The organism is Rhizobium sp. CRRU65 (genome assembly GCF_048551595.1).
GTDB classification, from domain to species: domain Bacteria; phylum Pseudomonadota; class Alphaproteobacteria; order Rhizobiales; family Rhizobiaceae; genus Rhizobium; species Rhizobium leguminosarum_J.
The window spans coordinates 1-57,671 of the sequence record NZ_JBLYZH010000027.1; the positions used below are offsets into that span (position 1 = coordinate 1).

General features: G+C 61.1%; 48 protein-coding genes. 26 read left to right on the forward strand and 22 right to left on the reverse strand.

Annotation, left to right across the window (positions count from 1 at the left end):
• On the forward strand, positions 1-1,090 hold a 1,090-nt coding region (locus tag ACM5SV_RS34545), incomplete at its 5' end, for an efflux RND transporter periplasmic adaptor subunit (RefSeq protein WP_419425493.1).
• Positions 1,087-4,275 (forward strand): efflux RND transporter permease subunit, encoded by a 3,189-nt coding sequence (locus tag ACM5SV_RS34550; protein ID WP_222015840.1) that lies wholly within the window; start codon positions 1,087-1,089, stop codon positions 4,273-4,275. The genes ACM5SV_RS34545 and ACM5SV_RS34550, both read left to right, overlap by 4 nt.
• A gap of 29 nt (positions 4,276-4,304) precedes the next feature.
• Here the strand turns inward: ACM5SV_RS34550 and ACM5SV_RS34555 are convergent, their stop codons facing one another.
• Positions 4,305-5,081, reverse strand: coding sequence for a metallophosphoesterase family protein (locus ACM5SV_RS34555; RefSeq protein ID WP_222015839.1), 777 nt, complete (start codon positions 5,079-5,081; stop codon positions 4,305-4,307).
• A 164-nt stretch (positions 5,082-5,245) separates the two neighbouring features.
• Here ACM5SV_RS34555 and ACM5SV_RS34560 point away from each other — a divergent pair, with 164 nt between their 5' ends.
• On the forward strand, positions 5,246-6,373 hold the full coding sequence (locus ACM5SV_RS34560; protein ID WP_222015838.1) for a monooxygenase: 1,128 nt from the start codon (positions 5,246-5,248) through the stop codon (positions 6,371-6,373).
• Here the strand turns inward: ACM5SV_RS34560 and ACM5SV_RS34565 are convergent, their stop codons facing one another.
• Together ACM5SV_RS34565 and ACM5SV_RS34570 are read right to left on the reverse strand one after the other, a co-directional pair.
• Entirely contained in the window at positions 6,374-6,838 is a 465-nt protein-coding gene (locus tag ACM5SV_RS34565; RefSeq protein ID WP_012758732.1) for an RrF2 family transcriptional regulator, read from the reverse strand.
• Between the two features lie 175 nt (positions 6,839-7,013).
• Complete coding sequence (locus ACM5SV_RS34570) at positions 7,014-7,802, reverse strand: SDR family NAD(P)-dependent oxidoreductase (protein ID WP_017995001.1); 789 nt, start codon at positions 7,800-7,802, stop codon at positions 7,014-7,016.
• A 142-nt stretch (positions 7,803-7,944) separates the two neighbouring features.
• Here ACM5SV_RS34570 and ACM5SV_RS34575 point away from each other — a divergent pair, with 142 nt between their 5' ends.
• Complete coding sequence (locus ACM5SV_RS34575) at positions 7,945-8,715, forward strand: TIM barrel protein (protein WP_221973054.1); 771 nt, start codon at positions 7,945-7,947, stop codon at positions 8,713-8,715.
• Here the strand turns inward: ACM5SV_RS34575 and ACM5SV_RS34580 are convergent.
• A complete protein-coding gene (locus tag ACM5SV_RS34580) occupies positions 8,712-9,731 on the reverse strand; it encodes a LacI family DNA-binding transcriptional regulator (RefSeq protein ID WP_222015837.1) in 1,020 nt (339 codons plus the stop codon). The genes ACM5SV_RS34575 and ACM5SV_RS34580 overlap by 4 nt on opposite strands.
• A gap of 180 nt (positions 9,732-9,911) precedes the next feature.
• Between ACM5SV_RS34580 and ACM5SV_RS34585 the strand changes: the two genes are divergently transcribed.
• The 8 genes from ACM5SV_RS34585 to ACM5SV_RS34620 all read left to right on the forward strand — a co-directional run bounded on the left by ACM5SV_RS34585 (position 9,912) and on the right by ACM5SV_RS34620 (position 21,947).
• Positions 9,912-11,837: an ABC transporter substrate-binding protein gene (locus tag ACM5SV_RS34585; protein ID WP_222015836.1), complete on the forward strand. Its 1,926-nt coding sequence runs from the start codon at positions 9,912-9,914 to the stop codon at positions 11,835-11,837.
• 86 nt (positions 11,838-11,923) lie between these two features.
• Positions 11,924-14,032, forward strand: coding sequence for a family 10 glycosylhydrolase (locus ACM5SV_RS34590; RefSeq protein WP_222015835.1), 2,109 nt, complete (start codon positions 11,924-11,926; stop codon positions 14,030-14,032).
• A 104-nt stretch (positions 14,033-14,136) separates the two neighbouring features.
• On the forward strand, positions 14,137-15,123 hold the full coding sequence (locus ACM5SV_RS34595) for an ABC transporter permease (protein WP_011653237.1): 987 nt from the start codon (positions 14,137-14,139) through the stop codon (positions 15,121-15,123).
• A 10-nt stretch (positions 15,124-15,133) separates the two neighbouring features.
• Positions 15,134-16,324 carry an ABC transporter permease gene (locus tag ACM5SV_RS34600; protein ID WP_012758738.1) on the forward strand — a complete coding sequence of 397 codons (1,191 nt, stop codon included), beginning with the start codon at positions 15,134-15,136 and terminating at the stop codon, positions 16,322-16,324.
• 10 nt (positions 16,325-16,334) lie between these two features.
• Positions 16,335-18,062, forward strand: coding sequence for an ABC transporter ATP-binding protein (locus ACM5SV_RS34605; RefSeq protein WP_222015834.1), 1,728 nt, complete (start codon positions 16,335-16,337; stop codon positions 18,060-18,062).
• A 10-nt stretch (positions 18,063-18,072) separates the two neighbouring features.
• Positions 18,073-18,867, forward strand: coding sequence for a 2-oxo-tetronate isomerase (gene otnI, locus ACM5SV_RS34610; RefSeq protein ID WP_222015832.1), 795 nt, complete (start codon positions 18,073-18,075; stop codon positions 18,865-18,867).
• Entirely contained in the window at positions 18,864-19,739 is an 876-nt protein-coding gene (locus ACM5SV_RS34615; protein ID WP_222015831.1) for a 2-hydroxy-3-oxopropionate reductase, read from the forward strand. Before otnI ends, ACM5SV_RS34615 begins: the two co-directional genes overlap by 4 nt.
• A gap of 108 nt (positions 19,740-19,847) precedes the next feature.
• Positions 19,848-21,947, forward strand: a complete 2,100-nt coding sequence (locus tag ACM5SV_RS34620) for a beta-galactosidase (protein ID WP_222015830.1) — start codon at positions 19,848-19,850, stop codon at positions 21,945-21,947.
• Positions 21,948-21,950: 3 nt separating this feature from the next.
• Here ACM5SV_RS34620 and ACM5SV_RS34625 read toward each other — a convergent pair whose 3' ends face one another.
• Genes ACM5SV_RS34625 through ACM5SV_RS34650 form a run of 6 tightly spaced genes read right to left on the reverse strand, consistent with a single transcriptional unit; the run spans position 21,951 to position 27,588 of the window.
• Positions 21,951-22,679, reverse strand: a complete 729-nt coding sequence (locus tag ACM5SV_RS34625; protein WP_222015829.1) for an ABC transporter ATP-binding protein — start codon at positions 22,677-22,679, stop codon at positions 21,951-21,953.
• Positions 22,676-23,500 (reverse strand): ATP-binding cassette domain-containing protein, encoded by an 825-nt coding sequence (locus tag ACM5SV_RS34630; protein WP_222015828.1) that lies wholly within the window; start codon positions 23,498-23,500, stop codon positions 22,676-22,678. The genes ACM5SV_RS34625 and ACM5SV_RS34630 overlap by 4 nt, the downstream gene beginning before the upstream one ends.
• On the reverse strand, positions 23,493-24,350 hold the full coding sequence (locus tag ACM5SV_RS34635) for an ABC transporter permease (RefSeq protein ID WP_222015827.1): 858 nt from the start codon (positions 24,348-24,350) through the stop codon (positions 23,493-23,495). Before ACM5SV_RS34635 ends, ACM5SV_RS34630 begins: the two co-directional genes overlap by 8 nt.
• Positions 24,347-25,429 carry an ABC transporter permease gene (locus ACM5SV_RS34640; protein ID WP_419425494.1) on the reverse strand — a complete coding sequence of 361 codons (1,083 nt, stop codon included), beginning with the start codon at positions 25,427-25,429 and terminating at the stop codon, positions 24,347-24,349. The genes ACM5SV_RS34635 and ACM5SV_RS34640 overlap by 4 nt, the downstream gene beginning before the upstream one ends.
• Positions 25,430-27,016: an ABC transporter substrate-binding protein gene (locus ACM5SV_RS34645; protein ID WP_222015825.1), complete on the reverse strand. Its 1,587-nt coding sequence runs from the start codon at positions 27,014-27,016 to the stop codon at positions 25,430-25,432.
• A 29-nt stretch (positions 27,017-27,045) separates the two neighbouring features.
• Positions 27,046-27,588, reverse strand: a complete 543-nt coding sequence (locus ACM5SV_RS34650) for a hypothetical protein (protein WP_003562034.1) — start codon at positions 27,586-27,588, stop codon at positions 27,046-27,048.
• A 266-nt stretch (positions 27,589-27,854) separates the two neighbouring features.
• Here ACM5SV_RS34650 and ACM5SV_RS34655 point away from each other — a divergent pair, with 266 nt between their 5' ends.
• Positions 27,855-28,328: a cupin domain-containing protein gene (locus ACM5SV_RS34655; RefSeq protein WP_003542461.1), complete on the forward strand. Its 474-nt coding sequence runs from the start codon at positions 27,855-27,857 to the stop codon at positions 28,326-28,328.
• Between the two features lie 86 nt (positions 28,329-28,414).
• On the opposite strand, the gene ACM5SV_RS34660 is transcribed toward ACM5SV_RS34655, so the two are convergent.
• The 5 genes from ACM5SV_RS34660 to ACM5SV_RS34680 all read right to left on the reverse strand — a co-directional run bounded on the left by ACM5SV_RS34660 (position 28,415) and on the right by ACM5SV_RS34680 (position 34,500).
• Positions 28,415-29,524 (reverse strand): sn-glycerol-3-phosphate import ATP-binding protein UgpC, encoded by a 1,110-nt coding sequence (locus ACM5SV_RS34660; RefSeq protein WP_012758748.1) that lies wholly within the window; start codon positions 29,522-29,524, stop codon positions 28,415-28,417.
• 12 nt (positions 29,525-29,536) lie between these two features.
• Positions 29,537-30,451 carry an ABC transporter permease subunit gene (locus ACM5SV_RS34665; RefSeq protein WP_017995013.1) on the reverse strand — a complete coding sequence of 305 codons (915 nt, stop codon included), beginning with the start codon at positions 30,449-30,451 and terminating at the stop codon, positions 29,537-29,539.
• 10 nt (positions 30,452-30,461) lie between these two features.
• Positions 30,462-31,346 (reverse strand): carbohydrate ABC transporter permease, encoded by an 885-nt coding sequence (locus ACM5SV_RS34670; RefSeq protein ID WP_012758750.1) that lies wholly within the window; start codon positions 31,344-31,346, stop codon positions 30,462-30,464.
• Between the two features lie 232 nt (positions 31,347-31,578).
• Positions 31,579-32,934 carry an extracellular solute-binding protein gene (locus tag ACM5SV_RS34675; RefSeq protein ID WP_003542468.1) on the reverse strand — a complete coding sequence of 452 codons (1,356 nt, stop codon included), beginning with the start codon at positions 32,932-32,934 and terminating at the stop codon, positions 31,579-31,581.
• Positions 32,935-33,294: 360 nt separating this feature from the next.
• Positions 33,295-34,500 carry an ROK family transcriptional regulator gene (locus ACM5SV_RS34680; protein WP_012758752.1) on the reverse strand — a complete coding sequence of 402 codons (1,206 nt, stop codon included), beginning with the start codon at positions 34,498-34,500 and terminating at the stop codon, positions 33,295-33,297.
• Between the two features lie 223 nt (positions 34,501-34,723).
• Here ACM5SV_RS34680 and ACM5SV_RS34685 point away from each other — a divergent pair, with 223 nt between their 5' ends.
• The 6 genes from ACM5SV_RS34685 to ACM5SV_RS34710 all read left to right on the forward strand — a co-directional run bounded on the left by ACM5SV_RS34685 (position 34,724) and on the right by ACM5SV_RS34710 (position 40,784).
• Entirely contained in the window at positions 34,724-35,962 is a 1,239-nt protein-coding gene (locus ACM5SV_RS34685; RefSeq protein WP_130744956.1) for an extracellular solute-binding protein, read from the forward strand.
• A gap of 73 nt (positions 35,963-36,035) precedes the next feature.
• On the forward strand, positions 36,036-36,920 hold the full coding sequence (locus tag ACM5SV_RS34690; RefSeq protein ID WP_222015824.1) for a carbohydrate ABC transporter permease: 885 nt from the start codon (positions 36,036-36,038) through the stop codon (positions 36,918-36,920).
• On the forward strand, positions 36,920-37,765 hold the full coding sequence (locus tag ACM5SV_RS34695; protein WP_012758755.1) for a carbohydrate ABC transporter permease: 846 nt from the start codon (positions 36,920-36,922) through the stop codon (positions 37,763-37,765). The genes ACM5SV_RS34690 and ACM5SV_RS34695 overlap by 1 nt, the downstream gene beginning before the upstream one ends.
• Positions 37,762-38,784 (forward strand): SIS domain-containing protein, encoded by a 1,023-nt coding sequence (locus ACM5SV_RS34700; RefSeq protein WP_017995015.1) that lies wholly within the window; start codon positions 37,762-37,764, stop codon positions 38,782-38,784. The genes ACM5SV_RS34695 and ACM5SV_RS34700 overlap by 4 nt, the downstream gene beginning before the upstream one ends.
• Complete coding sequence (locus ACM5SV_RS34705) at positions 38,785-39,714, forward strand: PfkB family carbohydrate kinase (protein WP_221990238.1); 930 nt, start codon at positions 38,785-38,787, stop codon at positions 39,712-39,714.
• Complete coding sequence (locus tag ACM5SV_RS34710) at positions 39,711-40,784, forward strand: ABC transporter ATP-binding protein (RefSeq protein WP_222015823.1); 1,074 nt, start codon at positions 39,711-39,713, stop codon at positions 40,782-40,784. The genes ACM5SV_RS34705 and ACM5SV_RS34710 overlap by 4 nt, the downstream gene beginning before the upstream one ends.
• 131 nt (positions 40,785-40,915) lie before the next feature.
• Here the strand turns inward: ACM5SV_RS34710 and ACM5SV_RS34715 are convergent, their stop codons facing one another.
• The 5 genes from ACM5SV_RS34715 to ACM5SV_RS34735 form a co-directional block, all read right to left on the reverse strand.
• Positions 40,916-41,743 (reverse strand): glycoside hydrolase family 16 protein, encoded by an 828-nt coding sequence (locus ACM5SV_RS34715; RefSeq protein WP_130673032.1) that lies wholly within the window; start codon positions 41,741-41,743, stop codon positions 40,916-40,918.
• Between the two features lie 50 nt (positions 41,744-41,793).
• Entirely contained in the window at positions 41,794-43,275 is a 1,482-nt protein-coding gene (locus ACM5SV_RS34720; protein WP_221990240.1) for a lipopolysaccharide biosynthesis protein, read from the reverse strand.
• Between the two features lie 78 nt (positions 43,276-43,353).
• Positions 43,354-44,598 carry a glycosyltransferase family 4 protein gene (locus tag ACM5SV_RS34725; RefSeq protein ID WP_017995019.1) on the reverse strand — a complete coding sequence of 415 codons (1,245 nt, stop codon included), beginning with the start codon at positions 44,596-44,598 and terminating at the stop codon, positions 43,354-43,356.
• Positions 44,595-45,944 carry a glycosyltransferase family 4 protein gene (locus ACM5SV_RS34730; protein ID WP_017995020.1) on the reverse strand — a complete coding sequence of 450 codons (1,350 nt, stop codon included), beginning with the start codon at positions 45,942-45,944 and terminating at the stop codon, positions 44,595-44,597. Before ACM5SV_RS34730 ends, ACM5SV_RS34725 begins: the two co-directional genes overlap by 4 nt.
• Positions 45,941-46,678, reverse strand: coding sequence for a Crp/Fnr family transcriptional regulator (locus ACM5SV_RS34735; RefSeq protein ID WP_017995021.1), 738 nt, complete (start codon positions 46,676-46,678; stop codon positions 45,941-45,943). The genes ACM5SV_RS34730 and ACM5SV_RS34735 overlap by 4 nt, the downstream gene beginning before the upstream one ends.
• A 468-nt stretch (positions 46,679-47,146) precedes the next feature.
• On the opposite strand from ACM5SV_RS34735, the gene ACM5SV_RS34740 reads away from it, so the two are divergent.
• The 5 genes from ACM5SV_RS34740 (at position 47,147) to ACM5SV_RS34760 (ending at position 53,734) form a co-directional block, all read left to right on the forward strand.
• Positions 47,147-47,848: a sugar transferase gene (locus ACM5SV_RS34740; protein ID WP_017995022.1), complete on the forward strand. Its 702-nt coding sequence runs from the start codon at positions 47,147-47,149 to the stop codon at positions 47,846-47,848.
• Between the two features lie 118 nt (positions 47,849-47,966).
• Complete coding sequence (locus ACM5SV_RS34745) at positions 47,967-49,733, forward strand: polysaccharide biosynthesis tyrosine autokinase (RefSeq protein WP_017995023.1); 1,767 nt, start codon at positions 47,967-47,969, stop codon at positions 49,731-49,733.
• On the forward strand, positions 49,730-50,752 hold the full coding sequence (locus tag ACM5SV_RS34750; RefSeq protein ID WP_017995024.1) for a glycosyltransferase family 2 protein: 1,023 nt from the start codon (positions 49,730-49,732) through the stop codon (positions 50,750-50,752). The genes ACM5SV_RS34745 and ACM5SV_RS34750 overlap by 4 nt, the downstream gene beginning before the upstream one ends.
• Positions 50,753-50,758: 6 nt before the next feature.
• Positions 50,759-52,144 (forward strand): polysaccharide biosynthesis/export family protein, encoded by a 1,386-nt coding sequence (locus ACM5SV_RS34755; protein WP_017995025.1) that lies wholly within the window; start codon positions 50,759-50,761, stop codon positions 52,142-52,144.
• Between the two features lie 123 nt (positions 52,145-52,267).
• A complete protein-coding gene (locus ACM5SV_RS34760; RefSeq protein WP_017995026.1) occupies positions 52,268-53,734 on the forward strand; it encodes a hypothetical protein in 1,467 nt (488 codons plus the stop codon).
• 185 nt (positions 53,735-53,919) lie between these two features.
• On the opposite strand, the gene ACM5SV_RS34765 is transcribed toward ACM5SV_RS34760, so the two are convergent.
• The gene (locus ACM5SV_RS34765) at positions 53,920-54,219 is read right to left on the reverse strand and encodes a hypothetical protein (RefSeq protein ID WP_012758769.1); all 300 of its coding nucleotides are present in this window, start codon (positions 54,217-54,219) and stop codon (positions 53,920-53,922) included.
• A gap of 308 nt (positions 54,220-54,527) precedes the next feature.
• Here ACM5SV_RS34765 and ACM5SV_RS34770 point away from each other — a divergent pair, with 308 nt between their 5' ends.
• Both ACM5SV_RS34770 and ACM5SV_RS34775 read left to right on the forward strand, forming a co-directional pair.
• Positions 54,528-55,439, forward strand: a complete 912-nt coding sequence (locus ACM5SV_RS34770; RefSeq protein ID WP_012758770.1) for a glycosyltransferase family 8 protein — start codon at positions 54,528-54,530, stop codon at positions 55,437-55,439.
• 132 nt (positions 55,440-55,571) lie between these two features.
• Positions 55,572-56,594 (forward strand): glycosyltransferase family 2 protein, encoded by a 1,023-nt coding sequence (locus tag ACM5SV_RS34775; RefSeq protein ID WP_012758772.1) that lies wholly within the window; start codon positions 55,572-55,574, stop codon positions 56,592-56,594.
• 181 nt (positions 56,595-56,775) lie between these two features.
• Here the strand turns inward: ACM5SV_RS34775 and ACM5SV_RS34780 are convergent, their stop codons facing one another.
• Positions 56,776-57,525 carry a Crp/Fnr family transcriptional regulator gene (locus ACM5SV_RS34780; RefSeq protein WP_012758773.1) on the reverse strand — a complete coding sequence of 250 codons (750 nt, stop codon included), beginning with the start codon at positions 57,523-57,525 and terminating at the stop codon, positions 56,776-56,778.
• Positions 57,526-57,671 lie beyond the last annotated feature (146 nt).

The window sequence follows — 57,671 nt, forward strand, 5'->3', positions numbered from 1 at the left end:
ACCCCCGCCCGTCACCGTTGCCAAGCCGGTCGTTCGCGATGTCGTCGACAGCGACGAGTTCATCGGCCGCTTCGAGCCGGTCGACGAGGTCTCGGTTCGCTCGCGCGTCGGTGGTTACCTGCAGGAAATTCATTTCCAGGACGGCGCATTGGTCAAGCAGGGCGACCTGCTCTTCGTCATCGATCAGCGGCCGTTCGTAACCGCGCTCAATCAGGCAAAGGCCACACTCGAATCGGCGCAATCCGCCCTAGTCTTTGCCGACGCGCAATATAAGCGCACGCAATCGCTAACTTCGAGCGGCAGCCAGTCAGCCCAGACGCTGGATGATCGCCGCCGCGAATTCGATTCGGCCGAGGCCAATGTCCGCGGCGCACAGGCCGCAGCCGACCGCGCCTCTCTCGACATGGAATATACCGAGATCAAGGCGCCCCTCAGCGGCCGCATCGACCGCCGGCTGATCTCGGCCGGCAACCTCGTGCAGACCGACCAGACTGTGCTGACGACGATCGTTTCGCTCGATCCGATCGATTTCTATTTCGACGTCGACGAGCGCCGGCTGCTGAATTTCGCCGACACGGCGCGCAAACTGGGCAAGGATCTCCAGCAGGGCGGTGGCGGACTGGATGTGTCCGTCACGATCTCGGATCCCAGTGCCAAACCGTTCAAGGGAAAGCTCGATTTCGCCGAGAACCGGGTCGACAATGAGAGTGGCACCATTCGTCTGCGTGCCCGCTTCCCCAACCCTGATCTCGTCCTTCAGCCCGGCCTGTTCGGTCGCATACAGGTCGAAGCCTCCAACACCTACCAGGCCATTCTCGTCCCCGACGAGGCCATCGGCTCGGACCAGAATGAGCGCGTCGTTTATGTCGTCGCCGAAGACGGCACGGTTTCGACCAAGCCGGTAAGGCCCGGACCGCGCCTCTACGGCTACCGCGTCATACGCGAGGGTCTTGATGGCACCGAGACGATCATCGTCAACGGCCTGATGCGCGCCCGGCCGGGCGCAAAGATCACGCCTCAGATGACCGAACTGCCGCAGGAGCGGCAGGACGCTCCGCCGGAAACTGCCGGCGCGGAGAGCGGACAATGAGATTTGCTCATTTTTTCGTGGACCGGCCGATCTTTGCGGCCGTCATCTCGATCCTTTTTCTCGTCGTCGGCAGCATTGCCTACACGCAATTGCCGGTATCGCAGTATCCGGAGATAGCGCCGCCGACCATCGTCGTGCGCACCTCCTATCCGGGTGCCGACCCGCAGACGATCGCCGACACCGTTTCGACGCCGCTCGAACAACAGATCAACGGCGTCGAGGACATGCTTTATATGTCTTCTTACTCCAGCGCCGACGGCGCCATGTCGCTGACGATCACCTTCAAGCTCGGCACCGATCTCGACAAGGTCCAGGTGCTCGTCCAGAACCGCGTTTCCATCGCCCTTCCCCGTCTTCCCGAGGAAGTCCAGCGGCTTGGCGTGACCACCGACAAAAGCTCGCCGGATCTGATGATGGTGGTGCACCTGCTTTCGCCATCGCACCGCTATGACCAGCTTTACGTCTCGAATTACGCCCGCAACCGCATCCGCGACGTTCTCGTGCGCCTTGACGGCGTCGGCGACGTGCAGATTTTTGGCGAACGCCAGTATTCGATGCGAATCTGGCTGGATCCGGAAAAGCTCTCCGCTTACGGGATGACATCCGATGACGTCGTCTCCGCGTTGAGAGATCAGAACGTCCAGGTGTCGGGCGGCAAGATCGGGGCCCCGCCCGTCACCGGCAAGAATGCATTCGAATATACGGTGCGAACGGACGGCCGTTTCTCCGACGTGCGCGAGTTCCGATATGTCATTGTGAAATCGACGACATCGGGCCGGCTCGTGCAGCTGCAGGATGTCGCCCGGATAGAACTCGGCGCACAGGATTACGTCACCAACAGTTATCTCAACAACGATCCCGCCGTTGCTCTCGGCATCTTCGCCCGGCCGGGAACCAACGCCCTGGACACGGCCCATCAAGTCCAGACGCTCATGAAGGACATATCCCAGAATTTCCCGCCGGGTCTGGAATATCGTATCGTCTACGACACGACCGAATTCATCTCGGATTCGATCACCGAGGTCTATAGAACCATTGCAGAAGCGGCCCTCCTGGTGGCGATCGTCGTTCTTGTCTTCCTGCAATCCTGGCGAACCGCGATCATTCCGATCATTGCCATCCCGGTATCGCTGATCGGCACCTTCGCCGTTCTGCTCGCCTTCGGCTTCTCGCTCAACATGCTCACTTTGTTCGGTCTCGTGCTGGCGATCGGTATCGTCGTCGACGACGCGATCGTGGTGGTGGAAAACGTCGAGCGCAATCTGGCACGCGGCATGACGCCGAAGCAGGCGTCACATGTCACGATGGATGAAGTCGGAACCGCCGTCGTCGCCATCTCGCTGGTGCTGATAGCCGTGTTCGTCCCGACGGCCTTCATTCCTGGCATCTCTGGCCAGTTCTACAGGCAGTTCGCGGTCACGATCTCCGTCACCACTGCAATTTCCGCATTGAATTCGCTCACACTGTCGCCCGCGCTCGCAGGCATATTGCTGAAAACCCATGACCATGAAACCAAGCGCATGAATGTCGCATCCCGTCTGGGAAGAGGGCTTGCAGACGGCTTCAATCATGGATTCGATCGGCTGAGTTCCGGCTATTCATGGACCGTTCGGCATCTGGTCAGCAGCTGGGTTGGTTTAACAGCCGCGATGGTCACCTTCGTCTGCCTGCTCGGAGCGACCTGGTACATGGGCACGAAAGTTCCCGCGGGCTTTATCCCGACCATGGACCAGGGTTACGCGATCATCGTCATACAGCTACCTGATGGAGCCTCGCTTGCGCGTACGGATGCCGTCGTCAAACAGGTGGGCGATATCGCCCGCACCGTGCCCGGCGTCGGCAATGCCGTGCAATTTGCCGGCTTCAGCGGGGCGACGTTCACCAATGCCTCAAATGCCGGCGTCGTCTTTGTCCCGTTCAAATCCTTTGCCGAACGTGAAGAAGGCGGCGAGAACGCCAACAAGATCATCGGCGAGCTTTATGGAAAGCTGCAAAGCATCCAGGAAGCCTTCATCATCGCCATTCCACCGCCATCCGTGCGTGGCGTCGGCAATTCCGGCGGCTTCAAGATGCAGATTTCCGATCTCGAAAACGCCGATATGACCCGCGTCCTCGGCCTCGCCCGGCAGATGATGGGTGCGGCGGCAACGACCGAGGGGCTGACCGGCGTCTTTACGACATTTTCGGATGCCAGCCCGCAATACTTCCTGGCGATCGACCGCGACAAGGCGCGTTTCCTGAATGTGCCGATCCCCAACATTTTCAACGCCCTTTCCATCAATCTCGGCGTCGCCTATGTGAACGATTTCAATGCGTTCGGCCGCGTCTACCAGGTTCGCGCCCAGGCCGACCGGCAATACCGCATGGACCGGGAAGACATCCTTGCCCTGAAGGTCCGGTCGGCGACCGGGGCGCTGGTTCCGCTTGGAACCTTGATGGACATCCAGGATGCCAGCGGCCCGGCGCTTGTCCAGCGCTACAACATGTACGTCTCGGTGCCGCTTCAGGGCAATCCGTCGCCGGGTACCTCGACGGGCGATGCCATCGCCAAGATGGAGGCCTTAGCAGCGAAGATCCTGCCGCAGGGCACCACCTTCGAATGGACGGAACTCGCCTATCAGGAGACCCACACCGGCAACACCGCTATCTACATCTTCGCCCTGTCTGTCGTCTTCGTCTTCCTAGCGCTGGCGGCGCAATATGAAAGCTGGGTTCTGCCGCTCGCGATCATTCTCATCGTTCCGCTTGCGGTGCTTGCGGCGCTGATCGGGGTCTCGCTGAGGGGGATGGACAACAATGTCCTGACGCAGATCGGCCTGATCGTCCTGATCGGCCTTGCGGCCAAGAACGCCATTCTGATTGTCGAGTTCGCCAGGCAGGCGGAAGACGAGGGCAAATCGCCGGTAGAGGCGGCCATCGACGCCAGCCATCTTCGCCTGCGCCCGATCCTGATGACGGCATTCGCCTTCATCTTCGGTGTTCTGCCGCTTGCGATCGCCACCGGCCCCGGCGCAGAAATGCGCCAGTCGCTCGGCACCGCCGTCTTCTCGGGCATGCTCGGCGTGACGATCTTCGGCCTGTTTCTGACGCCGGTCTTTTACGTCGTGCTGCGCGGTTGGCGCCGCAAGCGGCCGGCTACTGTAGAGCCAGCGAAGACGGAGCCGGTTGAGCAGGGGGTCGTCTGACACGACCCCACCGGCCGGGGAAACGGAAGTCAGGTCGAAAACAGATGCACTTGGCCTTGCCACAGGCGGGCGACGGTGAGCTTGCCGCTGCGATAGGCGCGCGTATCGAGATTGAGCCGCCTCGGCCGTATGTCGGGCTCATCGTTCGGCGTATGACCGTGAACGACGAGTTTCGGCAACGGCACCCGGCTTTCGAGAAACCGCTGGCGGATGATTACCAGATCCTCGTCCGTCTGCTCACTGAGCCGCAGCTTCGGATTGATGCCGGCATGCACGAAAATCACGCTCGGGGTCTCCAGCAGGACAGGCATCGCCCGCATGAAATCGATATGCGTACGCGGCAGCGATTGGCGGATGAAGGCATCAAGCTTCGCGCCGGAGGGAAAGACCAGCGGTAGATGCTCCGGATCGAGGCCATAGGATTTGAGCGTCTCCGCCGACCCCATCTGCATCCAATCGTCATAAGAGATCCAGCCATCGATATAGTCGAGCATGGCAACTTCGTGATTGCCGGCAAGGCAGATGCGGTCGAATCCATCAGGCGGAGGCTCCATCAGATGGGTGATGACCTGTGCCGATTCAGGGCCGCGGTCGATATAGTCGCCGAGCGTGACGATCAGCTTTCGCCCGGGCAGCCGCGCGCCATCCCGCAGGATCGCCGCTTCGGCTTTCACAAGCAGATCGTACCGACCGTGAATATCGCCGATCGCATAGGTTGGGATAGCGGCAATATCCAGCGTCAGGCGCGGTCTCGGCTGGCGTGCCATTTTCGAAACCTCGCTGTTGCGAGCACGAGAGTCGCTCATCATATTTCTCGATCAAGGAAGCCCCACCTAACCGTAAGTAGAGTAAAGGACAAGGCAATCAAGCTGGTAAGAAAATTCAAAGCACACGGGTTTTGTAGAAAAACCGGCCTTATCATTCGAGGAGCAATCCCTCACTCCTGTATCCACCGAGAAAAGAGTGACCGATGGGAACGGTATCGCAGTTTCATCAGAGCCTGAGGCCTCCCGCGCATCGCATCGAAAGCGAAGAGGAGGCGATATCCACGGCCCGCGACCTCGCCGCCGCATTCCGGCATCAGGCGAGCGAGCGTGATATCAACCGCATCCTGCCCTTTGCCGAGCTCGACGCGCTGTCGGTATCGGGGCTGACGGCAATCGCTGTTCCGCCAGACCATGAAGGGCTCGACGTGTCGAACGCCCTGCTCGCCGAAATCGTTGCGATCATCGCCGAGGGCGATGCATCGATCGGCGAGGCGCTGGAAAGTCATTTTTCTGCGCTGGAAACGCTCCGCACTCAGGCTGCCGAGGATTTGAAGGCATCGCTGTTTGCCCGCGTGCTGCTCGGTGACCGCTTCGCCGGCGCCGCCTTCATCGACGGGGTCGAACTGACCGCCGAAGGTCCGGGCTACCGCCTGAGCGGGCGCACGCGGCAGGGTCCTGGTATTCTCTTCGCTGACTGGATCGCCGCTGCCGCCACCGCTCCGCCCAGCCGCCCGGTGACGCTCTACCTCGCAGGCGCTGAGGAAGGCGTGCAGGTGGTCGACGATTGGGACGGCTTCGGCCAGCGCACCAATGGCTCGGCGACGGCGATCGTCGGCACGCTTCATGTCAATGCCGATGCGATTGCCCCTGCCCCCTCGTCCGGACATTCGACCGCCATCTCGCTCGGCCTGCTGCTCAAGGCCGGCGTCAGCCTGGGCATCGCGCGGGCCGCATGGAGCGACCTGATGATCGCAATTGGCGATCGCAGCACCAGCGTCCTCCCCGGGATCGGCGAACGCGCCATCCGTATCGAAATGGCGGCGGCAGCCTTGGAACGTGCTGGCCGCAAACTCGACATTGCCCAGGTCAATCCTGTGGAGGCCGCGATGGTGGACGCGCATTTTTCCGCCTCCGCGGCCGCGATCCTTGCCGGGGAAACGGCACTCGACACCGCAAACGCGCTATTCGAACTTGCAGGGGAAACATCGGCCGGCATCGGCCTCAATCTCGACCGCCATTGGCGCAACGCCCGCATTCACGCGCTATCGCTGCCGCGGGAAAAGCTGGTGCATACCGCAGGCGAATATATGTCGAAGGTCGGCGGCGCCTAATCAGCTGGCGGCGGAGATCGGGAATTCTTCCCTCGCGCCGTCGATGCTGCCGCCATCGGCGACGAACTGCTCGAGGGTCATATTGTCGAGAATGGCGGCGATCGCGTCCCGAACATCGGTCATCGAGCGCCGCACCTGACAGGTTTCCGGATCGGCACAGTCGTCGCAGGCCTCGTAAGCCGTACGGCTGGCGCAGCGGATCGGCGCTAAGGGTCCGTCGAGCGTGCGGATGACATGGCCGATGCGAATTTCGGTTGCCGGCCGCGACAGAGAATAACCGCCGCCCGGTCCCTTCTTCGAACGCAGGATGCCGACATTGCGCAGTTCCAGCAGGATCGTATCGAGAAACTTCTTCGGGATATTGTTGCGGGCCGCGATGTCATTGATGAAGGCAGTCTCGCCCGGCGCCAGTCGCGCCAGGTCGACCAGCGCCTTCAGCCCGTATTTTCCCTTTTTCGTCAGCATCGTCGTCGCCCTGTAGAAATTGCAGTATTTATCCTGCCAATAGCAGGCAAATAGCGTCAAAAGCGTGAACATACAACAAAATAGCTATTATTTATAGCTTGTATCGGCAACGTCACAGAAACGCCCGGCAGCCTTGAGAAAGACCGGCCGCCGCGCGCCCTGCCGGGAGTCTCGGTCAGATCGTCTTCAGCATGCCGCCATCGACGAAATAGGTCGAGCCGATGCAATAGCTCGCGCGCTCCGAACTCAGGAAGACGAAGACGTTTGCCAGCTCTTCCGGTGTGCCGAAGCGTTTGGAGGCGGCGTGCTCGTTGGCGACGCTCTGCAGGTAGCCTTCCCAGTTGCCGCCGGTCTCGGCCGTCAATTGTTTGGCGGTCTTGATCCAGTCGGGCGTCAGGATCAAGCCGGCGTTGACGCAGTTGACGCGGATATTGTCCTTGATGAGCTCGGTCGAGAGCGTCTTCGAAAACATCATCAGCGCCGACTTGCTGACATTGTAGATCGGCTCGTACCAGAGCGGCTGAACGGCGCAGATCGAGGCATTGTGCAGGATCACACCGCCGCCGCGTTGCTTCATCTGCGGCGCGATGCCGCGCGCCAGCCGCACGGCGGCCATCACATGCAAGTCCCAATAGTCCTGCCACTTCTCGTCGGGCGCCTCCATCACCGTCTCGTTCGAGCCGGTGCCGGCATTGTTGATGAGGATATCGGCGCCGCCTTTTTCGGCCGCCGCCGTAATGATCGCCTCGGTTCCCGCAACCGTCGCCACATCGGCCGCGACAGCGGTGGCGCTGACGCCGTACGTCTCGGCGATACGGGCGGCTTCCGCCTCGAGCCGCTCACCGCCGCGCGCTGCCAGCACGAGGTCGGCGCCCTCAGCCGCCAGCCCCTCGGCGATTGCCAGCCCGATGCCGACCGACGCACCTGTTATGACGGCAATCTTTCCCTTCAATCCGAGATCCATGTCTTCCTCCGCAAACGGCCGGAGATTCCGGCCTGATTGCCGAGTGTTCCGCCAATGAACCCGGGCGTCAAGCGCCTGAACTCCTCTTGCGGCAAGCTCCAATCTGTCGCATGCCTGCATCAACAGGATGGGAGGAGTTTTCATGCGACGTTATTCAGCCTGCATAGAGTGGCTGTTTGCCGAAGAGGGCGACAGCTTTCCCGATCGCATCCGCCGCGCCCATGCGGCCGGCCTGACGGCGATCGAATTCTGGCGCTGGAGCGACAAGGATCTCGATGCGATCGAGGCGGCGCTGAAGGAAACCGGCCTTGCCGTCTCCAGCCTCGTCGCCGAACCGATGATCGCGCTGACCGACGCCGCCAATCGGCAGGCCTGGCTGAAAGGCCTTGCCGAATCCGTCAGTGTCGCGAAGCGTCTCGGCGCGCCAGTGCTGATTGCCCAGGCGGGCGACGATCTCCCAGGCTTGACCCGCGAAGAACAGCGCAGGGCACTCACCGAAACGCTGAGAGCCGGCGCCGATATCCTCAAAGGCAGCGGTGTCCGCCTCGGCGTCGAGCCGCTCAACATCCGCATCGACCATGTCGGCTATTTCCTCGATTCGACCCGCGAAGGTCTCGACATCATCGATGACGTCGCTCGCCCCGAGATCGGTATCGTCTACGACATCTACCATTCCGCCGTGATGGACGAGCGCACCGAGGAGGTACTGAACGGCCGTCTCGACCGTATCATCCACGTCCATGTCGCCGATCACCCCGGCCGCAACGAACCGGGCTCCGGCGATATCGACCTTGCCCGACGCCTCGGCTGGATCCTTGCCAACGGTTACGACGGCGCCGTCGGTCTGGAATACCGGCCGACCAAGTCCGGCGCGGACGCAGTCAAGGCTGCGATTGCTTCGCTCGGCGGTTAAACCTCGGCGGCATCGACGCTCGCCGCCGCCTTGCAGGGTCCGGCCGAGCGGCGCTCGATAATGCGGGAGGCAATCATGATGCGCCGCGCCGGCATTCCGGGCAGGCGTGGATTCTCGATGCGCTCGAGCAAGAGCCGCAGCCCGACCGCCCCGCATTCCTGCCCCTCCATCCTCACCGTCGTCAGCGCCGGCGAGATCTGCGTTGCGGGCGAGTAGTCGCCGAACCCGACGACCGAAATATCGTCGGGAATGCGGTATCCCTGACCGAGCAACTCGGAAACCACGGTCAGTGCCAGCCCGTCATGGGCGCAGAAAAAAGCCGTCGGCTGGATGCCTTTTTCCACGAGCGCTCGGAAGGCCGCTCTGAAGCCATTCTCTTCGTCGAACTGCATAACATGAAGCGCAACGTCAGGATAACGTTCGGCGACTTCGCGGGCGCCGTAGTGCCGCTCTTGGCGTCCCCGCAGGCCCGGCATGCCATAGACGTAAACAATGGACCGATGGCCGAGCCCGACCAGATATTCCACCACCGCCTGCCCCGCCTCATGGTCGGTGCCGCCGACATGGTCGATCTGTTCGAGTGCATCCACCCAGCCGAAACGCACGATCGGAACGCCGGTGGCACTCGCCGCCGCCACTGCCTCACGGGCATGCGGACCGACGAGCATCAGCCCGTCGCAGCTGCGCGCCAGCTCTTCCAACTGGTCCGAATCATGGGTCCAGCGTACCCGCAGCGTCATACCAAGCCGATGAGCCTCGCGCTGCACACCGTTCTGCACCTGCATATAAAGCTCACTGTTAACGGCATCGAGATCGTGAAAGACAACCGCGACCTCGCCCGCACCACCCTGCCCGGCGGGCTTGGTATAGCCAAGGCGCTGCGCCGTCTCGCGGATCAGCGCGCGCGTCTCTTCGCTAACGCCGCTCTTGCCGGCAAGCGACCGCGATACCGCATATTTCGACAGGCCGACCTCTCTTGCGATGGTCTGTAACGTAACCCGGCCCCTGCTTCCCACGTGGCACCTCGCCGTTCGATTGATGCGACGCCGGCTATATCAACCGGGCCGCCAAAGCAAATTTTTACACTAACGGAAACATAACGCTTTACCTAACAATATCCAAATGTAATCTTTCCCTCATCCCAGCCCGCAGCAAAAATAATCATAAGGGCACGGATTTTTTGGAGGAGATCCCCTATGATCAAGCTGAAACGACGTGCGTTTCTGGCCGGAACGTCGGCCGCCCTGATATTGCCGGCCCTGCCGGTTTTCGCCGCTGACTTCAAGGAAGCGGATATTCTGAAAACGAAAGTGTCGAGCGGCGCCCTGCCAGCCCTGAAGGATCGGCTTCCTGAAAATCCGCTCGTCGTCAAACCGGTCGAAAGCGTCGGCAAATACGGCGGCGACTGGAACATGGCGCTCGTCGGCGGCGGCTCGCTGTCGATGCTGTTCCGCTACCAGGCCTACGAACCGCTGCTACGCTACACCCCCGACTGGTCAGGCGTGACGCTGAACGTCGCCGAGTCCTTCGAGGGCGACGCCGACTCCAAGGTCTATACGATCCGCCTGCGCAAGGGCATGAAATGGTCGGACGGCCATCCCTACACCACCGCCGACATCAAATTCTGGTACGACACCGTTTTCACCGACAAACGCGTCGCCTTCGTCGGTCAGGATCATTGGAAGTCTGGCGGCAAGCCGGCCAAGCTGGAGATCGTCGACGAGCAGACCTTCAAGGTCATCTTCGACAAGCCGAACGGCCTGTTCCCGCTGCAAGTCGCCTGGGCAAACAATGACCAGACGACGCGCACACCGAAACATTATCTCGAGCAGTTCCACATCGACTTCAATCCGAAAGCCGATGAACTCGCCAAGCAACGCGGCTTTGAAAGCTGGATCGCCTCCTTCCAGGCGGCCGCCGGTTTCCAGGACGACAACGCCTTCTTCCTCAACTCCTCGAAGAAGCCCTGCGTGCATGCCTGGATGTTCACGATAGCGCCCGGCGAAAACACCGAACGCGCCGTTGCCGAGCGCAATCCCTACTATTGGAAAGTCGACACCGAGGGCAACCAGCTGCCCTATATGGACCGTATCGTCTACCAGATGGTCGCCGACCCGCAGGTTCTGCTGCTGAAGGCCATGCAGGGCGAAGTCGACCTGATGGACCAGTATATCGCCACGCCGAACAACAAGTCGGTTCTCTACGATGCGCGTGAGCAGGGCGGCTATGATTTCTACACACTGACCTCGACTGAAGCCAATGTGATGAATTTCATCTTCAACCTGAACCACAATGACGAGACCAAGCGGAAGCTCTTCCGGAACAAGGATTTCCGTGCGGCACTCTCGACAGCACTCGACCGGCAGTCGCTGATCGATGCGGTGCTCGTCGGCCAGGGCGCGCCCGCCCAGCCGTCGATCAAGAAGGAGGACCCGCTCTACAACGAGCAGCTCGCCACGCAGTTCACGGCCTATGACGTCGACAAGGCGAATGCCATGCTCGACCAGATCGTGCCGAAGCGCGACGACCAGAACTTCCGCCTCGACGAAAAGGGCCGCCGCCTGACGATCATCTTCGAGATCGACCAGGCGCGCGCCGTCTTCCTCGATCTCTTCCAGCTTGTCATTCCGATGTTCCAGGCGGTCGGCATCGATGCGCAGATGCGCTCGATGGACCGTTCGCTCTGGGAAACCCGCGTCCGTCAGGGCCGAGATTTCGATGCGACTGCCCACCAGTTCGGCGCAAATGGCGGCGTCGCCGCCATGCTCGACCCACGCTATTACGTGCCGACCGATGCCAACGCCATGTATGCCCCCGCTTGGCAGCTCTGGTATCGCGACCGCGCCAATGCCAATGCTGAGGAACCGCCGGAAAGCACGAAGAACCAGCTTGCGCTCTACGACAAGCTGAAGGCGACCTCCGACGCATCAGGCCAGCGCGAGGTCATGAAGCAGATCCTGCAAGGCGCCGCCGACAATTTCTATGTCTTCGGCATCTCGCTGCCGCCGGACGGATACGGCGTCGTCAAGAACAACATGAAAAACGTCACGAAGATCATGCCGAACTCTTTCGGCTGGCCGACGCCCGCTCCGACCATGCCGGAGCAGTTCTACAAGGCCTGATGGCCTTCAACTTCATGAGCCATACCAGGCGCCCGACGAGCCGGTCGGCGCCGGGGCCTTCTTTTGCCAATGATTGGATGAAGACGATGCTCGACGCCAGAAAACAGAACACCCACACGCTGAGGACGCCGGACTGGTTCAAGACCGCGACCCGCTGGACCCAGCTGACCTTCGTGGAAGACGACCCGGAGAAATACGACCCGGCATTCTGGATCGATGTCTTCAAACGCACGAAATCGAACGCGGTCTGCCTCAGCGCAGGCGGCTATATCGCCTATTATCCGAGCGAAGTGCCCTACCACTATGTGAGCAAATATCTCGGCGACAAGGATATCTTCGGCGCGCTCGTCGACGCCGCCCGCAAGCTCGACATGCATGTCATGGCCCGCGTCGACCCGCATGCGATCCATGATGATGCCGCCAAAGCCCATCCGGAATGGGTGATGATCAATGCCGACGGCACGCCACGCCGCCACTGGGCCTATCCCGATGTCTGGGTGACCAATGCCTATGGCGACTACAACAGCGTCTTCATGCCTGAGGTGGTCAAGGAGATCGTCCGCAAATACGATATCGATGCGGTCTTCGCCAATCGCTGGCAGGGCCACGGCGTCGATTATAGCGAAGACAGCGCCCGCCGCTTCAAGGACATGTCCGGCCACGCCCTGCCTGTAAAACCCGATGCCGAGGATCCCGCCTGGCAGGCCTGGGTGCAATGGCGCCGCCGCGTGCTCACCGACATGATCGCGCAATGGGACGATGCCGTCAAAACGATCCGCCCGCATGCGAGCTTCATTCCGAACATGGGTGGCGCGTCGCTGATGGAATTCGACCTCTCGGTCATCGCCAGGCACTGCCCCTTCCTCGTCGTCGACCATCAGGGCCGCAAGGGCCTCGAGCTCGGCTGGTCGGCTGGCCGCAACGGCAAGCGCATCCGCGCCACCTTCCCCGACCGCCCGGTCGTGCTGATCACCTCGATCGGCCCGGAGGAGGAATATCGCTGGAAGGATGCCGTCACCTCGGGTGAGGAGATGCAGCTCTGGATCAACGACGGCACTGCCCACGGTCTCTATGCCTGGTTCACCAAGTTCAACGGTGTGGTGCCCGACAAACGCTGGGTCGAGCCGGTGGCCGACGCCTTCGGCCTGCAGGCCGCTGTCGAGCCGGTGCTGGAAAGCATGAAACCGACCGCCGAAATCGCCGTCATGGATCCCTCGACGACGCTGCGCCACTGGGCACCGGAAGAGCGGCATTCCGCCGAGAAGCACGATCTCGGTCTCTACCACGCCCTCGTCGAAGCCCGCCTGCCCTTCGAGCTGCTCTCGGACCAGGTACTGACCGAGGAAAACCTCGACCGCTTCAAGCTGATCATTCTCGCCAACGCTTCCTGCCTTTCGGATGCGCAGAACGCGGCGATCCGCGCCTATGTCGATCGCGGCGGCAGCGTCATTGCCTCTTACGAGACGTCGCTGCGTGACGAATTCGGCAAGAAGCGTGACGAATTCGGTCTGGCCGACGTGCTCGGTGCCACATACGTCTCCGGCCCGCGCGGCATCGTCAAGAACACCTATGTCGCCCTTTCCGGCGATCACCCGATCAATCGGGGTTTCGACGGCGCCGAGCGCATCATGGGCGGCACCCGCCTGATCCACGCCGAACCGTCGGCCGATGCGAAGACGCCCTTCCTCTATGTCCCCGATTTTCCCGATCTGCCGATGGAAGAGGTCTATCCGCGCGAGGCCCCGAAAGGCGCTGCCGTCATCGCCCGCGAGACCGGCAAGGGCGGACGCACGGTCTATATCCCCTGGAATATCGGCGAGATCTTCTGGGAGGTCTTTGCCGTCGATCATGCGCGGCTCATCGCCAACGCCGTCCATTGGGCACTCGGCAAGACGCCGCGCGTCACCGTCAAAGGCAAGGGTGTCGTCGATCTGGCACTGCGTGAAAACGCTGAGGGTCTGGCGCTCAGCCTCTTCAATCTCACCAATCCGATGATGATGAAAGGCCCGATCCGCGACAATTGCCCTCTGGCAGCGCAGACCGTTTCGGTGGAGATTCCGGAGGGCCGATCGGTGGCGAAGGCGTGGCTGGTCGTTGCCGACCGCGCCGCAAGCTTCAGCCTCGGGAATGGCCGCACGCAGGTGGAGGTGCCTGGTATCGATCGGCTGGAGGTCCTGCATCTCACCTGGAAATGAGGTGACACGCGACGAAGGAGCGCTTTCGGCCTGGAGGGCCGAAGGCGGGTGAAGATCCGGGGGAAGCGCGTCACAGCGTTCCCGACGGGAGGAGAAACGTTTCGATGCTTGGCTATATCTTCAAGCGCGTGCTCTACATGATCCCGACCTTGTTTGGCATGTCGCTGATCTCGTTCCTGATCATCCAGCTGCCGCCGGGTGACTATCTGACCTCGATGATCGCCACCATGAGCGACAGCGGCCAGACCGTCGATCCCGCGCAGATCGAGCGGCTGAAGGAAATCTACGGCTTCGACGACCCCTTCTATGTCCAATATCTGAAATGGATCTGGGGCATCGTCAGCCGCGGCGACTTCGGCTACTCCTTCGAGTGGGGCCAGCCCGTCTCCGGGCTGATCTGGGCGCGTATGGGCTCGACGCTGGTGATCTCGCTCTTGAGCCTGCTCTTCGTCTGGATCGTGGCTTTGCCGATCGGCATCTATTCGGCCGTCCGCCGCCACTCCATCGGCGATCACGTTTTCACCTTTCTCGGCTTCATCGGCCTTGCCGTGCCGAACTTCATCCTGGCGCTGACGCTGATGTACGTCGCCTATAAATATCTCGGCCAGAGCGTCGGCGGGCTGATCTCGCCTGAGTATGCCGAGGCGCCCTGGAGCCTCGCCAAGGTCGGCGATTTCCTCGCCCATCTCTGGATCCCGATCATCATCATCGGCGCATCCGGAACGGCAGCGATGATCCGCATCCTGCGCGCCAACCTGACCGACGAGCTGCACAAGCCCTATGTCGTCACCGCCCGCGCCAAGGGACTGCCGGAATACAAGGTGATCCTCAAATATCCGGTCAGAATCGCGCTCAATCCCTTCGTCTCGGCGATCGGCTGGGTGCTGCCGCATCTCGTCTCCGGCGTGACCATCACCGCCATCGTGTTGAATCTTCCGACCGCAGGTCCGCTGCTTTTCCGCGCGCTGATCTCGCAGGACATGTATCTCGCCGGCAGTTTCATCCTGCTTTTGAGCGCGCTGACCCTTGTCGGCATGCTGCTGTCGGATCTGCTGCTGGCGCTGCTCGATCCGCGCATCCGATTCAATTGAGGGGAATGCGATGAGCACGCACGAAACCTTCGGAGCCCATGCTGGTCCGCTTCACACCGTTGCCGATGGTCCCTCGATCAGCCCGCTGAAACAGGGCAAGACCGTCTCGACCGCCGCGATCGGCCCCTGGCGGCTGGTCGCCGGCAAACTGGTTCGCCAGAAGGTGGCGATGGTGGCCGGCGCCATCATCCTCTTCCTCTATCTGGTCGGCCTCTTCGCCGAATTCCTGGCGCCGGCTTTGCCGATGACCTCGCGGCCGCAATATACCTATGCCCCGCCGCAGGGCTTCAGCTTCTTCGTCGAGAAACCGGACGGCAGCTCGGAGTTCAATTTCCACGTGAAGGGCTACAAGGTCGAGATCGACAAGGTGGCGCTGCGCCGCACCTTCGTCGTCGACGACACCAAGGTCGTCCCGATCGGCTTCTTCGTCAAAGGCGCGGCCTACGATCTCTGGGGCCTGATCCCGATGAACCGCCACCTGATCGGCCCCCTCAACCAGAACGATCCGATGTACCTGCTCGGCGCCGACCGGCTCGGTCGCGACGTCTTCTCGCGGCTCGTCTACGGAACCCGCGTATCCATGTCGATCGGCCTCGTCGGCGTCGCCATGTCGCTGATCCTCGGTGTCGTGCTCGGCTCGATCTCCGGCTTCTACGGCGGCTGGGTCGATACGCTGATCCAGCGTGTCATCGAGGTCGTCAGCGCCATGCCGACCATCCCGCTGTGGCTCGGCCTGGCGGCGGCGATCCCGCTGACGTGGTCGCCGGTCAATGTCTATTTCGTCATAACGATCATCGTCTCGCTGCTCGGCTGGACCAGCCTGGCGCGGGAGGTGCGCGGCCGGTTCCTGGCACTGCGCAGCGAGGATTTCGTCGTCGCCGCCCGGCTCGACGGATCGAGCGAAGCGCGGCTGATCTTCCGCCACATCCTGCCGTCGCTGACGAGCCATATCCTTGCGGTCGTGACGCTGGCCGTGCCGACGATGATTGTCGCCGAGACCTCGCTGTCCTTCCTCGGCATCGGTCTCAAGCCGCCGGTCGTTAGCTGGGGCGTGCTGCTGCAGGACGCCCAGAACATCCGCACCGTCGCAACCGCGCCGTGGCTCCTGATCTGGCCGTCGCTCGCAGTCGTCGTCGCCGTCCTGTCCTTCAATTTCTTCGGCGACGGCCTGCGCGATGCCGCCGACCCCTATGACAATTGAGGAGGAAACCATGACCGATCTTTCAGACGACGTCGTTCTCTCCGTCGAAAACCTCTCGATCGATTTCAGGCTGCGCACCCACATCCTGCACGCCGTCGAAAATGTCAGCTTCGAGCTGAAGCGTGGCCAGACGCTCTGCCTCGTCGGCGAAAGCGGCTCCGGCAAGAGCGTCACCGCCCGCTCGCTGCTGCAGATCGTCGACAGCCCCGGCAGCATCGTTTCCGGCCGCATCCTGCTCAGCAATGGCGACGAGGTCACCGGGGGTAACGGGGTCATCGATATCGCCGCCCTGAAGCCGTCCGACCGGGCGATGCGCGCCATACGCGGCCGCCGCATCGGCCTGATCTTCCAGGAGCCGATGAGCTCGCTGTCGCCGGTTCACACCATCGGTTCGCAGATCATCGAGGCGGTGCGCCTGCACAGCAATCTCGATCATCGCGCCGCCCGCGAAAGGACCGTCGAACTGCTGCGCCAGGTCGAGATCCCGAACCCGGACAAGATGGCCGACCGCTACACCTTCGAATTCTCCGGCGGCATGCGCCAGCGCGCCATGATCGCCATGGCGCTTGCCGGCAATCCCGATATTCTCATCGCCGACGAGCCGACGACGGCGCTCGACGTCACCACCCAGGCCGAAATCCTCGACCTGATCAAGCGGCTGCAGGTCGAACGCGGCATGGCCATGCTGCTCATCACCCATGACATGGGGATCGTCGCCGAAGTGGCCGATGATGTTGCCGTCATGCGCTTCGGCCGCATCGTCGAGCGCGGATCGGTCGATGCGATCTACCACGCCGCCGAGCATCCCTATACCCGCCAATTGCTGGCCTCGACGGTCAAGCTCACCCACCATGTCGAAGGCAGGCTGCCCGCCGTGGCGCTGTCGCCGGAGGCGCCGCAGCCGATCCTGTCCGTCCGCAATCTCGGCAAGATCTACGGTTGGCACGGCAAGACCAATACGCTGCGCGCCGTCGACGACGCCAGCTTCGATCTTTATCCCGGCGAAAACCTCGGCATCGTCGGCGAAAGCGGCTCCGGCAAGACGACGCTCGGCCGGCTCATCCTGCGCACCGTCGAGCCGACATCGGGCAGCATCAGCTATCGCGGCAAGGACGGTAGCGAGATCGACGTCACGAAACTCACCAAGCGCGAACTCCGCACCTTCCACCGCGAAGTCCGCCTGGTCTTCCAGGATCCTTTCGCCTCGCTCAATCCGCGCATGACCGTCAAGGAGGTGATCGGCGATCCGCTTGTTGTCAACGGTCTGGCCAAGGGCAAGGCGCTGGAGGACCGCGTCGCCGAACTGATGCGCCTGGTCGGCCTCGACCCGATGGGCATGGAGCGTTATCCGCATGCCTTCTCCGGCGGCCAGCGCCAGCGCATCGGCATCGCCCGCGCCCTTGCGCTCGACCCGCGCATCATCATCGCCGACGAGGCAACGTCGGCACTCGACGTCTCGATCCGCAGCCAGATCCTCGACCTGCTGCTCGATATCCGTCAGCGGCTGAACCTGAGCTTCATCTTCATCTCGCACGACATTTCGGTCGTGCGTTATTTCTGCGATCGTGTCGCCGTCATGCATCGCGGCAAAATCGTCGAACTTGGCGAGGCCGAACAAATCTGCACCGCTCCCGAAGAGGCCTATACGAAGAGCCTCATCTCCGCCGTTCCCAATCCCGACCCTCGCGACAAGCGCATGCTGCACCGGCATCGTTTCGTCGCACCTGCCAATATTTAAGGACGATCCCGTGCCGAAATTTTCCGCCAACCTTTCCTTCCTCTACCAGGACCTGCCCTTTCTCGACCGCTTCACGGCAGCCGCAGAGGACGGCTTCGGCGCCCTCGAATATCTCGGCCCCTATGCCGAACCGAAGGAGAAGGTCGCCGAGGCGCTGAAGGCGAGCGGCCTGAAACAGGCGCTCTTCAACGTGCCATCAGGCGACTGGGCCGGCGGCGAGCGCGGCATCGCCTGCCTGCCGGAGCGCGTAGAGGAGTTCCGCAACGGGATCGCGCAGGCGCTCGATTATGCCGCAGCGCTCGATTGCCGGCAGGTGAATGTCATCTCCGGGCTGGTGCCGAAGGGTGCAGACCTTCAAACGCTGGAAACGGTGCTGGTCGACAATCTGAAATATACAGCAAAGCGTTGTGCCGACGTCGGCGTCAAGCTGCTGGTCGAGCCGATCAACCTGCGCGATATTCCCGGCTTCTTCCTGTCGACCACAGCTGATGCCGAACGCATTCTCGACCGGGTCGGCTCGGACAATCTCTACATCCAGTATGATTTCTACCACATGCAGATCATGCAGGGCGACCTGATCCCCACCTTCATCCGGCTGAAGGAGAAGATTGCCCATGTCCAGATCGCTGACAATCCCGGCCGGGGCGAACCCGGCACCGGTGAGATCAACTACGGTTTCATCCTCTCCGAGCTCGATCGCCTCGGCTACGACGGCTGGGTGGGCTGCGAGTACAAGCCGAAATCCGGCACCAGCGAAGGCCTCGGCTGGATGAAACCCTATCTGAAGTCAGCGAGGACAGCATGAACATCGGATTTATCGGACTGGGCGTCATGGGCCGCCCGATGGCGGAAAACCTGATCGACGCCGGCCACACGCTGCATCTGAGTCGGGTGAAGGAAACCTCGCAGCATCTTGTCGACAAGGGCGGCAAAGCCGCCGCCAGCGCCAGGGCGGTGGCACACGCTTCCGACATCGTCATCCTGATGCTGCCGGATACACCAGATGTCGAGGCGGTGCTGTTCGGCGAAGATGGCGTCGCCGCCGGCCTTTCCCAGGGCAAGCTGGTTATCGACATGAGTTCGATCTCGCCGGTCTCCACCAAGACTTTCGCCAAACGCATCGAGGCGCTCGGCTGCGATTATCTCGATGCCCCGGTTTCCGGCGGTGAGGTCGGCGCCAAGGCCGCCTCGCTGACGATCATGGTTGGCGGCAAGGAGCAGGTTTTCGAGCGCGCCAAGCCGCTTTTCGAGAAGATGGGTAAGAACATCACCCATCTCGGCGGTAGCGGCGACGGCCAGACGGCGAAGGTCGCCAACCAGATCATCGTCGGTCTGACGATCGAGGCGGTTGCCGAAGCGCTGCTGTTTGCCAAGCGTGCCGGCGCCGATCCGGCCAAGGTGCGCACCGCGCTGATGGGCGGCTTTGCCTCCTCGCGCATCCTCGAAGTGCATGGCGAGCGCATGGTCAAGGAGACCTTCGAGCCCGGCTTCCGCATCCGCTTGCACCGCAAGGACATGACGCTTGCCGTCGATGCCGCCCGCGCACTCGATCTGTCGCTGCCGAACACGGCCGCCACGCAGCAGCTGATGAATGCCGCGATCGCCAATGGCGACGGCGAACGCGACCATTCCGCCCTCATCCGCACCCTGGAACTCCTCGCCGGAGAGCCGCCCTAGATCAACGCTTTTTAGAACAACCGGACGACATCTTCGATTGCCGACTGCCGGAGCCTTCTTTCCGGACGGCGAAGCCATGTCCGGTCATCGATAGAGAAGGACAGGAAAATGCTCAACAAAGATATCCAGCTGCCCTACGGCGCCGTCTATTTCCGCAAGTCCAACCCGCCCCGCGAAGATTGGGAACGCGACTACGCCACCGCCGGGCAGGACGGCCTCAACATCTTCCGCCACTGGTTCATGTGGAGCGCGATCGAAACCGCCCCCGGCGTCTACGATTGGGAGGAATACGACCGTCAGATGGACCTTGCCGCTGCAAACGGCATCAAGACCGTCATCGCCGAATTGATCCATGCCGTGCCGGACTGGGCAGTGCGCAAATATGCTCATGCGCTGCAGGTCAATGCCGACGGCACCAAACTCGGTTCCTATATGGGCGTCTCGTCGGCGACCGGCGGCTTCTCCAACAATGGTGGCGGCGCCGGCGCCCTGACGCTGAACTGCCCCGAAGTGAAGGAAGCCGCCGGGAAGTTCTTGACCGCGCTCGCCACCCGCTACAAGGATCATCCGGCGATCTATGGCTATGACGTCTGGAACGAGTGCAACTATTCCGCCGATGTCGATTACAGCCCCTATGCCAAATCAGCCTTTCGCAAATGGCTGGAGAAGAAGTACGGCAGCCTGAAGATCCTGGCGAAAGCCTGGTACCGCTACAGCTTTGCCGAATGGGACGATATCGAGCCGCCGGTGCACATGGCGCCCTACCCCGAATGCATCGATTGGCTGCAGTTCAAGCGCGACAATTTCTACGACCAGATGCAATGGCGCATCGACACCATCCGCGCCGTCGACCAGAAGAACACCATCGTTGCCCACGGCATATCCGGCGCAATTCCCAACATGGCGGCCAACGGCTGCGACGACTGGCTCGCCGCATCCAAGGTCGAGGTTTACGGCTTCACCTGGATCCAGGCCCGCAAGGGGTCGGAAGCCTGGAAGAACTGGTACGGCGTCGACATCAACCGTGCCGCCGCCCGCGGCAAACCGTTCTGGCATGCCGAACGCCAGGGCGGGCCGCTCTGGCTGCAGCCGCAGGTGATCGGCCGCGACAAGGAAGACGGCCGCGTCGCCGAGCCCGAGGACATCCGTCTCTGGAGCATGACCTCGCTTGCCGGCGGCGCCCGCGGCGTGATCAATCTGCGCTGGCGCCCGCTGCTCGACGGTCCGCTCTTCGGCGCCTTCGGCTCCTACGGCATGGACGGCTCGCGCACGCCGCGCTCCGACATGGCAAGCGCCATGGCGAAATGGGCAAACGACAAGGCGCAAGGCCCCCTCTGGGAGGCAAAGCCCCTGCGCGGCGAAGTCGGCATCCTTGTCGTTCGCGAAACCCAGGAGTTCGATTACCTACTGAACCACGACCGCAGGGAGAAACCTTATCCCGAAGCCATGTGGGGGGCCTATCGTGCTTTCCTCGAAAATGGCGTGCAGCCGGACTGGGTGCATATCGACGACATCGCGGCCTATGATTTCCTCTATTTCCCCTATCCGATCATGTTCACATCAGAGCAGGCGAAGCGTCTGAAAGACTGGGTCGAAAACGGCGGCACGCTGATTGCTGAGGCATGCCCCGGCTATTTCGGCGATCGCGGCCATGTCGGCCCCGTGCAGCCGAACATGGGCCTCGACGAGGTCTTCGGCGCGCGCGAGGAGGAAGTCGAATTCATGCCCGATATCGGCGACCGCATCCATTTCGATCTGGATGGTGCAGCCGTCGACGGCGGCGGCTTCCTGCAATCCTACCGGCTGGCTGGCGGGAACGGGCGCGGCCATTTCACCGACGGCCGTCTTGCCGTCGTCGAAAACACCTATAGCAAAGGCCGCACGCTGCTGATCGGCACCAACCCTTCCGTTGCCTATTACCGCACACAGGGGAAGGCGAACGGCGCCTTCTTCGCTGAGCTATTGAGATGGAGTGGGAAGAAGCGCCATGTGACGCTGTCGAATGCCGCCCTTTTTGCCCGGGTTCACAAAGGCGAAAAGGGCAGCTTCCTCTGGCTCGTCAATCCGACGAGAACGGCGCAGAATACCGAGGTGACTCTGGCTGAGGGAACTCTTGCGCGGGGCAAGGCGACCTGGCCCATCGACTATGTCAGTGACGGCGGCATCGTCGTACCGGCCCGCGACGTGCTGATCCTGCCGCTCGGCTGAAACTCAGCGAACGCTCAACTGCTCGACCCAACCGTTTCCAGATAGCGCGGCCCGGTCGAGCAGGCTTTCGATACGGCCCGCCTGCATAATCACGGCACGGTCGCACATATGGGCGACGACGCCAGGGTCGTGGCTGACGAGTACGAAGGTCATGCCATGCAAGGCCTTGAGATCGTTGAGCAGATTGAGGATCTCCGCCTGTACAGAAACATCGAGCGCCGAAGTCGGCTCGTCGAGCAGCAACAGCTTCGGCTTCAGCAGCAGCGCCCTTGCGATAGCGACACGCTGGCGTTGGCCGCCGGAAAGCTGATGCGGGTAGCGCCCGGCTATCGCAGCCGACAGGCCGACCTGGTCGAGCGCCGTGCGCACCGCCGCCTCGACGCCGGCAATGCCGCGCAGCGACAGCGGTTCGCCCAGGATATGCGAGATACGGTGACGGGGATGCAGCGAGGAATAAGGATCCTGGAACACCATCTGGATATTGGCGCGCAGCGCGCCGGTGATCTTCCGGCCCGGATGCAGCCGCTCGTCGAACACGCTGATTGCGCCCTGCCAGCCGGTATTCAATCCGGCGACGGCGCGCAGAACGGTCGTCTTGCCGCAGCCGGAAGGGCCGATCAGCCCGAAGGTCTCGCCTGATGTAACTGTGAAGCTGGCATCCCGCACGGCGGTAAAGCCTTTGCCGCCGCCTTGAAAGGTCACGGATAGATTATCCAGGGAAAGCGCGATCACGGCCCTTCTCCATAGACCGGCAGATGCGTGCCGTAGGTGGAAGCCGAAGGCCGTGCCGCCCAGAGCGCCCTCGTATAGGCGGATCTGGCATTGGCGAGATCGGCCGATGCCATCTCCTCCTCGATCCTTCCCTGCCGCATCACCATCACCCGGTCGGCATAGCGCGAAACCTGCTGCAGATCGTGGCTGATCAACAGCAGCCCCATGCCGAGCTCTTCAGTCAGCGAACGCAGCAGCGTCAGGATCTGATCCTGCAGCCCGCGATCGAGCGCCGAGGTGGGTTCGTCCGCAATCAGCAGCTTCGGGCGGTTGATCAGCATGGCGGCGATCATCGCACGCTGTCCCATGCCGCCGGAAAGCGCTGCGGGATAACTCGAATAGACCCGCTTCGGATCGGGCAGCCCAACCTTGTCAAGCATATCGAGCGCGCGGTCGCGCCGTTCGACGGCCGTAAGCCGGGTGTGCAGCAGCAATGCCTCCTCAACCTGCCGACCGATCCGGTGTGCCGGGTTCAGCGAATATTTCGGATCCTGCAGGATGAGACCGATGCCGGCGCCGCGCAGCCTGTTCCAGCCCGCGGGCGAAAGTGCTGTGAGATCCTGCCCGTCGAACTCCAGCCGCCTTGCCCGGATATCCGCCTGGCGCGGCAGCAAGCCCATGATCGCACGGCCGGTCATCGATTTGCCGGAACCGGATTCGCCGACGAGCGCCACCACCTCGCGGCCGATGGCAAAGGAGATGCCCTCGACGACGCGGAGAAGGCCGGCCTCGGAGGGAAAGGAAATTGTCAGATCCTCGACGGAAAGAAGCGGCTCAGTCATGGCGCGGATCCAGGATATCGCGCAGCCCGTCGGCAAGCAGGTTGAAAGCGAATGACGTGATGAAGATTGCAAGACCCGGCACCGCCGCCACCCACCATTGATCGAAGATCACCTGCGTTCCTTCCGAAACCATAGATCCCCATTCCGCCGTTGGCGGACGCACGCCGAGGCCAAGAAAGCCGAGGCCGGCGGCAGCGAGGATGATGCCGGAGAGATCGAGCGCCAGCCGGATGATGGCGGATGGCAGCACCAGCGGCAAGATATGCCCCCAGAGCAGCCGGACACCCTTGATACCGACCATTTCGGCGGCGGCAAGATAATCGCTGCGCCGCAGGGCCGCTGTCTCGACGCGGGCCTGCCGGGCATAGGCGGGCCAGCTTGTCAGCGCCAGCGCCAGCGCGCCGTTGATCAGGCCCGGTCCCATGATGGCGACGAAGGCAAAGGCGAGCAACAGGCGCGGGAAGGACATGACGATATCGGTGACGCGCATCAACAGGCGTTCGGTCAGCCCGCCGAAGAAACCGGCGAGAATGCCGACGACGATGCCGAGCGGCGCCATCAGCAGAACGACGACAAGCACCAGCAGCAGGGTCGGCCGCGCGCCATAGATCAGCCGCGACAGTATATCCCGGCCAAAGGCATCGGTGCCGAACCAATGCGCCGAGGTCGGCGGCATCAACCGGTTGGCGGTTTCCTGCAGGTTGGGGTCGTAAGGGGCGATTACTGGCGCAAGAAGTGCGGCAAGCAGGATGACGGCAACGACGATAAGACCGGCCGCCGCCGAGGGTGAGCGCAGCATGTGCTTGAGGAAGGACGGCCCGCCGACCGGAGCATGCACGATCACGCTCATCGCCGCCTCCCCGCATCGAGGCGCGAGACGCCGAGATCGGTCAGCGCATTGAGCAGCACGAAGGACGCGCCGACGACGAGTGTGGCGCCGAGGATCGCCGGCATGTCGCCGGCAAACATCGCCGTCGTGAGGTAACGGCCGATGCCCGGCCAGGCAAAGACGGTCTCGGTCAGCACCGCGCCTTCGAGCAGGCTCGCATAGGAAAGCGCGATCAAGGTCAGCAGCGTGCCCGCTATATTGGGCATGATGTGGATGAAGGTAATGCGCCGGAGGCTGGCGCCCTTGGCGCGCGCCGTCGTCACATATTCCTGTCCGAGCTCGGTGAGGATCGCCGCCCGCGTCAGCCGCGAGATCGCGGCAAGCGCATGGAAGGCGAGCACGATCGCCGGCAGCGCCAGATGCGCCAACGCGTCCCTGAAGGCACCTGTCTTGCCGGACATCCATGTATCGATCAGCGCAAAGCCGGAGATCGGCTTGACCGTGTACTGAAAGACGACGTCCGCCCGGCCAGGCCCTGGTGCCCAGTGCAGGCGGGCATAGAAGAGTAGAAGCATCAGCAGCCCGAGCCAGAAGATCGGCACGGAATAACCGAACAGCGACACGAAGCGGGCAGCGCTATCCACCCATGTGCCCTGCCGCATGGCGGCCGCAATACCGAGCGCAAGGCCGATGGCAGCACCAAGGATGATCGCTGCGGTCGCAAGCTCAATCGTCGCCGGAAAGGTGCGGGCGATATCTTTCGCCACCGGCTGGCCTGTCGAGATCGACTGGCCGAAATTGCCGGAGAGTGCCGTTTCGAGATAACGCACGAACTGCACCGGCAGCGGCTGATCGAGCCCGAGTTCGACACGCGCAGCCTCGTAGGTCGACTGGCTCGCGTGATCGCCGACGAGCTGCAGCGCTGGATCGATCGGCGACAGCCGCGTCATGGTGAAGGTGACGAGCGCCAGGCCGAACAGAGTCAGCGCAAAGGACCAGAGCCACTTGAGAAGTAGCCGGACGAAAGACAACTCCCGCCAGCGTCTGCTCTGGCGGGAGTCGTTGGTGTCGGCAGTCAAAGGTGTTGCCGTCTGCGGCACTTATTTTTCAACCTTGTCATAATAGACCTGATCGGCGTTCAGGCCCTGGGCGTAGTTCTTCACCTTGTCGCTTAGCACGACCTGGTCATTGCCCTGAAGCATGAAAACGAAGGGCGAGCTTGCCTGGATCTTCTTCTGCAGGTCTTGATAGAGCGAAACGCGCTTGGCGGCATCCTGCTCCTTAACGGCGGCAAGCGTCTCGTCGGTCAGCTCCGGGATCACCCAGCCGGCATATTTGGCGGCCGTGTTGGTGGAGTTGTCGCGGTTGATCGCAAAGGCGCTGGCATTGGAATGCGGATCAAAATAATCCGGGATCCAGTAGCGCAGCGTCATCTCGAACTTGCCGGAACGGCCGCGGGCATAGATGTCGCTCGCAACACCCGGCTGGATGTCGAGATCGATGCCTGCCTGGGCGAAGGTCGACTGCAGCGACTGCGCGATCGACAGGAACGGCTGGTCGTTGAAGACGATGAATTCAACCTTGAACGGCGTCTTGATGCCGGCGTCGGCGAGGATCTTCTTCGCCTTCTCGACGTCGAGCTTGAACGGATTGTCCGTCAGCGCGCCGGGGAAGCCGACCGGCAGGAAGGCCTGGTGCACATTGCTCTGGCCACGCAGCAGGTTCTTGGTAATGCCGTCGTAATCGACGAGGTAACGCGCCGCTTCCCAGAAGGCCGGCTTGCCGAGCGTCTCGTTCGCCTTGCTGTTGAGCAGGATATAATCGGTGCGGGCAGACGGGACCGAGAGGACCTTGATGCCGCTCTTGCCCTTCAACGCATCGATCTGGTCGGCCGAGAGGCCGCGTGCGATATCGGCATCGCCTTGCTCGACGAGCAGGCGGCGGGCGCCGACATCGGGCACATTGCGGATGATGACGCTTTCGAGCTTCGGCTTGTCGGAGGAATTCGCATTCGCCTGCAGCACGAGCGCTTCGTGCGGCGTGTAGGTGGCGATCGTATAGGCACCGCTGCCGGCCGAATTGACCTTCAGCCAGGCATTGCCGAAATCATTGTCCTTGGCTTCCGCGGCAACTGTCTTCTCGTCGACGACGGAAGCGATCGGCGCCGTCAGCAGTGACAGCGCGAAGCCCGAACCGACATCGGCGCTCCAGGTGAGCTTCACATGCGTGTCGTCGACCTTGGTGACCGCAGTATCGACATTGTCGGCCGTCCAGCCGAGTTCGTTGAGGATGAAGGCCGGCGACTTGTTGAGCTTCACGGCGCGAGTCAGCGAGAAGACCACGTCTTCGGGACGCACCGGATTGTCGGAAGAAAACTTGGCGTCAGTGAGCGCGAAGGTCAGGCTCTTGCCATCGCTGCCCGCTTCCCAGGAAGCGGCGAGCGCCGGCTCGATCTTGGTGCCATCCTCGCGGTTCGACTGGACGAGTCGCTGATAGAGATTGTTGAAGGACTGCACGGTGGTGAGCTCGAAGCCTTCGGCCGGGTCGAAACTGACGGCGTCGTCGATCGACTGCGCGACGACGAGAACATTGGCCGGCGTCTCGGCCTGTGCGACGGTTGCGCCTAAAACCAGCGCAAGACCGAAAACGGTCCCGAGCAGGCGCGAGCGCGTGGTGATGATAGACATGATTGACTCCCTCAAATGATCTTTGAAATTCAGGATGCGGATGAACTGTTGCCTTCGGCAAAAGCTTCAAGCTCGGGGTCGAAATCGACCTCGACGACATTGTTGAAGACGGCGGTGGCAAGCATGATGCCGGCAAAGGCGACGAGATCGACGAGCACCTTGGTTTCGTAGCGCTGTTTCAGCTTCGCCCAGATTTCGGCGGGAACGGCGTTGGAATCGGTAACGATCGCCTTACCGAAAGCGTCCAGCAGCGCCTCCTCTTCGGAAAGCTCCAGCGCGTCAGGATCGAAACCCTTGTTGATCAGCGCCCGGCGAAAGAAGGTGATGGCGATCTTCGATTTCGCCGCCTTCGAGATCGCATGCGAGAAGATCCAGATTTCCCGGTCGCTGATGGCGGGATCGAGCTCGGCGCGCAGCGTGAACCATTCGGCATAGATGCGGTGAGCGGCCGGCGAGTGCAGTAGCGTCCGCTTCATGTTGGTCATGCGCCCGCGCAGCCTGACTTCCTCGTCATGCGCCGCACGAACCTCTTCCGAGGCGGTGTCGTAATCGATCTGCGGGAGGTGGCTCATCGGCTCGGCTCTTTCGTTGTGCAAAGAAGCTATCGAGGTGCCGACATATTGTGCAGTCCAACTTCGTCTAGCTTTTCCGACTTTCGACAAAAACTATTCCGCCTGGGGCGACCAGCCGGCATGTTCGTGCCAATCAGATATATCAGCATCCGGCAGTCATCGAGAACGCTTGCAGGCGCACTCATGAAACCCCGGGCAGCCGTGAATCCACTTGGCCGCTGCTCGACGCCCGCCTAGACTGCTCAGATCGAAGGTGGAGGCAAGGCATGGGCGACGACCACGAGCATCATCACGTCGACTGGCGGGAACATGGCGTCAAGGTCATTCCCGGCAATTCGCTCGATCCGAACACCGCGCAGACGCCAGGCATGAACCGCGCGACCGCGATCAACAATGCGCGCGCCGGGGCCGAGAAGATCTGGGCCGGCACGGTGACGATCCATGCCAACGCCAAGACCGGCGCCCATCATCACGGCGATCTCGAAAGCATCATCTACGTGGTCAAGGGCAAGGCCCGCATGCGCTGGGGCGAGCATCTGGAGTATACCGCGGAGGCCGGCCCCGGCGACTTCATCTATGTTCCGCCCTATGTGCCGCATCAGGAGATCAACGCCAGCCGCGACGAGACGCTGGAATGCGTGCTCGTCCGATCAGGTCAGGAACCGGTCGTCGTCAACCTCGACATCGAGCCGGTCGAAAAGCCGGAAGACGTCGCTTGGATCGACCCGATCCACCGTTAGAGCAATTCACCGTCGAGCAAGCGGCTGACATCCTCAGCCGCCGAACGCTCTGCCAAGATCATAGCAAAGGAACGTCGCAGACCGCTTTAGGCGTGGACGACGCCTGCGCTGTTCATAACAGGCTTCTCGATGATCCGGCCGGTATCGGCGGCATAGAGGTGGATCTGGTCGTAATCGATCGCGATGCCGATCGGATCGCCCGACTTCACCTTCACGGCCTCAGTCAGCGCCACGGCAAAGGGTAGCCCGTCGAAATCGGCGTGGACGATGCGGCTTGCGCCGAGCTCTTCGATGAAATCGGTCGTTGCTACCAAGGCGCCTGGCGCATCCGGGGCCACCAGCCGGGCGGCCTCGGCACGCATGCCGAGCACGACGCGTTTGCCTTTCAGCGGTGCGGCGCGCTCGCGTGGCAGCGCCACCATGCGGCTCTGATCGTAGACGAAGACGCCCTCGTCATTGATCGTGCCCTCGAGCAGGTTCATCGCCGGCGTGCCGACGAAGCCCGCAACGAAGCGCGAGACCGGATGATGATAGACCTCTTCGGGCGTGCCGACCTGCTCCACCCTGCCGCCGTTCATTACCACCAGCCGATCGGCCAGCGTCATCGCCTCGGTCTGGTCATGCGTGACGAAGATCGAAGTGGCCCCGAGGCGGCGGTGCAGGCGGCGGATTTCAGCGCGCATGGCAATGCGCAGCTTGGCGTCAAGGTTCGACAGCGGTTCGTCGAAGAGAAACACCTTCGGCTCGCGGATCATCGCCCGGCCCATGGCGACGCGCTGGCGCTGACCGCCGGAAAGAGCGGCCGGCCGGCGTTCGAGGAAGGGTTCGAGGCTGAGCGCCTTGGCGACCTCGCCGATGCGCCGGCTCCGCTCTGCCTTCGAGACACCGGCCACCTTCAATGCGTAGCCGATATTCTCGGCAACGCTCATATGCGGATAAAGCGCATAGTTCTGGAACACCATGGCACAGCCGCGCTCTCGCGGCTCCAGCTGGTTGACGACGCGGCCGTCAATGGCGATTTCACCACCGGTGATTTCCTCGAGGCCGGCGATCATGCGCAGCAGCGTGGACTTGCCGCAGCCGGATGGGCCGAGGATGACGATGAACTCGCCCGACTGGATGTCGAGATCGACGCCGTGAACGACGGGGGTCTTGCCGTAGTTTTTCTTCACGCCACGAATGGAGATCGGTGCCAAGGGAATACTCCTTCACTTCTCGGTGGAGATAAGGCCGCGTACGAACCAGCGCTGCATCAGAATGACGAGGATCAATGGCGGCGACATGATGATCAGGGTTCCGGCCATGGCGACGTTCCAGTCGGGCAGACCGAATTCGGACGGGATGAGGGTCTTGAGCTGCGTCACGGCGATGCCGAAATTCGGATCGGTGGTGATCAGCAGCGGCCAGAGATACTGGTTCCAGGCCCAGACGAACATGATGGTGAAGAGCGCGATCATATTTGGGCGAGAGAGCGGCAGCAGAATGTCCCAGAAGAACCGGACCGGGCCTGATCCGTCCATCTTCGAGGCCTCGGCAAGCTCGTCCGGAACCGTCAGGTAGAACTGCCGGTAGAGGAAGGTACCGGTCGCGGTTGCGACCAGCGGCAAAACGAGACCGGGATAGGAATTCAGCAGACCCCATTCGAGCTTGATCTGGATGCCGGTGATCTGCGCAACGAGCCAGCTTATGCCGGTGACGTCGAGGATCGTCTGGAAAGGCTGCAGGGCGTTGGCCGCGATCGAATAGGTCGGCACGATGCGGACTTCCAGCGGCAGCATCAGCGTGATGAAGATGATCCAGAAAATCACATACCGGCCACGGAAGCGGAAGTAGACGATCGAGAAGGCTGCCATGGAAGACAGCATGACCTTGCCGGCGCCGACGGTTGCGGCGAAGATGATGCTGTGGAACAGCTTGTTGCCGAGATCGGCGCGAACCCAGGCGGTCTCAGCGTTTTCCCAGAAATGCGAGCCCGGCGTCAGCGGCAGCGGCACGCGATTGACCGTCTCCAGATCAAGCGTCGACGCGATGATGACGATGGCGAAAGGCAAAAGCGCGATCACCATACCGAGCGCGAGAAGGCTATAGCAGATGAAGTTGAATATCGGCGTGCGTTCGATCATGTCCGCGACCTCACTTGTAGTGCACCCGCCGCTCGATGAAGCGGAACTGGAAGATGGTGAGTAGGACAACCAGCACCATCAGGATGATGGACTGCGCTGCGGCGCCCGAATAGTCGAGACCTCTGAAGCCGTCGAAATAGATCTTGTAGACCATGAGCTCGGTGGCACGCGCCGGGCCGCCCTGCGTCATGATGTCGACGATACCGAAGGAATCCTGGAAGCTCTCGGTGATGTTGATGACGAGCAGGAAGAACAGCGTCGGCGTCAGCAGGGGCAGCTGGATATCCCAGATACGGCGCATCGGTCCCGAACCGTCCATTGCGGCGGCCTCGATCAGCGAGCGCGGAATGCCTTGCAGCGCCGAGAGGAAGAAGATGAAGTTGTAGCCGATATATTTCCAGGAGAAGGCGACAATGACGGCGATCATCGCGTCCTTGCCGTCGAGTGCGGGGTTCCAGAGGCCGGGCCAGACGTGGTTGATAACCGACAGAAGGCCGGCCTCCGGCGCCAGGATGAAGCGGAAGGCGAGGCCGAGAGCGGGAGCGGCAATTGCATAAGGCCAGATGAAGACTGAGCGGTAGACTTTGTGGCCGCGCAGTTCACGATCCGTCAAAAGCGCCAGGATCAGCGCCAGCCCCATGGCGATGGCCGTCGAGCTGAAGCCGAAGATCATGCTGCGGGTGATCGAGTCCCAATAAACAGGATCGGTGAGCAGCTGTCTGAAATTGTCGAAACCGACCCAGGCATTACCGCCGCCCCATGGCTGCTCGAGCGTGAACGCCCAATACAGCGCCTGCGCGCTCGGCCAGTAGAAGAAGACGAAGATCAGCAACAGCATCGGAAATGCGAAGAGCAGTCCGATCGTCGTCGAGGAGAAAGTGACGCGCTTTTCCATGAGTGGCCGTTTTCGTCCTGGTTTGGTTTAAAGCATGTCGCGCAAAACTGTGCAGCAGTTTTGCTGTAGCGACATGCGTAAAAATATAGATCTAAAGCGCCAGGAGCGAACCTGAAAGATTGTGGCGCGCTTTAGGCGCGGGCGGCGAGCTCGCATCCGCGGCCGAATAAAGAACTTACAAAGACGCACCCGGCGCGCAAAATGCGGGCCGGGTGCGGCTCATATCAGCCGATCAGGGGAGCTGAACGTTCTTGTAGGTCTGCTGGAAGCGACGCAGGAGCGTATTGCCGCGTTCGGCGGCACTGTCGAGCGAAGCCTGGACATCGGCATTGTTGACGAAGATTGCCTGCAGACCATTGGCGATTTCGGTGCGGACCTGCAGCAGGCCACCGAGGCGGATGCCCTGCGGAGCCGCGTCGCCAGCCGGCGAAGCGGTCAGGCTCTGAATGGCGAGTTCGCGGCCGGCATAAGGCGCCTTGCCGTAGAAGCCCTGCTTATTCAGATATTCGAAACCGGAGTTGCGAACCGGGATGTAGCCGGTAACGGTCGACCAGGTAAGAGCTTCTTCCGGCTTTGCGATGAAGTTGAAGAACGCGGCAGCAGCCTTGTATTCGGCGTCGGAGTGACCCTGCAGAACCCAGAGCGAAGCGCCGCCGACATAAGAGCTGTGACGGGTTGCGTCGCCGTAGGTCGGCAGCATGGCAACGTCCCAGTTCATGCCTTGCTTGGCGGTACGGCCAACGTTGCCGTGGTCGCCGACGGAGGTCAGGATGACCTGGCAATCGCCAGCGGCAAAGGCTTCGACGAAGGTCTGGCCGACAGCCTTGTTCTTGATGACGACCAGCTTGTCGTCGTACCAGGACTTGAGGTCCTTGATGTAGCTGACGAGAAGCGGGTTCTTGTTGAACACCAGCTCGGCGTCGAGACCTTCAAAGCCGTTCTTCTTCGTGGCGATCGCTTCGCCGTTGACGGCTTCGAACTGCTCGATGTACTGCCAGACTTCGTTGTTGGAGATGTCAAAGCCGAGCGGGCAAGCATAGCCCGCATCCTTCAGAGCCTTGAGGTCCTCGCCTGCTTCCTTCCAGGTCGCCGGGGCATGATCCTTGCCGATCTTGGCGAAGGCGTCCTTGTTCCAATAGAGAAGAGCGGTCGAGGAGTTGAAGGGGAAGGAGTACATCTCGCCCTTCGATGTCGCGTAGTAGCCGGAGATACCGGAGAAGTAGTCCTTCCAGTCGACGGTGTAGCCCATGTCGGTCATCAGCTTGTTGGCCGGGTAGTAGGCGCCGGAGAGCATGATGTCGAGGGTGCCGGCGTCGGAGACCTGGGCGATGGTCGGCTGCTTGCCGGCGCGGAAGGCAGCAATGGTGTTCTGAAGGGACGCGTCGTAGCTGCCCTGGCTGGTGCAGACGACTTCGTAGTCGGCCTGCGACTGGTTGAAGCGATCGCACTGCTCCTGGACACGCTTTGCGATGTCACCGGAATTGCCGAACCAGAAGTCAATCTTGGTCTTATCGGCGGCGGCAGCGGGACCAGCAAGAAACGCTGTAGCGAGAAGGGCGCCAACGGCGCCGAGAAGCTTGGCTTGCATGAGAACCTCGAACGTAAAAGGACGCGCACTTTCAGCGCACGCCCTATTAGCTGGTTCAAATTGCCGCCGCCAATGAATATTACATGACATGAAATGTTCCAATTCCAGTTGTCACAAAGCAGTCATACAATCATTATTCGTAACATTTCGGGAAATATTTAAAGAAATTTTGTAGAGATCTCAAATGTATTTGAAATACTATATATCTACATTAAAATAAACGCAATTTTAGAACGCGTTTAATGTTCAATTATATTGGAAAGAAGCGCCTTTATTCGCGCGCCCAGTTGGAACGAAACTTGCAAAACAGCCGCATTTTGCCCTTACACTGCTGTGCAACGCCCGGTTTCAGCCTCCAAATCAAAGGGAATCCTTCAAAATTGCAGCAAAACGCGGATCGAACGCACGGCTGATCGGTCCGGCCGCAGCGCCAAGCGCCACCGACCAGGGATCGGCCATGCCGGACTGCAGGCGCGGCAGCGTCCGGCCACTACGTTCGGCGATCGAGGGCAGCAATGGGCCGATTGCCGCAATCAACCTGTTCACCAGCGCTTCCGGCGCGCTGCCGCAGAGGATGACGGTCTGCGGATCGAACAGCGTCTCGATGAGATGGATGCTCCAGCGCAGGTCCACAGCGGCCGCCTCAACCCAGGCGTCGATGCTTTGATCGCCTCTCAAGGCAAGATCGTTGATACGTGCGTGGAGATGAGGGTCGGCGGGATCGACCGATAGATGCTGATAGAGCGAGGCGAGCGAGGCGCGATGTTCGAGCGGCGTCGATTTGCCGTCGGCAAACAGCAGCGCCATGCCGATCTCGCCGGCATTGCCGTTGGTGCCGCGGTAGAGTTCGCCGTTCAGAATGAGGCCGGCGCCGATGCCATAGCCGACGAAGAGGCAGACGGCGTGGTCGAGGCCGTGGGCAACTCCCACCATGCGCTCGGCGGTCGCCGCCGCCGCCGCATCGTTCTGCAGGCCGACATCGAGCCCGGTGCCGGCGGTCAGCGTTTCCAACAACGGAAATTTCTGCCAGGCCTCCATCATCCAAGGATCGTCACCGCTGCCGGCAACCCCGAAAGGCCCAGGCATGGCGGCGCCGAGGCCAACCAGCCGCTTTTCCGACTGCTGGACGACCCCGGCAAGCTTTGAGCGTATGCCGGCGACGAGGTCGAGGATGACCTTCGTCCCATTCGACGGACCTCCAGGTGGTAGCCCGGCCTCATCACGCACGAGAACACTGCCGACGAGATCGACGGCGACCGCCCGCGTCACATGCCGGTCGATCTGCAGGCCGATCGCAAAGGCGCCCTCGGGCACTAGGCCATAGGGTGTCGAGGGCTGGCCCCTGCCCCTTCTCACCGCCTCCTGCGAACTGACGAGACCGTCGCGCTCGAGTTCCTCGATGATATTGGACACCGTCTGCTTGGTCAGCCGCGTCGCCCGCGCCAGATCGGCGCGTGAAAGCGCGCCGTTGATCCTCAGGGCATCGATCATCACGCGCCGGTTATGTGCGCTGGTGCCTTCGTGATTGGTGCCGCTCTTGGCCCGGATCGGGCGGCTGTCATTCATGTGCAATTCCCTCTTGACTCCAATAGAATGTTGAAGAAGTAATAAGTCAATACACTTGACTTAATGAGGAACCGGAGAGTTCCAGGGAACGCAGGAGGCGGGCAACGGCTCCAACGACGCTCCGAGACGACGAACCGGCACGCTTTCCGCGCGTGCTTTCTCGAACACCGATGGCGGAGGACCGCCCTCGGCAATGCGTAAATGTCAAAAACTGGAGGCTGCAATGCTGAAATCCTTTAACAAGACGCTTCTGGGTGCGGCCTTGATCGGCGCATCCCTTGCGCCGCATGCTTTCGCCGAAACGACGCTGAACGCGCTTTTCATGGCGCAGGCCGCCTATAGCGAGGCCGATGTGCGCGCCATGACCGACGCCTTCGCCAAGGCGAACCCCGATATCAAGGTCAATCTCGAATTCGTTCCCTATGAAGGCCTGCACGACAAGACGGTGCTGGCACAGGGTTCCGGCGGCGGTTACGACGTTGTCCTGTTCGACGTCATCTGGCCGGCCGAATACGCCACCAACAAGGTGCTGGTCGACGTCTCCTCTCGCGTCACCGACGAAATGAAGAAAGGTGTGCTGCCGGGCGCCTGGACCACCGTGCAATATGATAGCAAATATTACGGCATGCCGTGGATCCTCGACACCAAATACTTGTTCTACAACAAGGAGATCCTCGAAAAGGCCGGCATCAAGGCCCCGCCCAAGACCTGGGACGAGCTGACCGAACAGGCAAAGACCATCAAGGACAAGGGCCTGCTCGCCACGCCGATCGCCTGGAGCTGGTCGCAGGCCGAAGCCGCGATCTGCGATTACACCACGCTCGTCAGCGCCTATGGCGGCGATTTCCTGAAGGACGGCAAGCCGGCCTTCCAGACCGGCGGTGGCCTCGATGCACTGAAATACATGGTCTCCAGCTATTCCTCGGGCCTCACCAATCCGAACTCCAAGGAATTCCTCGAAGAGGACGTCCGTAAGGTCTTCGAAAACGGCGATGCCGCCTTCGCGCTGAACTGGACCTACATGTACAACATGGCCAACGATCCGAAGGACAGCAAGGTCGCAGGCAAGGTCGGCGTCGTGCCGGCGCCGGGTGTTGCCGGCAAAAGCGAGGCTTCGGCCGTCAACGGCTCGATGGGCCTCGGCATCACCTCGGCCAGCAAGCATCCTGATGAGGCCTGGAAATACATCACCTTCATGACCTCGCAGGCGACGCAGAATGCCTATGCCAAGCTCAGCCTGCCGATCTGGGCGTCCTCCTATGAGGATCCGGCCGTCACCAAGGGCCAGGAAGAATTGATCTCCGCCGCCAAGATCGGCCTTGCCGCGATGTATCCGCGTCCGACGACGCCGAAATATCAGGAGCTCTCGACCGCGCTGCAACAGGCGATCCAGGAATCGCTGCTCGGCCAGTCCTCTCCCGAAGATGCGCTGAAGTCGGCGGCCGACAATAGCGGCCTCTGATTAAGCCATGAAACCCCGGGCGGCGCCCGCCGTCGCCCGGTCTCCAAACCGATAATGAAGAAGGGTCGCCTTGATGTCGGGCACTTGGCTGACAACGCGCGCGTGGCTTTTGATGCTGCCGCTTCTCGTGGTCATGATATCAGTCATCGGCTGGCCTCTGATCGATACCGTCGGCCTCTCCTTCACCGATGCCAAGCTCGTCGGCACCGAAGGAAACTTCGTCGGCATCGACAATTACGCGAAGATGATCTCCGGCTCGAATTTCCAGCGCACGCTGATCACCACCGCATGGTTCGCGATCGTCTCGGTCGCCGCCGAAATGGCGATCGGCGTTCTGGCAGCCCTGCTGCTGAACCAGCAGTTTCGCGGCCGCACCGCGCTGCGCGCCCTGATGATCCTGCCCTGGGCACTGCCGACCGTCGTCAACGCCACACTCTGGCGGTTGATCTACAATCCCGAATACGGCGCGCTAAACGCCGCGCTGACCCAACTCGGACTGCTGGAGGCCTACCGCTCCTGGCTCGGCGAACCGGGCACGGCGCTGGCGGCCCTCATCGTCGCCGACTGCTGGAAGAATTTCCCGCTGGTGGCGCTGATCGCACTGGCCGCACTCCAGGCCGTGCCGCGCGACATCACCGCCGCCTCGCTGGTCGACGGCGCCGGCGCTTTCGCTCGCTTCCGCTTCGTCATCCTGCCCTATCTCGCCGGCCCGCTGATGGTGGCCCTGGTGCTGCGCACGATCGAAGCCTTCAAGGTCTTCGACATCATCTGGGTCATGACCCGCGGCGGCCCGGCCAACAGCACGCGCACGCTGTCGATCCTCGTCTATCAGGAAGCCTTCTCCTTCCAGCGGGCAGGTTCGGGCGCATCGCTGGCATTGATCGTCACGCTGCTGGTGACGCTGCTTGCTGCCGCCTACGCCGCTCTGATGCGCAAGACCGCCGGGAGTGCGGCCTGATGGAACGCCAGAGCCCGCTCTTTTCTGTCTTCATTCATCTCTGCGCGCTGTTGCTTGCCGCCGTCATCCTGGCGCCGATCCTGTGGCTGTTCATCATGAGCATCTCGCCGGCCGCCGACCTTGCCGCAAAGCCGCTGCGCTGGTGGCCGCAGACGGTGGATTTCTCTCGCTACGGCGTACTGCTCTCGACGATCGAAAACAGCGCCGGCGCCGCCTTCACCTCGTCGCTGCGCAACAGCATCGAGGTGGCGGGCATGGCGACGATCGCCGCCATCGCGCTCGCCATTCCGGCCGGCTGGGCTGTGTCGCGCACACCTTCGGTCGGCTGGTCGCTATCGATGGTGATCGCCACCTACATGTTGCCGCCGGTGGCGCTCGCCGTGCCGCTCTATATGGGCCTCTCCCATCTCGGCATGCTGAACAACGTCTTCGGCCTCGCCCTCGTCTATCTGACAATTCTCGCGCCCTTCACCACCTGGTTGATGAAATCGGGCTTCGATTCCATCCCGCGCGAGATCGAATCCGCGGCGATGATCGACGGCGCCGGCCTGTTCCAGACGTTGAGGATCATCACGCTGCCGCTCGCCGCCCCCGTGATGGCGACGTCGAGCCTCTTTGCCTTCCTGCTTGCCTGGGATGAATTCTTCTATGCGCTGCTCTTCACCTCGGACCAGCGCGCCAAGACGCTGACCGTCGCCATCGCCGATCTCGCCGGCGGCCGCGTTTCCGATTACGGATTGATCGCGACGGCAGGCGTGCTCGCCGCCCTGCCCCCGGTGCTGATCGGTCTTGTCATGCAACGCGCCCTGATTTCGGGGCTCACCAGCGGCGGCGTCAAGGGATGAACATGACAGCAGAAAGACCCCGGCCGGCCGGACTTGCCGCGATCGATCGCGAAATGGCCCGCCAGCATGCCGATGCGATCTCCTCCTATGAAGCGGCCCAGCCGATGGCCACGAGGGCCGCCGCCTCGCTGAAGCGGACCGGGCGGCTATTGCTCATCGGCATGGGCGGTTCGCATGCCGTCAACCGCGCCGTCGAGCCACTCTACCGTGCCCTCGGCATTGATACCGTCGCCATGCCGCTGTCCGAGCAGCTCGGCCAGCCGCTGCCGATCGCCGGTAGGACGATCTTCGTCACCTCGCAATCCGGCGAAAGCGCCGAGGTCGTGCGCTGGTTCAACGAAACCGGCGGCACCGAGGAGACCTTCGGCCTGACACTCGAAGGCAGCTCCTTCCTCGCAAGCGCCGCCCCGTCACTCATCGGCACCGGCGGCACCGAGCTTGCCTTCGCCGCGACCCGGAGCCTGACGGTGACCTTCGCCCTGCATCTGGCAATCCTCGCCACCCTCGGTGACGATCCAGACGCCGCGATTGCCGCCCTCAAAACGCCGGAAGACCATGACATCGCCGCCGCGCTCACCGCCCTCGAAAATGTCGCGACCATCGTCACGTCAGGCCGCCGGCTGCAGGGTATCGCCGAGGCGCTGGCGCTCGGATTGACGGAACTGTCGCGCCGTCCCTGCTTCTCGCTCGAAGGCGGCCAGTTGCGCCACGGGCCGATGGAAATGCTGGGGCCGGAGATCGGCGTCGTGCTGTTCCGTGGCTTCGACGAGACGGCCGGCCTGGTGACGGCAATGGCGACATCCGCTGTCGAGACCGGCGCCCCCGTCATCCTTTTCGACGCCTCGGGCGAAGCGGCGGTCGCCGGCGCGGTGACGATCCGCTTTGCCCCGGCAACCGGCCTTGCCGCGATCTTCGCCATGCTGCCGGTCGCCCAGCGGCTGATGATCGCCTTTGCCGATGCCCGCGTGGAAAATGCCGGAACGCCGGTCCGATCCACCAAGATCACCCGGAGCGAATGAATGCGGCCGCTTGCAGTCATCGGCAACGTCAACATCGACCTCATCCTCGGACCGGCCGCCCCCTGGCCGAAGGCCGGGACGGAAATCATCGTCGATCATGACGAGTTACGGGTTGGCGGAGCCGCCGGCAACAGCGCGCTCGCCTGGCAAGCGCTTGGCGTCGAATTCGAGATCTCCGCCAATATCGGCAGTGACCAGTTCGGCCGCTGGCTGAGCGAAGCCTTCGGCCACCGTTCCGACAAGTGGCCGGTACGTCCGGAGAAAACGACGCTCTCCGTCGGCATCACCCATCCGGACGGCGAGCGAACCTTCTTCACGACAAAAGGCCACCTGCCGCGTTTCAGCCTGGCAGATGTCTTCGCCGTCATCGAGGGTGCCAGGCTGCAGGGCGGCTACGCCCTTCTCTGCGGCTCGTTCCTGACCGATGACCTGACAGCGGATTATGACGCCTTCTTTGACTGGGCCGACAGCCATGGCATCACCGTCGCGCTCGATACCGGCTGGCCACTCGACGGCTGGACAGACGAGAATTGCGCAGCGACACGCGCATGGCTCTCCCGCAGCGGTATCGCGCTGCTGAACGAGGTCGAATCAACGACACTTGCCGGCATTGCCGATCCGGTCGAGGCGGCCCGTCACATCAGGTCGCATATGCCGGAGGGTGCGATCATCGTCGTCAAGCGCGGCCCGGACGGCGCTCTCGCGATCGGGCCGGACGGCCTGTTGGTTTCGGTGACGGCACCCGTTGTCGAGGTCGTCGATACGATCGGCGCCGGCGATGTCTTCAACGCCGCCTTCCTTGCCGCGCTCGCAAGCGATGAGCCGCTGATTTCTTGTCTGGAGGCGGGAACCGCAGTCGCCTCGCGCGCCATATCCACCCTTCCCCGCAACTATGGCGGCCCGTCATCTCCCGAGGAGCCTGTGCGATGAGCGCGCTCGAAATTCAGAATATCCGCAAGACCTATGGCGACGTCGAGACGCTGAAAGGCATCGACATCTCATTGGAAAGCGGCGAATTCCTGGTGCTGCTCGGCTCCTCCGGCTGCGGCAAGTCCACCCTGCTGAACATCATCGCCGGCCTTGCCGAGGCGACGAGCGGCGAGGTCAGGATCGGCGGCCGCTCGGTGCTCAGCGTGCATCCGAAGGACCGCGATATCGCCATGGTCTTTCAATCCTACGCGCTCTATCCCAATCTGACGGTGCACCGGAACATCGGCTTCGGCCTGGAAATGCGCAAGGTGCCTGCGCCGGAGCGCGACAATGCCGTGCGCGACGCCGCAAAGCTCCTGCAGATCGAAAACCTCCTCGACCGCAAGCCGAGCCAGCTTTCCGGCGGCCAGCGCCAGCGCGTCGCGATCGGCCGTGCGCTGGTGCGCAAGCCGGAGGTATTCCTCTTCGACGAGCCGCTCTCCAACCTTGACGCCAAGCTGCGCATGGAGATGCGCACCGAGATCAAGCGGCTGCATCAGATGCTGAAGACCACGGTCGTCTATGTCACCCATGACCAGATCGAGGCGATGACGCTTGCAAGCCGCATCGCCGTCATGCGCGACGGCCGCATCGAGCAGCTGGGCACGCCGGAGGAGATCTACAACCATCCGGCAACGCTCTATGTCGCGACCTTCGTCGGCGCGCCGCCGATGAACCTGCTGAAGGCAACGGCACGTGACGGTCGCCTGGCGCTTTCAGGCTCCGATGTCAGCCTGCCCCTGCCCGCTCGTTTCCGCGAGACGGCCGGCAATGGCCGCGACTTTATCCTCGGCATTCGTCCCGAGGCGCTTCGCACAGACGGCACCGGCCCGTCGATCGAGGCAATCCTTGAAGTCGCAGAGCTGACCGGCCCGGAACTCGTCGTCACCGCCCTTGCCGGAAATCAGCGCCTGATGGCCTGCCTGCCACCACGCACGCCAATCCGCGACAATGAAAAGCTCACCCTCTTTTTCGACGAGGAAGCAATGCATCTCTTCGACCCGCAAACCGGCCTCAGCTGCGGCCGCTAGAGCATGTCGCGCAAAAGTGTGCAGCGGTTTTGCGACAACGACATGCGTAAAAACAAGGACCTAAAGCGCGAGGAGCGAATCTGAAAGATCGCGACGCGCTTTAGCGACGGAACGGCTATCCCGTCGGCTGTTCAATTTGCCGCGTCGGTGGGCTTCCGCTGGTAGACGTGAATATAGTCGACAAGCAGGATGGAAGGATTGGGCGTTTCATCGATCGGCCAACCCGAGCCGAGTGCCAGGTTCACCAGCGGATAGAACGGCATGTGGAACTCCTTCGGCGTGTCGAAGCTCCAGATGAACTGACGGTCGAGATAAAAGCTCGTCTTGTCAGCTTGGATATCGACGCCGTAGGTATGATATTCGCTGTTCAGAATTCCGTCCTGGACGGTTTGCCAATGGCCACCAGTGGTGTTCTGGCCGCCCTGGCTCTGACGCCAGATATGGAAGCCCATGCTGAATTCGTAGGGCGCGCGCCCATAATATTCCAGGACGTCGATTTCGGCGGTGTATTTCGACCGATCGAGCCCGATGAGCCAGAAGGCTGGCCAGACTCCCTTGCCCGGCGGCAGCTTCATCCGTGCTTCGAAATAACCGAATTGCTGCGAGAACCCTTCGCCTTTCGGGTTCACCGACGACAACAGGCCCGATCGCCAGGTTCCATCGGCCTCCTTGCGCGCCTCGATCTTCAGAATTCCCTGATCGGTGGTAAACGGAAAGCCGGGGGCCGGATCGGTGAAACGGGCGTCACCGAAATCGCCGTTCCAGGGCGTATGGGCGATCCAGCGGGAGCTTCTCTCTCCCCAGGCCGAAACGTCGAGACTGTCGAAACTCTCCTCGAACGTCAGCTGGTACGCATTGATATTGAGTGGTTGCTGGGCCACACTCGGCCGGCCGGGCAACGCCCCCAGACCGAGAACGATGAGCAAACCCAGTGCCTTAGAAGATATTCCGTAACGCATTCTGCTCCTCCGAAAACGCCAAACCAATCGTTGGACGACACTTGTCTCGATCAAAAGGTGACAACTCCGTTTCGTCGCGGCGTGAGCCTTTGGACGACGATGGTCTCGATGCCGTCGGGCCTTCCCAGAATCTGCCACAGCAGCAAAGCGAAGGCCCAGAAGATCGCGACCGCCGCCCCGCCGCAAAGCGCCAGGCTGACGACAAGGTTGAGGCCGACAGGCATGACGGAGAGCATCGGCTCGATCCACAGCAGGAAAGCGATCATCGGCAAGCTCGCGGCCAGAGGCCGTAAAAAGGCGTGCAACTGAGCGGCAACCGTCGCGCCGATCAGCCGTCGCGTGATAATCAGCGATGCGGCATAGGCGACCAGCACCGCCACGATCCGCGCGCCCAATGCTCCTGCCACCTGAAAATAGACAATGCCCAGGATGGTGACCGGAACCCTGACGGCGAACTCGGCAAACATCCGGAGAGCGAGATAGCGGGTCTTGTTCAGGACCATAGCCAATGGCGGCATCATATTCGTCGGAAGACCGAGCAGACTGACGATGCACAGCCATTGCAGAATCGGCGCGGCGGATGCCCATTTCTCGCCGACGATAATCCGCACGGCCGGCTCGGCAAGAAGGGCGAGCGCGATGAGGATGGGCGCTGCCACGAAGGTGATCGCGTTCGTCGCCTTCAGATAGGCAGCGATCAGATTACGACGGTCATCGACGGTCGAGAATGCCGCCATCAGCGGACGCAACAATGGCCCGACGAAGGTCTGGTATGGAATAGCGGCGATATTGTCGGCGACGCTGAAGGCGCCGAACGTCGACAAGCCGGTAAAACGCGGCAAAAGCAGCCGGTCCAGTTGCCAGTTGATCGAACTCAGCACCTGCGAGACGGTGTTCCAGCTGATCATGTCCTGAAAGTGCTTCCACTCGGAAAGGCTGAACCTCGGTCGCATCGGCGCAAAGACATAGGAGGTGATCGCCGCGGCGGTCGGGCCTGCAACCGCGCCGATCGCCAGTCCCCAATAGCTGCCAGTCGCGACCGCCACCCCGACCCCGAACAGCAGTGTCGACCCCTTGGTGATAAGGTCGAGTGCGAACTCGCGTTTGAAATCGAACCGCTGCATGAAGAGAACCATGCGCGGGCTGATCACGCTGCGCATGGCGGGCGCTATGGAGAGCACGGCGACAAGAGAGAAAAGCCGGGAATCGTCATAGATCAAAGCCATCGGCCAGGAGACGATCATCATCAGTGTGCTGATGGCCACGCCTCGAAGCAGGCTGAGGGTAAGGGCGGTGGCAAACATATCGTCCGAAGGCGACGGCTGGCGCATCAGGGCCTGCGTCAGCGGCAGGTCCAGGATTGTCTCGACGATGACCAGAACCGACGTCGCGATGGCGACAAGGCCGAAATCCGCTGGGCTCAAAAGCCTTGCGAGGATCAGAAGGCTGACGAAATCGAGCAGTCGCGCCAGGAATTTTCCGCTGATGGTCCAGATACTCGCCGTCGCCGTCCTCTGAGATACGCTTGACATGATCTATTTTCTATTCCTCGTCGGCGAATTGAGACGGTTTCGGCGCAGCAGCAAGACAGGCAGCTCCGTTCCTTGCCCTCAGCCCGCCCGTCTTCTGAAGACCTCGGCGGATCGGTCGCCATGGGTGGATAGTTGTTGCTCGATCAGGCTGGACAGACGGTCGCGGAACACGGCGGAAGAGAATTTCAGCGAGTGCGCGCGGATGGCATGCGGATCGATATCGTCCTCCACCTCTTCGAACGCCGCCATTGTTTCCAATAGAGCTTCCGTGGTCTGCTGCGCGAAGCGAAAACCGACATGCGGGGAGGAAACGGTTTCCCGGGCGCCGCCGGCGTCGAAAGCCAGGACCGGCCGCCCTGATGCCATGGCTTCCACCGGAAGGATGCCGAAATCCTCCGTGCCCGGAAACAACAGGGCGCGGCATCGCGACAGATGGTCGCGCAGAACGTTGAAGGGCTGATGGCCGAGAAACTCAACGGTCGGTCCGGCGATCGACTTCAGATAGGCCAGTTGTTCTCCCTCGCCGATCACGACCAGCTTCCGCCCGGCCTCGGTGCAGGCGCGAACGGCAATATCCGGCCGCTTGTAGGTGGTCAGCTGTCCCGCATAGAGATAGAATTCGCCTTTCCCCTTGCCCACCGCAAAATCGTCCGTCGCAACGGGCGGATGGATGACGATGGATTCCCGGTCGTAGAAGCGGCGGATGCGGCTTGCGACATAATCGGAATTGGCGACGAACACATCGACCCGCGAGGACGTCGTCACGTCCCAGGCGCGCAGCATGGGCGCGGTGATCGACATCAAGGCGCGACCCAACCAGGGCAGGCCATGCCGGTAAACATGGAACTGATCCCAGATGTAACGCATCGGCGAGTGGCAGTAGCAGACATGCAGCGCGTCAGCGCGCGTGATGATGCCCTTGGCGGGTCCGGATTCGCTCGACAGCACAAGATCGTAGTCTTGCAGATCGAACTGCTCGAGCGCGAAGGGCATCAGCGGCAGCATCTTGGTATAATGCCGTTGCGCGCCTGGGATCTTCTGCAAGAAGGACGTGCGGATGTTCCGCGTCTTCAGAAAATCGCTGATGCGATCGCGGTTGCAGACGAGGGTGAAGATGTCGGCCTGCGGAAACATCCGGCACAGCTCTTCGACGACCTTCTCGCCGCCGCGCATCGAAACGAGCCAATAATGCACGATGGCGACACGAAGCTGCTTGGTATCGCTCGCGCTTCCAGCCTCAGTGACACGTCTTTTCGCCATGACAGGCGCATCGCCGAGAAATGCCCTCGCGTCGGGAAGAGAGGTTGTTGCCTTAAGGGTCAACTCAATACTCCTTGTATCGCCACACCGTCTGTCAGCTGGGAAACCACATTCGTCGAAATCAGGCTGTGGTATTCGGAAAGAAGCGCGTCGCGCCATTCCTCGTGTGTCGAGGCGAGATCCGGCGACTTCAGGAAAGCCTGCTCGCTCATGGCGCGGACCTCATGGCTCGGCATTTGGCTAAATCTCGTCAACGTATCGGCAAAGGCGCTTTCGTCAGCCGTATCGCAGGCGATCGCCATGCCGGCTCTTTGCATTTCTTCGGCAAGAAAGGCGCTGCGCGACATGATGACCGGCAGACCGCTCCTGGCCGCTTCGATAGCGACGAGGCCGAATGGCTCGGGATAGCGAGACGGCATCAACAATGCACGCGCCTTGCGGATGGTCGGGCCGATCTCCGCATGCGACTGCCAGCCGACGGCCCTGACGTGATCCCCCGAAGCCGCAACCAGCGGCATCAGCGGCCCGTCCCCGATCACGCAGAGCCGAACGCCGGCTTTGCGCGTGGCGGCCACGGCGTCCTCTATGCCCTTCTCCTCGTCCAACCGCCCGATGAAGACGAACTCGTCGTTGGTCTCCGCCTCGATGCGTTTGATGGATAGGGGAGCGACGGGATTGCGGATCGTCGTCAATCGTTCGGGCCGATATCCGGCGCCGACGAGGAAGCTTGCCATCTTCTCGTGCAGCAGGATGATCCGGCCGAAATCGGCCCGATCCTTCAGCAGCCGGAGGATATTGGAGCCGCGGGCAGCCCGCCACAATTTGTGCGAATAACTTCTCTTGTCGCAGGCTGTCGCAATGCAGCTTCCGCCGAGCGGGCGTCGAAGGCAGATTTCCTGCGCCTGATAGTCGAAGAAGGCGCCGTTGGGGCAGGCCGTGAAGAAATCATGCGCGTGCACCACGCAGCGTCTGGCGACCGGCAGCAACGCCCTGAAAATTGCAGGAGACAGAATCTGGTGCCAGCCATGCACATGGTAGACGGTATTGGCAGTGTCGTTTGCGGCAATCCAGTTTGCGACCATACGGACGGCGGCGCCATTGTGAATGCCGGTCACGAAAGCCTTCGCACGTTCGGCGCTGAGCAGGTCGCGGCTGTTCAGCCCGACCATTGAGACTCCGAGGGCGACAAGCTCCGCATTGGAGGCGTCATCCCCGCAAATATAAGTCACGGGGATGTCGAGTTCCCGAAAAAGCTTGGCGGACAGCACGGCCAGCGCCGTCGCACCGCCTCTGGCGACTGAATAGTCGTCGATGATGACCACGCGATCGATCTTTGTCATGCCGGGGCCGGGAAACCGGCCGACGCTTGCGGCGGATCGCAGGACCTCTGGAAGCGACGGGCGCATCACTTCGCCGAAACTGCGCCGTTGGCACAAGCCTCCAGCGCCTTGCGGTTGAGGATGCGGATCTTACCCTGGCCCCCGTCGATGATCTTGCCTTCCCGCAGGCGCCGCAGGCATTGATTGACCTTCTCGCGGGACGCCGGCAGCGTCGCGGCCAGATCATTTTGCGAGATGATCAGTTCGTCGCCGCTGTTTGCCGCATCTTTTCCATAAACAATGGAGAGCCGCAGCAGCGTACTGGCCAGCCTCGACTGCAGGCTCGACGCCGCATTCGCAATGATCCGAAGTTCAAGCTCTGAAATACGCGCCAGCGCCCTGGAGAAGACCTTTTCACGAAAACAGGGATCGCTGGCGTACATGTCGCGCAGCAGCCGGCCTTCGAAGAAATGCAGTTCGCAGGCGGAACCGGCGCGGTATTCGAGGTTCAACGTCTGCCTGCGCAGAACCTCGAGCTCGCCGATGAGGCCGGATTTTGGAATGATCTCAACGATGAATTCCCTGCCGTCGGGCAGCATCGTGCTTGCGCTGACCACCCCCGAATGCACGCGCGCGAACGTATCGACGAGGACGCCGGCCCCGGCGATAATCTCGCCGCGCCGGAAACGCCGGACGCTCGACCGGCAGGAAAGGAATTCGTCGTCGATGACGATGCGGCTGTTCAGATGAATGCCGCTGTTAGCTGATATCGCCGCCTTGCCGATGCCGGCCCTGCGATCTGATGCGTGTGTCGCCCCATCCATGCGCGTAACTCCACTCGATAACCATAGGCAATGCTGCACTGCATCATTTATATTGCCTTAATATGAGAGTCAAATAACATCACGGAGATATGACGTAAAGATAAAGTATATATTTAACTTCAAAACAAAATATACACCATAGAAAGGGATCAAAATCTCAATTAAGCCAAAAAACAGCCACGCAATCCAATATGACTGCCTAATAAAATGGCTTAGTGAATAAAAAACAGCAATAATCGAAATGGTGATATCAAAACTAATAAATAATCATCAGCAGATAATCACCAAGAATTAGATTAGATTGTCGTTTTAGATGAAAATAAGGCCATCAAGGTGTAATCCTAATTCTCGATTGCCCGTTAGTAGCATAAAGAATTTGTTAAGGATTATGACCTTGGTAACAGACAACCAGAGTGCGGCGCAGCAAACTTTGAACGGTTCTTAATCGGAATGTTTTGGAGACCACCGATGACATGGGAAGCACATAGTTTCGAGGCGTGGTCGCGTGTCGGACGTTCCGCGAAAGGCGGCGATCTCCATTCGTCCCGGCCTCGTGCGGCAGGCAGATCGTCGAAGCGCGCGCTAGACCTTCTCATTGCAGTCACGGCCCTGATCCTGCTTTCCCCGCTTCTGTTGATCGTCGCGATGATCGTGAAGATAAGCGACCGCGGCCCGATCTTCTATTCCCATACGCGCGTCGGCGTCGGCGGAACGCCGTTCGGATGCCTCAAGTTTCGCACGATGAAAACCAATGCGGGTGCTCAGCTTGCCGAATTGCTGCAAAACAACCCAGCTGCGCGAAGCGAATGGGAAGAGACACGCAAGCTGAAGGACGATCCGAGGATCACGGCCGTCGGTGATATCCTTAGGCGGTCGAGCATCGACGAGCTTCCCCAACTGATCAATATCGTGCGTGGCGACATGAGCCTTGTCGGCCCCCGGCCGATCACGGCCGAGGAATTGCCGCGCTACGGCGAGCATATATGGGCCTACATGGCCGTCCGCCCGGGCCTGACCGGTCACTGGCAGACCAGCGGGCGCAATGATGTCAGTTACGAGTACCGGGTTTCCCTCGACGTTCACTATCTCAACAATTGGTCGCTCAGCCGGGACTTCATCATCATTGCCAAGACCATTCCCGCTCTGTTTTCCCAGCGCGGCTCGTATTGAGCATTCATGGGGAGAGCCGCCAATCAGGCCTGGAATCGGAAGACACGCTACTCCCCCGTCCCTCCAAGCTGCCACTACCTGGTTACTCCGTGATTTCGCCATTTTGGATTAGGACGACATGACCTCAAGCACGATCTTCAGCGGTGTTTCTCCGATATCTCTGCCTGCCGCAGCCACCGGCGGGAATTCGCCGCTCACCTTGCGGGATATGCTCTTCTTTCTCAGAATGCGCTGGCTGTGGATTGCGGCGACGACTTTCGCTTTCCTTGTATTGGCAGGAAGCTACGTGCTGACCGCCGAACCGACCTTCGTTGCCAACACGCAACTTGTGATCTTCCCCCAGGTCAGCGGCTCCGAAGCACAGCGGGCTTTCGCGGAAGACGCGTTCATCGAGGGACAGTTGGAGATCGCCAAATCCAGCGATGTCGTCGGTGGAACGGTAACGGCACTTGGTCTCGATACCGATCCTGACTTTGTCGATCAGACGCCTTCGCTGCAGGTCAGGGCAAAGAACTGGTTGATGGGGGTTTCTTCCGAACCGGATACGGCATCGCAGGAAGCGGCGGGCACAGGACCGCGTGACACACAACCACAACAGCAGATCGAGGACGGGCGGATCCATGACCGGGCGATCGCCACGCTGCTGAACATGATGGGAGTACGCCGGATCGGGAGTTCGACGATCATCGAGATATCGGCTGCAGCATCGACCCCGCAGAAGGCCGTCGACATCGCCGACACGCTGGCCAGGCAGTATATCCAGAAGAATATCGCGATGAAGGCCAGTGCGTCCCGGCAATACAGCGAATGGCTGACCAGATTCGTCAGCGAGCAGCAGCGCGGATTGGCCGAAGCTGCCAGTGCCCTGGCCAGCTTCACCAGCAATCCGCGCGATCAGTTCAAGCTTGCCGAACTGCAGAGCGCGACTGACGCCCGCCGCACCCTCTATGAAAATACCTTGAATCAGCTGACCGAAGCCAAGCAGCGCATCACCTACCCGGTGTCGGATGCCACGATCGTCTCTCGGGCGACCCTGCCTCTTTCGAAAGCCAGACCACGCAGCACGCTCATCATCGCCTTTGCGGCGGCGGTTGGTCTTGGCGTCGGCTTCGCACTCGCCATGATAAGGCACGCCGGCGATCGCCGGATCGTCCGGCCCAATCAGATCGCGGATGCCGGTGGGCTGCCCTTTGTCACTTTGCTGGCGACATCGAGGACCCGCAATGATTATTCTGCGCGTTTCCTCGCCGCCGGTACCAGCAGCAGCGGCACGGTAGCCGCTTATCCTGTTATTCCGGGCATGGCGGAGCTGAGCGCCACGGTCGTTGGTCTTCGGCGCAAACGCCGAGTCGTTATTGGAATCGTCGCCGTCAATCCCGGCGGCGGGGCATCGACCATCGCATGCGAACTTGCGGTGCTCTCTTCGATATCAGGAGCGCAGACGCTGCTGATCGATGCGGCCGCACAGAAATCGTCGCTCAGCAAGTCGATCGCACCCCATAGTTCCACAGGCCTCATCGACGTTCTCGACAACGGCGAACTGATCCAGACGGCGGCATTGCCCCTCACCCCGACGCTGAAATTCCTACCCCTCGGCAAAGTCGAAGCGGTGACGCCCGCCATTCGCCTCAGTTCCCGCCGCACGCAGTTGAGTTTCGCCGACCTGAAAAAGGAGTTCGACGCCATATTCGTCGACATTTCCGCATTCTCCGCTTCGCCGGATGCCAATGCCATCGCGCCGGAACTGGACGGTGTCCTCGTGGTCACCTCGCACGGGCACACCTCGATCGACGATACCATGCACGTCATTGAGACCCTGCGGAATGTCGGCGCGGAGATCCTCGGCGCGGTCATCAACCATGCACCGAAAAGAATAGAGTCATGACTTCACCTTCGGCAGCAGCAACCAGGCAGGACAGCCCGATCGGACCGGCGCCTGTTCCTTGCGGCGCTAAAGCCGTGGCAGGCCACGCGCGCCGCCCATTGCGAATGGCGGTGGGAATTGCTTCGGCAGGCCGCCCCTCGATACTCAAGGAGACCGTCGATTATCTCACCGCCCTGCCGGACCAGGCCGAGCGGCTGATCGTCTGCGTGCCCGTGATCGACGACGCCGCCGGGCTCGCCGACCGCCTTGATGTGGAAGTCATCGTCGGCAGCCGTGGCCTGACCTCTCAGCGCAACAGGATCATCCAGGCCGCCGCCGCCGATACGGATGTTCTGATCTTCCTGGATGACGACTTCATTCCCGCCGCGACCTTCCTGTCACGTATGGCAGCTGTCTTTGCGGCAAACCCTGACGTGGCGATCGCCACCGGGGAAGTTCTGGCCGATGGCATCCTCGACGGCGGCCTCAGCATGTCAAACGCCCTGCAGGTTCTTGAAACTGCGGCCGAAGGGGCCGGGCATGTGACGGAAGTCTATAACGCCTACGGATGCAACATGGCGGTTCGCCTTTCACCCATTCTCGAGCACGCGCTGGCCTTCGATGAACAGCTGCCGCTCTACGGCTGGCTCGAGGATGTCGATTTCAGCCGGTCCATCGCCCGCTACGGCAGGTCCGTACGTGTCGAAGGCGCCCGCGGAGTGCATCTCGGCGTCAGATCCGGGCGCCAGCCCGGCCGAAGACTTGGCTATTCGCAGGTTGCCAATCCTGTCTACCTGATCCGGAAGGGCACAATGTCGAAGGGCCGTGCCATCGCACAGATCGGCCGTAACATCCTGGCGAATACGCGGGGCCTATTGTTCAATGATCGTTTGATCGACCGTTGGGGACGTTTGAACGGCAATTTGCTGGCGCTGTCCGATCTACTTATCGGGCGCGCCTCTCCGTCCCGCATTCTCGAATTCGGTAGTCCCTCGCCGCGCGAGATGCCTTCACCGTCGATAGCAACGAAACGGAGATAGCTGACAATGCAGCGCACATCCTGGTCCGACCGCTTTATCTCCGCCGCCCTTGCCTTGCTGGTATTTTCCTGCGTGACCGGCTGGAGCGTCGCCCATGCCGAAAACTATACCCTCGTGCCGGAAGATCAGGTGAGACTGCGGGTCGTCGAGTGGCGATCTTCGGATTCCCGGTATGCCAGCTGGGAAGCACTCGGCGGGACATATACAGTCGATGATGCCGGCAATCTGGCGATTCCGATCGCTGGCCAGGTGCAGGCGATCGGGAAGACGACGGAACAGGTTTCCGATGCGATCGCCACCGCGCTCGCCGAAAAGGCCGAACTGCCGGGAAAGCCGTTCATCGCCGTGGAAATTGCCCAGCATGCGCCGATCTTCGTGACCGGGACCGTGCAGACCCCCGGGCGCTATGCTTTTGAGGCCGATATGACGGTCATGAAGGCCGTCAGCATCGCCGGCGGCTTCCTTCGCGACCGCGAGGAGAATACCATCTTCGAGCGCGACCGGATCCAGGCTGCCGGCGCCTATCGAACGGCCATTCTCAACCGGCGCGATCTTCTGATGCGCCAAGCGCGATTGCGCGCCGAGATCGCCGGCGAACAAAATTTCGATATCCCTGCCGAACTCGCCGGAACACCCGATGTAGGCAAGCTGAAGGCGCAGGAATTGAACCTGATGCGGCTTCGACGTGTCGATATTGAAAGCCAGATCGATGCAGCGAGCGACCTCACCCGTCTCTACGGCCAGCAGGTCCAGTCGCTGGAGGCCAAGATCAATTCGCAAAAGCGGCAGATCGAACTCGCGCAAAAGGAACTGGATAATGTCAACAGCCTGGTGAGCAAAGGCCTGGTCAGTAATTCCCGTCAGGTCTCGGTCGACCGCGGCGTTGCGGATGCACAAGGCACCCTGATCGATCTCGAGGTCGCCTTGACCACGGCTCGCCAGGGACTCAGCGAAGCCGATCGCTCGAAGATCAATATCGTCAACCGGCAGAACAGCGACAACCAGGAGCTGCTCAACCAGGTCAATCTCGCGATCGGCAGGGCGGCAATCGACATTCAGGTGGCTCAGCTTCTCGGCGAACAGGCTGGCTACAGCGCTCAACTCGCACAGATGAACATGGACACGCCGGGTCTTGGCAGAGCGCAGAAGAACTACAGGATCGTGCGTCGCAACGACGATGGCACTTATCGCAATATCGAGGCGGACGAGACAACCAGCTTGCGGCCGCATGATGTCGTCGAAATCGGCATTAATACGGACCTTCAGACGCCGTCGCCTCCGCTGCAGTTGCAGTCCGCGCCGCAGCAGCAAAGCTCGACCGTCCCGCTGTCTGATGTAGCAGGCGATAATCAGGCGGCTCCCGGCTGGATATCCCAGACGGGATCGAATTAGGGGGCGGTTGTGACCATCGACGACAGCTGGCGACTACCGCCTCAAGCAGCGCCCCGAAAGGCGGATGCCGGTTTTCGGCAAACCCGATGCCTCCGCCGCTCCGTCCGGATCGGGATCTGAAGCATGTCGATAGAACCGATCGGTTTCATCGTTCTGCTGCTTGGCCTGCTCAGCATGGTCAACGGCGCGCGTTTTGCGATCACGACCCTTTGCCTGTCGACGCTCTTCGGAGCGGCAGCGGCTCTGCAATTGCCCGCGCTCGGCGGCAGCAGCATCCAGCCAAGCCATCTTCTCGTGCTTTTTCTCGTCGTGGCCGCCCTGTTGCGCCCGGCTCAAACACAGGCGACGCTCGCCAGCATGGCCTATCCGGGTCCCGGCTTCTGGTTTGCCGCCTATATCCTGTTTTCCGTGGCATCATCTTTCTTTTTGCCGCGCATCTTTGCAGGCGCGACCCTCGTCTACTCCTCTGCAAGAGACGCCACGGGCATGATGTCGACGGTGGCCGCTCCCCTGTCGCCGGGTTCGTCCAATCTCAGCCAGTCCGTCTATCTGCTCGGCGACCTCGCCTGCTTTGCCGTCGTCTCGGGGCTTGCAAGGCTCGGCTATGCCCGTTTCATCGCACTGCAGTTAATCGTCGCCTCGATCGCATGTTTTACCCTGGCGTTGATTGATATCGGAACATTCCTGACCGACCAGTCCTACCTGCTCGATGTCATCAGGAATGCGAATTATACGATGCATACGGCCGAGACGATCAGTGGCTTCAAACGCATCGTCGGTCCGTTCCCTGAAGCAAGCACTTATGGCGCGGTCGCATTGGCCTATTTTTCCTTCACGCTCATGCTTTGGCTGGAGCGCGTCCAAAGCCGTATGGCCGGGCTTGCGACGCTTTTCATTGGTCCGACGATCATCCTCTGCACATCGACAACCGCCTATATCGCCGGCATTTCCGTGGTCTGCATGTTCGTTCTGTTTTGCCTGAAACGACTGATCAGCGGCCCAGCCAAGACCCCGCATGTGACTTTCCTGGTGATCACGCTGTTCTTGATTCCCTGCGGGATCGCCGCGCTAAGCCTTGTCCCCGATGCCTGGGATTCCATAGCCGGCCTGGTCAACACCACCTTGTCGGACAAGCTTCAATCGCAATCCGGCGAAGAGCGCACTGCCTGGAACACGCTGGCATTGATCGCATTCGTCGATACCGCCACCTTCGGCGCCGGGCTCGGCACGGTTCGAGCCTCGAGCTTCATCGCTGCATTGCTCTCCAATGTCGGATTGACCGGCACTCTTCTCTTCGCCGCCTTCCTGTATAGCCTTGTGAGAGCCTCCGGCCGGCATAGGTCAGGCGATCGGGAGATGCACGCGATCGGAAACGCTGCGGTTATGGCATCCATCGCGCAGGTCGCCTCGGCGGCGATATCGGGGAGCGGCACGGATCTCGGCTTGCTGTTCAGCACCACGGCAGGCCTGGCGGCCGGCTGCCTGGCAACCAATACATCCCCCCGGCGCGCGACCCGATCGCTCGCAAATCGAACCCCGCTGGAGACATCGACATCTCTGATGAGAGCGCCGATGTTTTCAACACGATGACGCCCGCTTTGGAACTCCGCCACGGCGCGGGATGGCAATCTCGTCGAGCCATCGACGTGCCCGCATTGGGCCGAAGCCGGTCGGCCGCACCGCATCTTTCAAGGATCGCCTGTAAAAGCAGTCCATCGAACAAGCGCCGTCGGAGGTCAGTCGCAGAAGGCTATGCTGTAGATTTTATGCCGACATCAGCCTTGCGGGCGCTCGCTGGTGGTCGCGACGCTATCTGCAACGGAATTGTTTTCGCGCAGCTTGGCACTGCGCCGCAGAAGCCCCGACAGGAACACACCTGCCAGATAGCCGATTTCCATGATTACGAGGATAGCGATACCGGAGAGCATGGCCGCGATCACGGACGACCCGCCGGCAAAAGCCACGCCGCCGAAGCCGATTGCCACCAGGATTGCAAAAATCGCGAAAGCCCAGGCGCGGATGGACGCCCCGGCAGCGATCGAAATCACGGCTGCCCCGAGTGTGGTGATCAACATCACAATCCCCCTTCCCTCCGCATTCCGACAAGGGTTCCGGCACCACTCGCCGTACCGCGAAACAACATGTCGAAACATAGCCTTATGACAGGCAAGGCACTCTTCATGGTGAATATCTCAACAATGAAACATACAAAAGCCGCCAACAGCCAGACACCGATTCAGCACCAGCGCACTGGATACTGGCCTATATATACCGAACAGGGCCTTCATATGACAGACCCGTCGGCTCAATTCACAACTGGTCCCTCGCCTCGCAAAGACAATACCGATTCACTTGTATTGCGCACAATCGGAAAGGTGATGACATGAACAACCAGTGCGTCGTCTACGTCACGGATGTCGAGTATTCATTTCCAACCATTCTCTCGGCGCTTCAGGCTCGCAAATTCGCAAGCCCTGCGACCGACGTCTGCGTTCTGATGTCGGAACATCTCGACAATTTCGAAGAGCTGAAAGCCCTGCTCGCAAGGAGTGGGGTCATATTGACCGATGCGACCGAAGCGCTGCAGGACTCGCTCGGCAAGCTCGACAGTTCGCATTTCCAGGGACGCATCAGCGTCAGCACGATGGCCAAGCTGGTCCTTTGCGAGATACTGCCTTCCAACTATACCCAGATCATCTACCTGGATGGGGATACCCAGATCGTCAGCGATCTCGGTGCGTTCGAAAGCGCCACTGTGCCCGAGGGCAGGTTTTTCGCGGCGCGCGATTACACGGCGATCCATGACTTCCTCGACACCGGAAAGGACAGCCACTATTTCAACGCAGGCGTCCTGAAATTTCATCGAAACGGCTGGATCGGGCAGGAGGCTCTCGAGCTTTTCGCTAGAAATCCCGAGGCGTGCGAGGGCAAACATGATCAGGGTGCATTGAATTATGTCTGCGGTTCATCGCTCATCCTGGTATCCAACCGCTGGAACTTTCCCAAACAGTTCCTTCATCTGGTGAACATGTCCTCCTTGTCGATCGTCCATTATATGGCGCATCCGAAGCCGTGGCATGGAACCTTCTTTCCATGGACCGATAAAGAAAGCCAGGTCTACGTCGACCTGCGCAAAGCGCATCCGATTTACAACTCGCTGTATCGCGGAATAAGCTTCGACCGTAAGATGCTGTATAAATACAGGTCGATACGGGCACGCATCGAACACGCAATTGAGAAAGACGGACCCCACCCGCGGGTCCAAGGCCTGTTGGTCGGCGACTACGCAGTATGATGATGTATGGTTGGTCCGACCTGAATGTCCGCGTGACTGAACTCAGCGTCGCCGGTCGAGCCGTGGATTTGCAGACGGAAGCGCAAGTATTCATCCATTCATTCCAGGAATGGATAATGTTCAGGACAGAATATGAGTTATAGGGCTTCCGCCGCCAGTATCTCACATTACGTGAAAGCCCGCCTGCGCCGGTCGCTCAAGGCTCGGCAGGTTCGCTATGACCTGCTGCGCAGCGGGCTCAAGCAGGCGCGCCACGTCGTCATCTGCGTCATCCGCGACGAAGGGCACCGGCTGGCCTTCTTCCTGCAGTATTATCGTGATCTCGGCTTCGAGCACTTCATCTGCATCGATAACGGCTCGACCGACGGCACGGCCGAGTTGCTGTCCAGCTTCGACGATGTCTCCCTTCTTTCGGCTCATGGTTCCTACAAGGCGGCGAGGTTCGGAAACGACTGGATCAACGAAGTCATCAACCGCCACTGCCGGGAGAAGTGGGTCCTGTATGTCGATGCAGACGAGTTCCTGGTCTATCCGCATTGCGACACACGGCCGATCGATCAATTGACTTCCTACATGGATTCCATGGGCGGCCATTCCCTCCGCTCGGTCATGATCGACATGTACAGCCCGCATCCCGTTCTCGAAAACATATGCGAACCCGGTCGCAACCCGCTCGAGGTCTGCAATCTCTTCGACCGCTCCGGCTATGTGGCGCATTTCGACAAACACAACTGGACGATATGGATCAAGGGCGGCGTTCGCGGGCGCGTCTATTTCCACGACCGCCTCTGGGACGGCCCCGCGCTCAACAAGATACCACTCGTCTATGTGGCGGGTGAACGTCTGTTTCTCAAGTCATCGCACCAGGTCTGGCCGCTCTCCCTGAATTTGGGCGACATGCGCGGAGCGCTCGGAGTATCCGGCGCCCTTCTGCATTTCAAGTTCCTGTCAACCTTCGTGCACAAGGTCGCCGATGCGGCACACCGGTCGCAACATACGGAAGAATATACCGTATACTCCTCAGGCAAGGACATGGATGACTTCGTCTACGACGATACTGGCACCTACAGAAGCTGGAAGGACCTGTCCGATCGCGGGCTCATACAGGGTGAAGGCTGGAAATACTGGAGGAATGCTTCCGAGAGCGACGTCTAAGTATGCCGCGCCAAAATGCGCAGCGATTTTGGGACGCCGTGCATGAAGACAAGCGCCAACCTGATCATTCAGCCTGCTCCGCCTGTCCATCAACTCGCACTGTCATCAAACACAAAACCCGCCGGCGGCGGGTTCTGTCGAGGCTTTCTGCCATTCCGTCTTTTTTTGTCGCGGCGACGCCTCAGGCGAGACCCGCCCCCTCGGCATAAGCCTCCAGCGCCTTCCGATTGAGAATACGGATTTTGCCCTGTGTCCCGTCGACCACTTTGCTCTCGCGCAAGCGCCGCAGGCATTGGTTGACCTTTTCACGCGACGCCGGCAGTGTCGCGGCCAGCTCATGCTGGGAGATGATCAGCTCGTCGCCGCTATTTTGCGCATCCATTCTGTAGAGGGCAGAAAGACGCAGCAGCGTTCGGGCAAGTCTCTGCCTTAGACTCGATCCGGCATTGGAAATGATCCGCAGTTCGAGTTCGGAAACACGTGCCAGCGCCTTCGACAGGATCTTCACCTGAAATTGCGGATCGTTCGCACACAGGTCCCGCAGCAACCGACCGTCGAAGTAATGCAGTTCGCAATCCGACGAGGCCCGATATTCCAGGCTGAGAGACTGCTTGCGGAGCACCTCCAATTCGCCGATCAAGCCGCCTTTCGGAACGATTTCCACGATGAACTCTCGTCCATCGGCAAGCGGGGTGCTTGCGCTCACCATTCCGCGCTGTACGCGGGCGAACATGTCAAGGACAACGCCGGCGCCGGCAATAATCTCACCGCGGCGAAACTTTCGAACACTCGAGCGGTAAAACGGGAACTCGTGATCCAAATCCGCCCGGCCGTCGTAAACAATACCTACAGGCCCGCAAGTAACCGCTTCGCTTGTTCGCGCTGCGTTTCCTCTAGCTCTGTTATCTCTGGTGCTGATCGCCCCGTCCATACGCACAACTCCACGCAGACTAAATAACATATTATCTGGAGCGACATTCGTAATAGGTTAGCTTAGAAAGTCAAACAATAATAAAATAAAAACTTCGTGTTAAAACTATACATTATCATGAATAATCCTCATATTTATATATCATA

Coding starts and splice junctions, on each gene's coding strand:
- ACM5SV_RS34650 (WP_003562034.1), bottom strand. CDS start 27,588: ATGAGCCACCTCCCGCAGATCGATTACGACACCGCCTCGGAAGAGGTT.
- ACM5SV_RS34630 (WP_222015828.1), bottom strand. CDS start 23,500: ATGACTGAGCCGCTTCTTTCCGTCGAGGATCTGACAATTTCCTTTCCC.
- ACM5SV_RS34555 (WP_222015839.1), bottom strand. CDS start 5,081: ATGAGCGACTCTCGTGCTCGCAACAGCGAGGTTTCGAAAATGGCACGC.
- ACM5SV_RS34570 (WP_017995001.1), bottom strand. CDS start 7,802: ATGGATCTCGGATTGAAGGGAAAGATTGCCGTCATAACAGGTGCGTCG.
- ACM5SV_RS34595 (WP_011653237.1), top strand. CDS start 14,137: ATGCTTGGCTATATCTTCAAGCGCGTGCTCTACATGATCCCGACCTTG.
- ACM5SV_RS34760 (WP_017995026.1), top strand. CDS start 52,268: ATGTCGATAGAACCGATCGGTTTCATCGTTCTGCTGCTTGGCCTGCTC.
- ACM5SV_RS34765 (WP_012758769.1), bottom strand. CDS start 54,219: ATGTTGATCACCACACTCGGGGCAGCCGTGATTTCGATCGCTGCCGGG.
- ACM5SV_RS34655 (WP_003542461.1), top strand. CDS start 27,855: ATGGGCGACGACCACGAGCATCATCACGTCGACTGGCGGGAACATGGC.
- ACM5SV_RS34600 (WP_012758738.1), top strand. CDS start 15,134: ATGAGCACGCACGAAACCTTCGGAGCCCATGCTGGTCCGCTTCACACC.
- ACM5SV_RS34670 (WP_012758750.1), bottom strand. CDS start 31,346: ATGGAAAAGCGCGTCACTTTCTCCTCGACGACGATCGGACTGCTCTTC.
- ACM5SV_RS34720 (WP_221990240.1), bottom strand. CDS start 43,275: ATGTCAAGCGTATCTCAGAGGACGGCGACGGCGAGTATCTGGACCATC.
- ACM5SV_RS34675 (WP_003542468.1), bottom strand. CDS start 32,934: ATGCAAGCCAAGCTTCTCGGCGCCGTTGGCGCCCTTCTCGCTACAGCG.
- ACM5SV_RS34560 (WP_222015838.1), top strand. CDS start 5,246: ATGGGAACGGTATCGCAGTTTCATCAGAGCCTGAGGCCTCCCGCGCAT.
- ACM5SV_RS34590 (WP_222015835.1), top strand. CDS start 11,924: ATGCTCGACGCCAGAAAACAGAACACCCACACGCTGAGGACGCCGGAC.
- ACM5SV_RS34735 (WP_017995021.1), bottom strand. CDS start 46,678: ATGGATGGGGCGACACACGCATCAGATCGCAGGGCCGGCATCGGCAAG.
- ACM5SV_RS34755 (WP_017995025.1), top strand. CDS start 50,759: ATGCAGCGCACATCCTGGTCCGACCGCTTTATCTCCGCCGCCCTTGCC.
- ACM5SV_RS34700 (WP_017995015.1), top strand. CDS start 37,762: ATGAACATGACAGCAGAAAGACCCCGGCCGGCCGGACTTGCCGCGATC.
- ACM5SV_RS34695 (WP_012758755.1), top strand. CDS start 36,920: ATGGAACGCCAGAGCCCGCTCTTTTCTGTCTTCATTCATCTCTGCGCG.
- ACM5SV_RS34685 (WP_130744956.1), top strand. CDS start 34,724: ATGCTGAAATCCTTTAACAAGACGCTTCTGGGTGCGGCCTTGATCGGC.
- ACM5SV_RS34750 (WP_017995024.1), top strand. CDS start 49,730: ATGACTTCACCTTCGGCAGCAGCAACCAGGCAGGACAGCCCGATCGGA.
- ACM5SV_RS34575 (WP_221973054.1), top strand. CDS start 7,945: ATGCGACGTTATTCAGCCTGCATAGAGTGGCTGTTTGCCGAAGAGGGC.
- ACM5SV_RS34710 (WP_222015823.1), top strand. CDS start 39,711: ATGAGCGCGCTCGAAATTCAGAATATCCGCAAGACCTATGGCGACGTC.
- ACM5SV_RS34705 (WP_221990238.1), top strand. CDS start 38,785: ATGCGGCCGCTTGCAGTCATCGGCAACGTCAACATCGACCTCATCCTC.
- ACM5SV_RS34605 (WP_222015834.1), top strand. CDS start 16,335: ATGACCGATCTTTCAGACGACGTCGTTCTCTCCGTCGAAAACCTCTCG.
- ACM5SV_RS34635 (WP_222015827.1), bottom strand. CDS start 24,350: ATGAGCGTGATCGTGCATGCTCCGGTCGGCGGGCCGTCCTTCCTCAAG.
- ACM5SV_RS34550 (WP_222015840.1), top strand. CDS start 1,087: ATGAGATTTGCTCATTTTTTCGTGGACCGGCCGATCTTTGCGGCCGTC.
- ACM5SV_RS34565 (WP_012758732.1), bottom strand. CDS start 6,838: ATGCTGACGAAAAAGGGAAAATACGGGCTGAAGGCGCTGGTCGACCTG.
- ACM5SV_RS34770 (WP_012758770.1), top strand. CDS start 54,528: ATGAACAACCAGTGCGTCGTCTACGTCACGGATGTCGAGTATTCATTT.
- ACM5SV_RS34680 (WP_012758752.1), bottom strand. CDS start 34,500: ATGAATGACAGCCGCCCGATCCGGGCCAAGAGCGGCACCAATCACGAA.
- ACM5SV_RS34740 (WP_017995022.1), top strand. CDS start 47,147: ATGACATGGGAAGCACATAGTTTCGAGGCGTGGTCGCGTGTCGGACGT.
- ACM5SV_RS34620 (WP_222015830.1), top strand. CDS start 19,848: ATGCTCAACAAAGATATCCAGCTGCCCTACGGCGCCGTCTATTTCCGC.
- ACM5SV_RS34715 (WP_130673032.1), bottom strand. CDS start 41,743: ATGCGTTACGGAATATCTTCTAAGGCACTGGGTTTGCTCATCGTTCTC.
- ACM5SV_RS34780 (WP_012758773.1), bottom strand. CDS start 57,525: ATGGACGGGGCGATCAGCACCAGAGATAACAGAGCTAGAGGAAACGCA.
- ACM5SV_RS34665 (WP_017995013.1), bottom strand. CDS start 30,451: ATGATCGAACGCACGCCGATATTCAACTTCATCTGCTATAGCCTTCTC.
- ACM5SV_RS34615 (WP_222015831.1), top strand. CDS start 18,864: ATGAACATCGGATTTATCGGACTGGGCGTCATGGGCCGCCCGATGGCG.
- ACM5SV_RS34585 (WP_222015836.1), top strand. CDS start 9,912: ATGATCAAGCTGAAACGACGTGCGTTTCTGGCCGGAACGTCGGCCGCC.
- ACM5SV_RS34645 (WP_222015825.1), bottom strand. CDS start 27,016: ATGTCTATCATCACCACGCGCTCGCGCCTGCTCGGGACCGTTTTCGGT.
- ACM5SV_RS34745 (WP_017995023.1), top strand. CDS start 47,967: ATGACCTCAAGCACGATCTTCAGCGGTGTTTCTCCGATATCTCTGCCT.
- ACM5SV_RS34775 (WP_012758772.1), top strand. CDS start 55,572: ATGAGTTATAGGGCTTCCGCCGCCAGTATCTCACATTACGTGAAAGCC.
- ACM5SV_RS34690 (WP_222015824.1), top strand. CDS start 36,036: ATGTCGGGCACTTGGCTGACAACGCGCGCGTGGCTTTTGATGCTGCCG.